This window comes from Lachnospiraceae bacterium JLR.KK008 (assembly GCA_037015955.1).
Lineage (GTDB): Bacteria > Bacillota > Clostridia > Lachnospirales > Lachnospiraceae > VSOB01.
The window spans coordinates 830001-887671 of record CP143548.1; the positions used below are offsets into that span (position 1 = coordinate 830001).

Below are 57671 nucleotides of genomic sequence, written 5' to 3' on the forward strand. Positions count from 1 at the left end.
AAAGACGTGATAAGCTGCGAAAAGCTGCGGGGAGTGGCAAATACACAAAGATCCGCAGATGTCTGAATGGGGAAACCCCCATGAGGAAGACTCATGGATCCGTATATGAATCAAATAGTATACGGAGGGGAACCCGGTGAAGTGAAACATCTAAGTAGCCGGAGGAAAAGAAAGAAACATCGATTTCCAAAGTAGCGGCGAGCGAAATGGAAGGAGCCCAAACCGCCATGCGAGCATGACGGGGTACGGACTGCAGAAAAGACTGATGCGTATAGCGGAACAGTTTTGGGAAAGCTGGCCAGAGAGGGTGAGAGCCCCGTAGGCGAAATACAAGTCAGGAAAGCAGGATCCAGAGTACTGCGAGACACGAGAAACCTTGCAGGAAGAAGCGGGGACCACCCCGTAAGGCTAAATACTCCTTAGTGACCGATAGAGGATAGTACTGTGAAGGAAAGGTGAAAAGGACCCCGGGAGGGGAGTGAAAGAGAACCTGAAAGCCTGTGTTTACAAGCTGTGGAACTACTATGAGAGAAGTAGGACCGCGTACTTTTTGTAGAACGGTCCGGCGAGTTGCGGCATCTGGCAAGGTTAAGCGCGAAAAGCGCGGAGCCGAAGGGAAACCAAGTCTTAAAAGGGCGGTAAAGTCAGATGATGCAGACCCGAAACCGGGTGATCTATCCATGTCCAGGCTGAAGGTGCCGTAAGAGGTAGTGGAGGGCCGAACCCACATCCGTTGAAAAGGGTGGGGATGAGGTGTGGATAGGGGAGAAATTCCAATCGAACCCGGAGATAGCTGGTTCTCCTCGAAATAGCTTTAGGGCTAGCCTCGTCTTAGTCTGCCGGAGGTAGAGCACTGAATTTCCTAGGGGGCGTCAAAGCTTACCGAAGAATATCAAACTGCGAATGCCGGAGAGATGATGGACGGGAGTCAGACTGCACGAGATAAGTTGGGTAGTCAAAAGGGAAAGAGCCCAGACCACCGGCTAAGGTCCCAAAGTGCGTGTTAAGTGGAAAAGGATGTGGGATTTCAAAGACAGCTAGGATGTTGGCTCAGAAGCAGCCATACATTGAAAGAGTGCGTAATAGCTCACTAGCCGAGAGGTCCTGCGCCGAAAATGTCCGGGGCTGAAACACGCCACCGAAGCTGTGGAACCGCAAGGTTGGTAGAGGAGCATTCCTGAAGGCGGCGAAGCTGTACCGAAAGGAGCAGTGGAGTGACAGGAAGAGAGAATGCCGGAATGAGTAGCGAGATGGAGGTGGGAATCCTCCAGGCCGAATATCTAAGGTTTCCAGGGTAAAGCTGATCTGCCCTGGGTAAGTCGGGACCTAAGGAGAGGTCGAGAGACGTATCCGATGGACAACAGGTAGAGATTCCTGTACTGCTGTGAGACAGAACATGTGGGGACGCATGTGGAAAGTAGAAGCCGGGAATGGGAAGCCCGGTGCAAGCGCAGGAGGCGCATGGGAGGCAAAACCCCCATGCAAGCTAGAGGCGTTAAGCGGAGCGAAAGAAAGTAGCGAAGGATATGAGCCATGTGCCAAGAAAAGCTGCTATGGCTCTCACAGTACCCGTACCGTAAACCGACACAGGTGGATGAGGAGAGAATCCTAAGGCCGGCGGGAGAAGCATTGTTAAGGAACTCGGCAAAATGACCCCGTAACTTCGGGAGAAGGGGTGCCACAGTGATGTGGCCGCAGAGAATAGGCTCAAGCAACTGTTTAGCAAAAACACAGGTCTATGCGAAACCGAAAGGTGAGGTATATGGGCTGACGCCTGCCCGGTGCTGGAAGGTTAAGAGGAGAAGTCAGGCAACGAAGCTTTGAATTTAAGCCCCAGTAAACGGCGGCCGTAACTATAACGGTCCTAAGGTAGCGAAATTCCTTGTCGGGTAAGTTCCGACCCGCACGAAAGGCGTAATGATTTGAGCGCTGTCTCAACAATGCACCCGGTGAAATTGAAGTGCCAGTGAAGATGCTGGCTACCTGCGCCAGGACGGAAAGACCCCATGGAGCTTTACTCCAGCTTGATACTGGGATTCGATGCTGTATGTACAGGATAGGTGGGAGGCTAAGAAGTGATGACGCCAGTTGTCACGGAGCCGATGTTGGGATACCACCCTTGCAGCATTGGGTTTCTAACCTGCGCCAGTGAGCCTGGCGGGGGACAATGTCTGGCGGGGAGTTTGACTGGGGCGGTCGCCTCCGAAAGGGTATCGGAGGCGCTCAAAGGTTCCCTCAGAATGGTCGGAAACCATTCGCAGAGTGCAAAGGCAGAAGGGAGCTTGACTGTGACACCGACGGGTGGAGCAGGTACGAAAGTAGGACTTAGTGATCCGGTGGTATAAAGTGGGATTGCCATCGCTCAACGGATAAAAGCTACCCTGGGGATAACAGGCTTATCACTCCCAAGAGTTCACATCGACGGAGTGGTTTGGCACCTCGATGTCGGCTCATCGCATCCTGGGGCTGTAGCAGGTCCCAAGGGTTGGGCTGTTCGCCCATTAAAGCGGTACGCGAGCTGGGTTCAGAACGTCGTGAGACAGTTCGGTCCCTATCCGGCGCAGGCGTAGGATATTTGAGAGGAGCTGTCCTTAGTACGAGAGGACCGGGATGGACGGACCGCTGGTGTACCTGTTGGGGACCAACCCCATGGCAGGGTAGCCAAGTCCGGCAGGGATAAACGCTGAAGGCATCTAAGCGTGAAGCCCCCCTCAAGATGAGATATCCCACGAAAGGTAAGACCCCTTAGAGAGAATGAGGTAGATAGGACGCAGGTGGGAGTGCAGCAATGCATGAAGCAGAGCGTTACTAATCGGTCGAGGGCTTAACCAAGGGAAGAAAGAAAAGGGATAGGAAGATGTTGTAAGTGATGATTTCAATGTTCGGTTTTCAGGGCATGGCCGTAAGGCGTTAAGAGGGAAGAAGTATAAGAAAGAGAATGCCTTGAAAGAGGAAGATAATCCTCGATAGCTCAATGGTAGAGCACTCGGCTGTTAACCGAGTTGTTGTAGGTTCGAGCCCTACTCGGGGAGTTAAAGCAGATATTCAGAAAACCTGTAGACATGATTGTTTACAGGTTTTTGCGTATTTCACGTCTCTTCTGAAAAAACGGGTACGAAATATACGGCAAAGGTTAATGCAACCGTAGTGATTACATACCACTTTTAATGCTGGAAGCTGCTGGAAATAAAAATTGGGAGACTTATTTTGTATTTTAAAAAATTAATAGTAACTGATAAATGAAACGGGAGCGCGCTGCAATTCCTATTCCTGATGTGATTGTCTGACAATGATTAGTGTCTGATGAAAGGGAATTGCAAGTCAATTTGAAAGCATGAGGGAAATTTATTTACGGATTTTGGGCTATATGTTATACTTTAATAAGTGAGAGTTAGTACTTTGCCTAAAAATATATCAGCAAGGTGTATTATATAATTAAATGTTTGATTATGTAATCAATCTTAAAGGTAGGTGTGTATTATGGATATAGCAAAACAAATCATTGATCAAAGAATAAATAAGATATTAGAAAGTAATCGGGAAATTTTTACTGACAATGATAATGAGAGAAACCGCTCCAAAGCATTTTTGGTGTTAGGAGTTGCTGCATATTTAGACATTGATTTGACGGAGGCAGTACAGTATCTGACTGATGGGGGAAATGATGGGGGATTTGACGCAGCATATATTGTGGAGGCACAGGATTCACAATTAAATGTAGTATTGTTCCAATCAAAGTATTCAAGAAAACTGGATAAAGACAGTAATTTTCCAGCTAATGCAGTTGAAAAAGCTGTGAATACTATAAAATGTGTGTTTGATCCTTCTACGCATATTGAATTAAATGTACAGAGTAGAAAAAAAGTAGAAGAGATTCGATCTTTTATATTAGATGGTGCAATTCCATATGTGACATTTGTGATGCTTAATAATGGTCTGGCTTGGAATCAAGAAGGTCAGAATCATATTAATAATGCTTTTGCAGGTCAGTGTCAAGTTCGATTTGAGCATTTTTCCCATATTGATATTATGCGGTATATTAACAGGGAACAAGTAATTAATACACAAATCTCTTTGAGTGGAAAGGCTATTCAGGAAAACTTTAATTATAAACGAGTACTCCTTGGACGTGTTTCCGTAATGGAAGTATACAAATTGATGGAAGAATTTGGGGATAGTCTGCTGGAAAAAAATATCCGTCGCTATTTAGGAAAAAATGTAATTAATGATGGAATCACAGAAACTCTATTGGATACAGATAAACGTCAGAATTTTTTCTTTTTCAATAACGGGGCAACAATGATTTGTAAAAAATTTAGTTTTAATGCATTGCAGGAACAGAATTGGATGGTTAAAGCGGATGATTTACAAATCATAAACGGTGGACAAACATGTAAAACGATACATCAGACTGTAAAAGAAAATACCAATCTGGATTTTTCACAGACATATTTGTTAGTACGTCTTTATGAAGTTGAAGACACTGAAAATCCGGGTATCATTCAGGATATTATTTATGCGACAAATAGCCAGAATCCGGTGGACTTTAGAGATTTAAAATCAAATGATGAATGTCAAGGGATTTTGGAAATCGGCGCACATGATTTGGGATATGTCTATAAACGAAAGAGAGATAATGCCTTAAATATAAATGTTATACCATCGACAGTCGCGGCTGAGGCTGTTTTCGCAGTATGGCGTGAATGTCCGCATTTGGCAAAATATAGACGTAATGAATTTTTTGATAAATACTACTCATTGATTTTTGATAACTTGAATGCTGCTCAGATGGTGATTGCGGTACTTATATTTCGTTATTGTGATAATAATAGAAAGAAAGAGAGTGAACTGGACGGAATTAAGGAGCATCGATTGTATAGTCAATATTTTATGGCATATATGATAGGTAAGCAAATTTTAAAAGGGTTGGGTATTACATTACAAAAAATCACCCATATTAATTTTTATGAAATAAAGAATTATTTTGATCAAAACAAAGAATTGATGTATAGTAGGGCAGAACAGGCAATGGCGGATATCCTGAAAGACTACTTTAACAATGAAAGTCTGTCGGAGATAGATGGACGAACGATGGCGGCAGCATTTAGGAGATTTGATATCATAGAACGTTATCTAAAAAATGAAATATGGTGGGAAGCAAATATGGAATAAGAAATCCGATTTTGTTTATAGTTAGTTGCCAAAGAGGTTTTACAGTATGTAATCGCACCCGTCGGTAGAGCACTCGGCTGTTAACCGAGTTGTTGTAGGTTCGAGCCCTACTCGGGGAGTTAAAGCAGATAATCAGAGAAGCCTGTAGACATGATTGTTTACAGGTTTTTGTTATGCGATAGGAATTCCCCCCCCGGGGTTCCTATCGCATAAGTAATAAAATGTACAGCATAGTATTTTATTTCGTATTTAAGGCTTCACTGAGGCTGTAGGGGATTCCGCGTGGCCCTCTTACGGCAGAGATTCCGTATGTTTCTTTTAAGATGCTGAATGGAAACGTGTCAGGTGAATACCGCTTAAACAGCTTAATTTTCATCAGTGACTGGATTGTGAGATTTTTATCTGCATAATCGTAGGGAATCTCTGTCTCTGTTACTCTGCACTGAAAGAGAATTGCGGAAACGGGAGCACCGACATACATATAAACCGTATCGTTCTTTTTAATGCCTCTCCCCTGTTTCCAGTCGATGATGTTGTCCTTGTCAAAGGCGCGTTCAATATCATAATATTTCGGATTCGCGGGAACGAGCCATTCTTTTGGCGGGCGGAGTTTTTGCTTTCCCTGCCTCGATGCGGTGACGAAAAAACTTTTATCAAGCAGTTCGCAGATTTCTTCGAAGGGAACCGTACCGTCAAGAAGGATGGAGACCCAGTTGCCCCGGCGGATATGATAGCCTTTGAAATACCCTTCCTGCCGGATGAGCATATCGGCAAAGAGAGGATCGTCCAGTTTAATATTGAGAATATCCGTTCTCTCATCATCTGGCAGCCCTAATTTACTGCGGGGAATATTCATAATCAAACCATACCACTTGTTGTTATCCTCATGCCGGAAAATCGCATCTTCAGGAAAGCGGCTCCAGAGGTATTCCGGTCTGCTATTATATTTGTTTTTTATATAGGAATAAATCTGTTCGCGCATTGTATTTATCATCCCCATCATCCCCATGTTTGGTATCCTTGATTTTTTTGTTGAAGCCAGTATAATGAAACAACAGAGAAAAGTCAAGATGATTTCCAGGACTGTCCTTTTCAGACGGTTATGAGAGACAGGAATTATGGGAAAACAAAGAGAAATTATGGGGAAGCGAAAAGGAATTTTCAGGAAATGCCGCTTCCGGCTCGTTATTCTGGTGCGGTATGGGAACTAATATCAGAGTTGTTTGAATGATGTATTAAGATGCGATGAAAGAATGTGACAGGGAGGGAAAGGCATGTACAGGAAAATATCTCAGGAGATGACAGATTTCATAAAGGAGTGTCCAACTGCGTTTCATGCGGTGGAGAAGATTGGAGAAGAGCTTGCAAATCACGGATTTGAAAGGCTTAGAGAAAATGAGGAATGGCAGATTCAGCCTGGCGGGAAATATTATGTGACAAGAAATGATTCAAGCATTATAGCATTTGACGTTGGAACAGAGACGGAAACGTATGGTTTTCATATTGCAGCTTCCCACAGCGATTTCCCGACGTTTAAGATAAAGGAAAACGCAGAGATCGAAGTGAAGAAAAAGTATATGCAGTTAAATACGGAAGGATACGGAGGGATGCTCTGTGCGACATGGTTTGACCGACCGCTTTCTGTTGCGGGGAGGGTGGTCGTAAAAGAGGAAAATCATTTTACCACAAGGCTTGTGAATATTGACCGCGATTTACTGGTGATACCGAGCATGGCAATCCATATGAACCGGGCGGCGAACGACGGTTATGCGTATAATAAGCAAGTGGATATGCTTCCTTTATTTGGCGGAGCCGGCAGTCAGAAAGGCGACTTCAGAAAGTTGATCGCAGAGGCGGCAGGTGTTACTGAGGAAGCTGTCTACGGAAGCGATCTTTACTTGTATAATCGGGAAAAGCCGTCCGTGTGGGGTGCGAAAGAGGAATTTATATCAGCGCAGCATCTGGATGACCTGCAGTGTGCCTTTGCGTCTTTAAAGGGGTTTCTGGAAGGCCATCCGGCGGGGAGCGTCAATGTCTATGCCTGCTTTGACAATGAAGAAGTAGGGTCCGGCACGAAGCAGGGAGCCGGTTCTACCTTCTTACATGACGTTCTCCGACGGATTCATATGGGGCTTGGGAAGTCGGAGGAGGATTATTACCGCGCAGTCGCAGAAAGTTTTATGATAAGTGCGGACAATGCCCATGCAGTGCATCCGAATCATCCGGAAAAAGCAGATGTGGAAAATTGTGTGTACATGAATGAAGGAATCGTTGTCAAATCTCATGCTGGACAGAAGTACACGAGCGATGCGGTGAGTATCGCGTTATTTCGGGAGATTTGTGAGAAGGCGGGTGTCCCGCTGCAGTTTTTTGCCAATCGTTCTGATGAGACAGGTGGTAGTACGCTTGGCAATATTTCTGCGGCAAAAGTTTCCCTGAATGCCATAGATATTGGTCTGCCGCAGCTTGCCATGCACTCTGCCTATGAAACGGCAGGAGTAAAAGATACCTGTTATATGATCAAAGCCATGAAACAGTTTTTCTCCACCTGTTTCCGTGAGAAGAACGGACAGTTTTATTTATGAGAGGTTTTAAGAGGAGAGGGACTGGCCTTCGTCCTGCTTTCGAAAGAGGATCTGACCGGTTGCCGCGTCCATGCTGTCGATGATGGCCAGGGATTCAAGGCGGTAACCGAGATTGCGTATGATCTGGCCGCCGGGCTGGAAGCCTTTTTCTATGGCGATGCCGATTCCTTCCAGAGCAGCATGTGCCTGCGATACGACGGAAATCAATCCCTGCAGGGCGCAGCCATTTGCGAGAAAGTCATCAATGATCAGAACATGGTCCGTCTCATTTAAAAATTTTCTGGAGACGATAATCTGATTGACACATTTGTGGGTGAAGGATTCCACTTCCGCTGTGTACAGGTCACCTTCCAGATTGATACTTTTTGATTTTTTGGCGAATACTACGGGCACGTTGAAACATTCGGATGCCACACAGGCAATTCCGATCCCCGACGCTTCAATGGTCAGTATTTTTGTGACGGGTACGTCAGAAAAACGCCGCTTCCATTCTTCGCCCATTTGACGGAATAATGCTGTGTCCATTTGGTGATTGAGAAAGCTGTCTACCTTTAGCACATGATTCTCTTTTACAATGCCGTCTTTTCGTATTCTTTCTTCCAGAATATTCATAATCGTTTCTTCCTTTGTCCATTGCGGGTAATTATAGCTGTTTTTATTGTAACATGTGGGAAATTAGTTGTAAATAAAGGCATGGGACGCTCGGCTTCATGCTTTTTTGCTGTCTGAAGAAAATCATGGTGGAAGGGGCAAAAACGAAATTGACTTCCAATATGGTTATAGATATAATATTATCGTCTGTAATAAATGATAAACTGGAGGGAAATTCATGTTACACAAGGAAAAGAATGCTGAGTCATTGCACTTTAACGAAAACAGCAGTCTCAGCAAAAAAATCATCACCAAAATGGCTGGAATGGTCATCATCATTTTTGTTCTGACTGTCTTGATGTCTGCTTTTTTTGCCGCAGTAGCATTGATTCGGGTCAACAGAGAGAAATTGGCGGCGGTCGCGTATGAAAATGCGTTTCTTATGGCCAATGATATTGAAAATGCCTATGGCAAGGCAGTTGGATTTTCCGGTTCTATCCGTAATATTTCCACATTGGATCCGTCAGCGCAAAGGAGTGCGATCGACAATGCTCTTGTAGGTCTGATGGAAGGCGGGGACGGTTTTACGACCGGGTTTGCTTATTTTGAACAGAATGTCATTGCAGATGCCAATGGCGAACCTTATGAAGTACATAAAAAAGACATCGCTTATGAAGCGGTTGTATATCCGAACGAAGAAAATACAGGATATGTTTTTGAAAAGCATGAAGATGCGTTTGATAATTTTGAAAAAGAATATTATATGGAGATCAAGGAGACCGGCGAGCCCTATGTTATGGACCCCTATGTCTATGAATTGATGGGAAAGAATATCATGATGATCAGTATTATCGCTCCCGTCTGGGATGCAGAGGGAGCGTTCTATGGAGTGGCCGGTGTCGATGTGGGTCTTGACGATATGCAGAATAACCTGCTGGTCAGCACTGACTATAATTCCGCACATCTGGTAGCACTTGCGGAGGATGGGACGATTCTGGTAGATTCTGCCGATGGCACGAAAGTAGGCCGCAATGCCTCTGAGGTCGGTTATGATGTCATGCTGGAAGATGCAGGTACGATTCAGGCCATGCCGGAAGGGGAGTATGGAAACAGTAACTCTGTCATTAGAAGAAGTAAAAATTTCGGCACGGGCAGACAGGGCGTTTCGGTTGCCATTCCCTTATCGGTCGGCGGAAAGACGCAGTGGACACTGCATCTGACAGTTGACAGTAGAGAGTTTTACGGTGACATCGTAGATGGGGCGGTGAAATTGTCCGTGATTGTTGTGCTGCTGGGGATTTTATTGCTTGTCGTAGTGAACCGGATCATTATCAAGTCTCTGGGACCGATCCGGCAGATCACAGACGGAGCAGCGAGACTGGAATCCGGTGATCTCAACATCCATATTGATCTTCAGTCTGATGATGAACTGGGACGTCTGTCGCAGGCGTTTAATCATATCAGTACCACGATCAGCAACTATGTCAAAGACATCTCAGAGCGTCTTTCTCAGATGGCGGAAAACGATATGGATGTCACTATTACACAGAATTATATCGGGGATTTTATTCCCATTCAGGCGTCCATTGAGAAAATCGTGCAGTCTTTGAATGACACGCTGCATCAGATCGTACTTTCGGCAGATAAAGTTTCGGTCAGCTCGGAGGACGTATCATCCGGGGCTAAAGTGCTCTCAGATGGAACAACGGAACAGGCGGCGGCGATCGACGAGCTTGCTGCTTCCATAGAAAGTCTGGCAAAAGATGTGACAGCGAATGCAAATGATGCACAGGAGGCCAACGCTACCGTTTCCGAAGTGGGCCGGAGCATCCGGGAAAGCAATGCGGAAATGAAGAAACTTGTTCAGGCCATGGAGGCCATCAGTGAGTCATCCGGTCAGATCGAGAAGATCGTCAAAACGATCGAAGATATAGCGATGCAGACGAACTTGCTGTCTTTGAATGCGTCGATCGAGGCGGCGAGGGCAGGTGCGGCAGGAAAAGGATTTGCGATTGTGGCCAGCGAAATCAGGGAGTTGGCGGAAAAGAGTGCGGAGGCAGTGAATCAGACGGCGGCGTTGATCGAAGGTTCTCAGATGGCGGTTGAAAATGGCATGAGTATTGTTGACAATACGGCGAAGTCATTGGAGGCAGTCGTGAAAGGGTCTGAAGAAGTTGTAAGTTCTATGGATAAGATCAATAATGCTTCCCAAAACCAGAGAGTTGTGTTGGAACAGCTCACGGAAAATGTGGATCTGATCAGTCATGTCGTACAGACGAATTCTACGTTTGCGCAAAACAGTGCGGAGACGAGCGAAAAGCTGTCCGACCAGTCCAAGCGTCTGCATGAGCTGGTCAACCGGTTCCATTTGAAGCAGATGTAAAAAATTGTAATATAATAATTGTGACGGAGAGTGGAAGTGAAGGAGAGGCGGAATATTAAAAAGGTAGATGCGGGTGTTTCGCTTTTGATTTCCATAATATTGGTGTTTTGCATTTTAGGAGCGGTAGTGTTTTCCGTAGTGCGGAAAATATCTGTCGAAATGTCCGCATCGGCGACGCAGAATCTGAGCGAAAGTCTGGATTTGATTAAGTGCACGTTGGAGGCAATCTTAAATAAAGAAGCAGAATACCAGAAGATCATGGCGCAGGAGATCGCGGCGGCGGGGGATCCGGAGGAACTGGTCCATTCCCTTCGGAGAAGCGAGACGATGGCGAAAGTGTCTCTCATAATGGCGGGAGAGAGTGAGGGAATCTCGAGTACAGGGGAAAGGTTTTCCGCTGCCGAATTGGATTTTTCTGCGGAGGGTATGGTAAATGGGCTGGCAGTTTCCCAATCTTATCTGAACTATATGGGAACATGGGCTTACACGATGAAATGCCCTGTCGAACAGGGGAATAAGGAGATTGGAACACTCTATATTGAATACACGTATGATTCTTTTGACAGAACACTGCCTGAGGGGTTCTACAACAAACAGGCAATGCTTTATATCATGGATGCAGAGACAGAGCGACTTGTGCTGAAGCCGAAAGGAATGGGAGAGCGAAGCGCCGGACATTTGAACCTGCAGGATTTTTACCGGGCGAATGATATTCTGGATGAAAAACTGCGGAAGGAAGTTTCTGCGTGTGTGGAGAGCGGAAAAAATATTTTGTTTTATCATGACATCAGAGGAAAAGATTCTCTGAACTATATGTGGGCAGTGAACGGAGGAACGATCTATCTGATCGGCTATGTGCCCGTCGAAGCGATCCAGCAGGAAGGAAGGACTGTCAATCAGAACATTTTCATTGTTGTCTTTGTGATGCTGACCGCATTTTTTCTCTGTTGTCTGTTGTATTATTTTAATCAGAGGCAGCGGATCAAGATCAGAAAAGAGCGGGAAGCCGAAAGAGATCTTCATCATAAGCGGTTGGCGGAGGCTTTGCAGGCGGCGCAGGCGGCAAGCAATTCGAAAACGATGTTTCTTTCTAATATGTCGCATGACATTCGCACACCGATGAATGCAGTCCTTGGGTTTACGACACTGCTTGCCAAAGATGCCGAGGACCCGGAGAAAGTGCGCGAATATACGAAAAAGATCGCCGCATCCGGACAGCATCTGCTCAGTCTGATCAATGACATTCTTGATGTCTCCAAGATCGAGAGTGGGAAGGTCGTGCTTAATGTAGCGGAATTTACACTGGAGGATCTTGTCTCCTCCGTGGACGCAATCATCCGTCCGATGGCGAGAGACAGGGAGCAGGCCTTTCACATTGAGGTGAGAGGGATCCGTTTTCAACATCTGCTCGGTGATGAGACGAGAATCAATCAGATTTTGATCAATCTTCTGTCCAATGCTGTAAAATATACGCCCAAAGGCGGTAATATCTGGCTGCGCATGAGCGAATTAAAACAGCGCTCCAGCCAGTATGCGCGTATCCGGATTGAGGTAGAGGATGACGGATATGGGATGACGCCGGAGTATCTGGAGACGATATTTGAAGCCTTTACAAGGGCGGAGAACAGTACGACCAATAAAGTACAGGGAACAGGTCTCGGTATGGCGATTACGAAGAATATCGTTGAGCTGATGGGCGGGACGATTGATGTCTCCAGTGAGTTGAACAAGGGCAGTCTTTTCCGGGTTGAGCTGGAGTTTCGGATACCACAGGAACGTGCGGAGAACAGGAAAAAGGACGATCCGGAGCAGGAAGAAAGCGCCAATCTGGAAGGGATGCGTTTTCTTGCCGCGGAGGATAATGAGATCAATGCGGAGATTCTCACGGAGCTTCTGGCAATGGAAGGCGCCGAATGTGAGATTGCCGAGAACGGATGTCTGGCAGTAGAGCGGTTCCGGTGTTCGCTGAAGGGGGAATTTGACGCAATCTTAATGGATGTCCAGATGCCGGTCAAGAATGGTTATGACGCGACGAGAGAGATCCGGGCGCTGGCCCGTGATGACGCCCGTGAGATACCGATTATAGCGATGACGGCGAACGCTTTTGCGGAAGATGAAAAGGCGGCGCTGGATGCAGGAATGAACGCGCATCTGGCGAAGCCGATTGAAGTGGAATTGTTAAAGAAAGTTATCGGACAGTATACAAGGCGAGGGGAATAGCGCGTGAAAAGAAAATGGATGAAGGCTGCGGGAAAGATGGCTGCAGTCTGCCTGACAGGGATAGCAATGTTGGCGCTGGCTGCCTGCGGCGCAGAGCGTGATGATACCAATGTGATTATATCCGGCGAGAGTAATGACAAAGTGGTCAATCTGTTCAGCCCCATGGAGAAGACGGATCCTGATGTGGAAAATGTAGCGCGGACTGCGTCAGACCTGACGGTAATCATGGCAGAAGAGAAGCTCGGTGTAAATGTGGCATACAGGACTTATACGGCTGAGGACTATCAGGATAAGACTTATGACGAAGTCGCACTTGACCGTGTGCGAAGCAATATGGATGATATTTATCTGCTGAATGCAGATGTGATCCTGAAACTGGGCGAGGAAGGAGAACTGGCAGACTTGTCAGGACTCTCCTGTACCCAAAACCTGAAAGATATAGTGAAAATGGGAAATGTCGTGGACGGGAAGCTGGTGGCGATACCCCAGGAAGTGGTGGCATACGGATTGTTTGTCAATAAAGATATGTTTGACCAATACGATCTTGCCCTGCCGGAGACACCGGAAGAGTTTCTGGAGTGCTGCCGGGTATTTCAGGAGAATGGGATCGAGACACCGGTTGGCGCCAACCGGTGGTGGCTGGAAACGTTTGTTTTCGCGCAGGCATATGCGGACTTGTACAACGGCGGAAATACGCAGGAGGAGATCGCAGCGTTAAACAGCGGAGAACGTAAATACAGTGAGTATATGAGGCCGGGTTTTGAATTCCTGAAGGAGTTAATGGACTGTGGCTACATCGATGCGGAAAAAGCATATGTGAGCGAGGCGATTGAAGGAGAAGGGCCGGATTTTCTGGCGCAGAAGACACCGATCGTCATGGCGTACTGGGGTGCGGCGAACACAGAGACGTCATACGGGAATCCGGATTTTAACATGCTTGTGATCGGTTTTCCGAGCAGTCGCGGACAGATGCCGGTTATTTCGATGACTGGTTTTGCGGTCGGCGTCAATGCCGGACATCGGGAAGATGCAATGCGTACGCTGGATGTCATGCTCTCTGATGAAGCGCTCAAAGTCTATGCGGAGACGAACCGGGTGATCTCTCCTTCCAAAAATGTGGAAGTGGATTGTATTCCCGCATTGAAACCGCTGGATGACAAGATACGGGATAATGTCTGCGTCCTTGGCTCTAATGCAGGCATGAAAGTAGAGCAATGGGGAAATACCTGTCTGATCGTAAGAGAACTGTTAAACGGCGCTACGGTGGAGGAGTGCATGGCGCAGTTCGACAAACTTCAGGAAGAATCCTTGCGGAAATAACAGATTTCCTCTTGTCAAATTACCGGAAGTGTGGTATCATAACTTTCGTTGAGGCTGCCCGAAAGAGCATCTGGAGATGGACAGGGCAGCCGGAATGGCTCCGTGGTCAAGCGGTTAAGACATCGCCCTTTCACGGCGGTAACACGGGTTCGATTCCCGTCGGAGTCACTGGAAGTTTTAGTTGACAGTTGTCTGTCCAGCATTTATTATTGTTTATGACCCGTAAGGGTTTGCGGACCTTTAGCTCAGTTGGTTAGAGCAACCGGCTCATAACCGGTCGGTCCTGGGTTCGAGTCCCCGAAGGTCCATTTATCCAGGAAACAGTATTTATTACAGATGATATATTTGGCCCAGTGGCTCAGTTGGTTAGAGCGTCGCCCTGTCACGGCGAAGGTCGTCGGTTCGAGTCCGATCTGGGTCGTTGTACGAAAGTTTTGTCATATCAGGGGATCTTAGCTCAGCTGGGAGAGCATCTGCCTTACAAGCAGAGGGTCATAGGTTCGAGCCCTATAGGTCCCATCGGTCAGCAATGGTCGTGCCGCAGTGGCGGAACTGGCAGACGCCCGGGACTTAAAATCCCGTGGGTAGTGATACCCGTACCGGTTCGATTCCGGTCTGCGGCAGGAAAACCCCTTTTTGAAAGGGGTTTTTTGTATTTTGTTACAGGAAATTATCGGAGAATCCGTGGATGATATTTCCGTGACCTTTGTCAATGCAGACAGAGGAGAAGTTATTTCGACGCTGCTTTCAAGGGATCAGTAGAAGAATGTGCTTCCGGGCGGGCAAAAAAGCGGCTCACCGGTCGGTGGAACAGATCGAGCAGCCACCCGAAACAGACCGCGTTTAATATCGTACCCTCCCGGACTGTAATACCATTGTGACCAATTATACTGATGAGGACGGCGAGAGCAAGCAGGCAGAGGTCAGAGAGCTGCTTGTACTGTCCGAGTGTGAAGCGGGACCGTTCGGATAACAGTTTGAGAAAGCCTTCCAGCGGAACACGGAGTGTCCCGGACTCCAGTGTCAGGGAGACACCGAATGCGTTCAGGGCAAAACCGGCAATCAACAGTAACAGTCTGCACAGATAGGGGACGGATTCGATGTATCGTTCCAGTACGTCGTAGAGGACGAAATTGAGTACGACCGCCCCGTAAAAAGATACGGCCAGCTGCAAGAGCTGATATAATCTGAAATCCTTTTTTTCGATCAAAAATTGCGCCAATACAAACAGGGACTGGAAAAGGAACGCGATCGTTCCCATCTTTATGGCTGTGAGCATAGAGAGGGCATATTGAAACGCACCTACCGGTCCCTGTCCTACGTCAGCGAAGGCGCAGAAAGCGGATCCTGTGTAGGACAGGGTAATCCCCAGTATCATAAAGACATATCTGTAAACGCTGCTCTCAAACAGTTTTTTCATCAGTCACCTCTTCTTTTGTTCTGCCGCCTTTTGCAGGCATCTATGATCCATGCAGGGGACGTCGCAGACGTCTGAGCGGCGTGTACTCTCATTTTCTCCGTTACAGTATATCTCATAGAAACAGATTGCACAATACATAGGAAGGCTACGCTCAGGTGTGGCGGGCAGTTTCCAGTCTGATTGATTCGTTAATAAAAAATACGGTTGACAGAACTCTGTCAGATGATATAATGAACATATGAACAATTATTCATATGATAAATATCAGAGAAAAGGGAGGAGATGCCTTGCGGGAAAAAGACATAAGGATAGAACAGTGCGAATGCACCCATACGCACGCACAGCTCAAAGAGCAGGTGATGAGACAAATGCCGGAGGAAGAGAAGCTGAGTGAACTGGCGTCGTTTTTCAAAGTATTTGGCGATGTGACAAGGATTCGTATCTTACATGCGCTTCTCTGTTCGGAGATGTGTGTCTGCGATATGGCACAGATTTTGGATATGACGCAGTCAGCGATCTCTCATCAGCTCCGGCTGCTGAAACAGATGGCGCTGGTTAAGAACCGGCGGGAGGGCAAAACAGTATTTTATTCTCTTTCGGACGGACATATCGCCACGATACTCAGTCAGGGAACCGAGCATATCGAGGAGTGATGGGAGCCGGTAACGGGAAGGGAACTTATGCTATTATAATTCATAATAAACATGGAGGAAAGAAACATGATCAGAACTTATATACTGGAAGATTTGGACTGTGCACACTGCGCGGGCAAGATTGAAGACGAGGTGGCAAAACTGGATGGAGTGACAAAGAGCACAGTGACACTGCTGACACAAAAGTTGGTGGTTGAGGCAGATGAGACAAAGGCACGGACATTGACCAAAGAGATCAAAAAAATTGTCAAAAAATATGAACCGGATGTTACGGTGATTGAAAAATAAAAGAGCAGGGAGATCAGACATCGGAATTCCGGTGAGAAGGAGAAAGAAATGACAAAGAAATTAAAAAAGAGGCTGTACCGGATCTTTCTCGGCGCGGCGCTTTTTGCAGCGGCTCTTCTGGTCGAAGGGGTGTGGGGAGAGCGGTATCCCAATGCTGCCCTGATTGCCTTTCTGGCCGCATTTCTCGTGAGCGGCGGCGATGTGGTGAAAAAAGCGGCTGTAAACATTGTCGGTGGTCAGGTGTTTGACGAGAATTTTCTGATGGCGCTCGCCACCGTCGGCGCTTTTCTGGTCGGCGAGTATCCGGAAGGGGCGGCGGTCATGCTGTTCTATCAGGTGGGGGAGTGGTTCCAGAGCTACGCGGTCAATCAGTCAAGAAGATCGATCAGGGAGTTGATGGACATCAGGCCTGATTATGCCAATGTGATGCGGGGCGGAGAGATTCTGACAGTCTCACCGGAAGAGGTCGCGCCGGGAGAGCGGATCACAGTCAAACCGGGAGAGCGGGTTCCGCTTGACGGGGTGATCGAAAGAGGAAATACGACGCTGGATACGATGGCGCTGACGGGGGAGAGCCTTCCGCGGGAAGCCGGCGAAGGAGATGCGGTGATCAGCGGCTGTGTCAATCAGTCGGCAGTGATTGAGGTGCTGGTAACAAAAGGATTTGGGGAATCGACGGTATCGAAGGTGCTGGAACTTGTAGAAAACGCGAGCAGCCGCAAATCGGAGAGCGAGCATTTCATTTCCAGATTCGCGCGCTGGTATACGCCGGCTGTCGTCGGCCTTGCTCTGCTGCTGGCTGTCATCCCGCCGCTGCTTCTTAGCGGTGACTGGGAGACATGGATTTATCGCGCGCTGTCCTTTCTCGTTGTCTCCTGCCCGTGTGCGCTTGTGATTTCGATTCCGCTGAGCTTTTTCGGTGGGCTTGGCGGTGCGGGGAGAGCCGGCGTGCTGGTCAAGGGCAGTAATTACCTGGAGGCGCTCACACGGACGGAAATCGTTGTCATGGATAAGACGGGTACACTGACAAAAGGAAACTTTGTCGTAAAGAGGATCGTGCCGGCGGAAGATACGCCGGAGCGCGCATCTGAGCTTTTGGAGTTGGCGGCATATGCGGAGAGTGGTTCCAATCATCCGATCTCAAGATCACTGCTACAGGCATACGGGAAAGAAATCGACAGAAGCAGGCTCTCTGGCCTGGAGGAAGAGGCCGGCTTCGGGGTTCGCGCCTCTGTCGACGGCAGGAAGGTCATTGCGGGCAACCGGCGCCAGATGGAGCGAAACGGTATCTCCTGCGGTCAGGCGGAGGAAACGGGAACAATCGTCTATGTTGCCTGTGAAGGGATGTATACGGGGTATCTCGTGATCGGTGATGAGATCAAAGAGGACGCGAAGGCGGCGGTATCCGGGCTGAAGGCGTCCGGTGTCCGGGATATTGTCATGCTGACCGGGGACCGCAGGGCGACGGCGGAGGCGGTGGCCGGGGAAGTGGGCATCGATCATGTATATGCGGAGCTGCTTCCCGGCGATAAAGTGGAGCGGATGGAAGCGCTGATGCGTGAGAAGTCCAGGGACGGCAAACTTGTATTTGTCGGGGACGGTATGAATGACGCACCCGTGCTCGCCCGCTCGGACATCGGGATCGCCATGGGCGGTCTCGGCAGCGATGCGGCCATTGAGGCGGCCGATGTGGTGATCATGACAGATGAACTTTCCAAGATCGTACGGGCAATGGAGATTTCCGGGCGGACATTGACGATCGTGAAGCAGAACACGGTCTTTGCCATCGGTGTCAAAGCGCTGATTCTTGTGCTGGCGGCCTGCGGAGTGGCTTCAATGTGGGCAGCAGTGTTTGGCGACGTCGGTGTGGCAGTCATTGCGATCTTGAACGCCATGCGGGCATTGAAAGCGTGAGGAATCTAACCTATGAAACAGGCAGGATTGACGGTTGAACTGACAAAGGCAGAGAGAGAAGAGATGGCGGACCGCTATCATTTTGAGCGCGCGCAGCTGCCGCAGATAACGGCATTGTATGAGGCAACGCTGCCTCTGCTCCGTGTGCAGGCGTGTTTTGAAACGGCTGCGCCCGCATACGGGCATGAGAGAAGCGTATTTTGTGCCGTGACGCTGGGAGAGACGTTTGATGCGATGCAGGCGCTTTACAGTGATGCAGGCGCTATGTCGGAGACGTATTTTCTGGAGTGCATCGGCAATACATTGTTGGAGAAAGCCTGTCAGAGACTGGGGGATATGCTCCGAGAGGAGACGGGGCTGTCTCTGGAACGCCTTGAATTTCCGGGCACGCATATACCGATGGAACAGATGGCGGATATGATACAGGCTCTGGCAGCAGGACAAACAGAATTTATCGTGACATGCAGTGAGGTATATGTACTGCGCCCGAAAAAGAGTGTCGTATTCCGGGGCATTCTCGGAGAGACGTGTGGGGAGCAGAATATATGCGCGAATTGTCCGAGGAAGGAATGTGAGAACAGACGATGATACAACTGTACTGTGGAGACGGAAAAGGGAAGACGACAGCGGCGGTAGGGGCGGCGGTGCGGGCGGCCGGCCGGGGCAGGAATGTCATATTTGCCCAGTTTCTGAAAGGACAGGAGACAGGAGAGCTGCGGGTCCTCTCAGAAATAGCGCATGTCCGTATTCTCCGGTTTGCGCGTCCGTACCCCTTTTATGCGCAGATGACGGAAGGGCAGAAGCGGGAACTTACAGACTTTTACGGATGGATGCTGGAGGAGATCGACAGCGCGCTGCGCTTTGGAAGCGCTGATTTTGTTGTCCTCGACGAGATCACACATGCGTGCAGGTTACGGATGGCAGATGAGAGAAAGCTGGAACAGATACTTGCTCTCGGGAAAGAGGCACCGGAAGTGGAAATTATTTTGACGGGGAGAAGGCCATCTGCCAGAATGACGGCAGAGAGCGATTATATTTCGGAGATCAGAAGCGTCCGCCATCCGTATGAGAAGGGAACTGAGGCCAGAGACGGGGTGGAGCGATGAGCGGAAAGGAGAACAGAGGATGAAGATCGAGACGATAGACATTGTGGGGCTGGGTGCCCTGGGGGTTATGTATGCGGATTTTTTTACAGGAAAGCTCGGCAGGGAAAAGGTGCGTGTGCTGGCAGACCGAAACAGGATCGAGCGGTACGAGAGAGAGGGGATCGTCTTTAACGGCCGGCCGTGTGTTTTAAATTATCAGGACGCTGCGGCGCAGACCCGCCCCTGCCAGCTGCTCTTATTTGCAGTGAAATACGGCGCGCTGGAAGCGGCAATGGAGGAAGTGGCGCATCTGGTGAACGAAGATACAATCCTTATCTCCGTGTTAAACGGGATTCGCAGTGAGGAAGACCTGGGACGGAAATTTGGCAGAGAGAATGTCGTGCACTGCATCGCACAGAAGATGGATGCGCTGCGGGAGGGGAACAAAGTGATCTGTATGAATCAGGGAGAACTGGCGCTCGGTGTCATGGAAGGAGGCAGGGAGGAAACTCTTCATGCCGTGACCTCTTTTTTTGATGAGACAGGTTTTGCCTACTGCTGTCCGGAGAATATTCGTCAGGCGATGTGGAGCAAGCTGCTTTGCAATGTCGGCGTGAACCAGACGGTTTCGCTCTGTGCGGGCACGTTCCGCACGGTACAGACCGAAGGAGAACCGAGAGAGATGATGAAGGCGGCAATGAGGGAAGTCGTGGCCGTGGCCAATGCCGAGGGCGTCGCACTGTCTGATGCGGATATTGTACGGTGGCTGGTTGTGATCGACGGCCTCAATCCGGATGGAGAGCCTTCCATGCGTCAGGACAGCAAGGCGGGCAGGAAGACGGAAGTGGACCTCTTTGCCGGCACGATCTGTCAGCTTGGCAGAAAGCATGGCCTTGCCACACCTGTCAACGATATGTTTCTGGAAAAGATAAAATAAGACGGGATTGTATCAAGACGGGCAGCCCCGGCAATACTCATCATAGGTGATGGATGATGAGCAGACAAAAACCGCAGCATATCGGTATCATTCCCGACGGCAACCGCCGCTGGGCCAAAGGACATGGGATGGAAAAGCAGGATGGCTATGCCTTTGGCCTGGAACCGGGTCTCGCGCTTTTGCGTCAGGCCAGGGCAAGCGGGATTAAAGAGATCACATACTATGGGTTCACTGTGGACAACTGTAAACGCCCGGCAAAACAGTTTCGGGCGTTTCAGCGCGCGTGTGTGGAGGCAGTCGGCCTGATTGCGCAGGAGGGCGCCGATCTGCTTGTGATCGGCGACAGTTCTTCCCCGTGTTTCCCCGGGGAACTGTTGCCCTATACCGAGCGGACACAGGTGCAGGGCGGCGGTATCCGCGTGAACTTTCTCGTCAACTATGGCTGGCAGTGGGATCTGTCCCATATGAAAACGGATGGTCAGCCCTTTTCCCGGGATATTTCCCGGATTGATCTGATCATCCGCTGGGGTGGTATGAGGCGACTGTCCGGATTTCTGCCGATCCAGTCTGTGTACGCAGATTTTTATGTGGAGGAAAAACTGTGGCCGGACTTCGCGGAGGAAGATCTTACACGCGCTCTTTCCTGGTATGCGCAGCAGGATGTGACGCTGGGCGGTTAGTGTCAGTGGTCTGGCCTGACGGTCTGCACAGATTCTTTTTCTTTCAGTTCTTCTTTCAACAGTTCCTGTTTTTCAAGTTCTTCTTCCGTCAGCTGTTCCGTTTTCAGTTCGTCCAGCATCTCTTCCGTGAGTGTATCGATCTCATCGAAGATCTCTTCCAGCATGCCATCGTTTTCTTCTGCTCCGGAAGCCTCTTCGGCAATCTCTTTTTTCTTTTCTTCCGCTGTCTTCGGTTCCAGCTCTTTGATTTTTTCGGCGATCTTTTCCCCCATTTCTTTGGCTTCTTCCAGGACATGGAACATTTGTTCCTGATTATAAGCCATTTTGACTGCGGCGATCTGGTCTTCATACGTATGGTACATTTCCAGCTTGCGGGCAATTTCTTCCGGTGTGCCGCATTCCATGCTTTTCAGTCCATGTTTACGCTCCTCCAGATAATCGATCTGGCTGTCGGCTTTCTGTTGGCGCTGCAGCCTTTCCCTTGTGCTTTTGAGCGCGGTGTTCTGATATAATGGCTGGCCAAAGCCGTGCCTTGAAATATTCATAAGGTCTGCTCCTTTCCTGTCTGCGAAAAGCAGAAAACTGTATTTGCATACAATATCGTACTATTTTCCGTCCGGTATTAGGCCGTTGTCATAAAACAATGTCCGTATGTTATGAAACGAGGACGGTCAACGTTTTGCTTTATGAAGACAGCAGCGCAGACAGGCTGAATCTTCTGCGGTTGTGGCAGTTGTAACCTGTCCGAGGTTGACAATTTCATGAGAATCGATTTTAATGAAAGTAAGATCAGGGCAAGGGAAAAGGCAGCAAACAGACAGGAGAAAAAGGTGGGCATTTTAAAACTAAGGCCGAGCTGTAAAGATTATATCTGGGGCGGACGCAGGCTTGTGGAAGAATATGGCAAACAATATGAAGGGGAGATTCTCGCGGAAACATGGGAGCTGTCCTGCCATCCCGACGGGCCGTCTGTCATCGCGGAAGGTGTACATGCGGGAAAGACGCTGCAGCAGTTTATCGAGGAGCAGGGCAAGGAAGTACTCGGCACTCATTGCAGGAGGTTTCGGGATTTTCCGATTCTGATCAAACTGATTGATGCCAGGGACAATCTGTCGATCCAGGTTCACCCGGATAACCGGTATGCTCTGAAAAACGAGGGACAGTATGGTAAGACAGAAATGTGGTATGTCATGGATGCCGGCGAGGATGCCTTTCTGTATTATGGGTTTCAGAGGGAGATCAGCAGGGAAGAATTTGCGCTCAGAATACGGGAAGATACGCTGCTGGAAGTGCTTCATGCAGTGCCGGTACAAAAGGGAGATGTCCTGTTCATCGAATCGGGGACGATCCATGCGATCGGCAGGGACATACTGATCGCAGAGATTCAGCAAAATTCAAATGTGACTTACCGGGTCTATGATTATGGCAGGAACGGCGAAAAAAGAGACCTGCATATTGAGAAAGCGCTTGCCGTCACTAACAGGGTACCGATCATCAAGGATAAGAGCAGTTATCCGCACGTGGCGGACTGTGATTATTTTACGGTTGATAAGCTGAATCTGGATGGTATTATGATGAAGAAGATGGAAGGCAGCGTGACAGAGCGGTCTTTTGTGAGTATTCTTGTGTTGGACGGCGAAGGGGCGATCTCCTGTCAGGGTGAGACTCTGCCTTACCGGAAAGGTGACAGCTTTTTCCTGGCGGCGGGAAGCGGCGCCTATAATGTGGAAGGGAGCTGTGACGCTCTGGTCACGACGATCCGTGAAAAGGCCGGACCGGTCCGCATTGGGGTTCACATTGGAACCGCTGATACGAGGATTGGTCTGGTGGATGTGCATCAGAAGGTGATCGCGTCCAGGGTGATCGCCACAAAAGCCGGACGGGGAGCGAAGATTGTGGCCGCAGAGACAGCCGCAGTCATCTCAGAGCTGCTGGAACAGGAGGGGATTTCTATGGACCAGTGTACAGGGATTGGAATCGGTGTTCCCGGAACGGTGGACTGTAAGAATGGCATCGTTCGGTATTCCAATAATATCCGCTGGGAGAACGCAGATCTGGCCGGGGCGTTTGGCAGGCTGTTTCCACTTCCGATACGGGTCGCCAACGATGCGGATACGGCTGCGCTTGGTGAAGCGGCAGCAGGCGCGGGCAGAGACTATCGGGATATGGTTATGCTCACGCTGGGAGCGGGTGTGGGCAGCGGAGTCATTCTGGACGGGAGAATCTATGAGGGCGGCAGATTTGGCGGTATTGAGCTGGGACATATGGTCATCGCAGAGAACGGAAAACCGTGTACCTGCGGCAGAAGGGGCTGTCTGGAAGCCTATGTGTCGGCATCGGCTTTGTCGAGGGAGACGGAAAGAGCGCTGGGAAAGGCGATGACATTGCAGGAATTGTTCGAGATGGCAGCAGGCGGCGATACCGGGGCGCAGGCTGTGGCAGATGATTATATGCGGAAGCTGGGAACCGGCATTGCAAACATCGTAAATGTCTTCCGTCCACAGCTTGTACTTTTGGGCGGTGAGGTCGGACAATGTGGAGAGTGGCTGCTGGAATCTTTGCGGCACATTGTGCAGAGAGATTGTTTTGGAGGAATGTATGGAGAGATTCCGGAGGTGGAAGCGGCGGCTCTGGGCGAGGAGGCAGGGGTGATCGGCGCGGCCAGTCTGCTGTGAGTGGAAGAACGTTTCCCTGTCTGCAGAGAATAGTGTCAGGTCATGAAAAAATTGTTGACATCTGCTTGACTCTGTGATAAATTATCAATAATCAAAACCGATGAGGCGGAGATAACGGTAGTTGTGCACTTCCAGAGAGTCCGGGCAGGTGGGAGCCGGACAGAACGCAGATTATCAAATGGACCGCTGAGGGTACGGGGGAAAGGCTTGGCTAAGCCGAGTATATCGTAACGTATGGCATACGTCAGTTGCCAGGGATATGTTAGTATCCTGCAAAGTGCATGGACTTTCCATGAAACAAGGTGGCACCGCGGGTCATTAGTATTTGCTCGTCCTTGACAATGTTTATTGTCAGGGGCGTTTTTTTGTTTTCATTTTTTCGGGAATTTCCCTGACTGAATATTATCCTCCTTGGGAGCCACCAGTTTCCCGCTTGAGAGCCATCCGGAATGGATATTTTCCACCTTCAGAGCCACCACAACATATTGTGCTGCCATGTATATTTGATTTTATTATGGATCTCCTTATAGTTATTTCTGGAGAACTGCAAATGCAGTATCACCAAATAATCTATAAGGAGGTCTTTTTATGTTTAAGAAGACAAAAGTCAGAAGCATTCTCGAACTTCTGGGAAAAAATCTAAGCGCAAGGGAGGTATCAAAAGTTTTAGGTGTATCCAGAAACACCGTCGCCGAAGTTCAGGCATTGTTTTTACAGTCAGGCAGATCGTGGGATGATATTTCTGAATGGGATGACGACAGACTCTATGGACTGTTTTATCCGGATAAGTTTAAATATAAGCCCAGATATGCACCGGTTGATTATTCTTACGTCCATAAGGAATTAAAGAAGACAGGCGTCACAGAGAAGCTCCTTTGGGAAGAATACTGTGCCAGATGTGAGAAAGACGGGGCACGTGCATGTTCTTATATAACATTTGCTAAAAATTATAAGAAATTTACGGCAGATAAAAACTATACGAGCCACATAGAACACAAACCCGGATTAGAGATTGAAGTTGACTGGTCCGGCCCTGCAATGAGCTATACGGAGCCGGATACCGGGGAACGTATAACAGCATACCTGTTTGTTGCAACTATGCCCTACAGCCAGATAAGCTATGTGGAAGCCGCAGCCAGTATGGATGAAAAAGCATGGCTTTCCTGTCATGTAAACATGTTCCGGTTTTTTGGCGGGACACCGGTAAAAGTTGTCTGTGATAACTTAAAAACCGGAGTGACCTCACATCCTAAAAGAGGTGAGATCATACTAAATGAGGCGTATCTTTCGCTTGGCGAGTATTATTCCGTAGCTATCATGCCAACAGGCGTCAAAAAGCCAAAGCAGAAAGCAAGTGTGGAAGGGAGTGTGGGTAAGATTGCCACGGCTGTTATCGCAAAACTCAGAAATGATACCTTCCCATCATTAGCCGCATTAAATGCCGGAATCCGAAAAGCGGTAAAAGAATTCAATGACAAGCCTTTCCAGAAGCGCCCCGGAAGCCGCCGGAGCATCTTTGAAACGGAAGAAAAACCATACTTGAGAGCCCTGCCGCTTATTCCCTATGAAGTCTGTGAATGGTCTTATGGGCATAAAGTCGGCAGCAACTCTCATATATGGTGGAACAAAGGTCAGTATTCCGTTCCATACAGGTATATCGGATACAAGGTGGATATCAAATTTAACAGCCATCTTGTATTTATCTATTATAACAGAACAGAGATAGCAAAGCATCCGATACTTTCCAAACATATGACAAACGGTATGCGGACAGAGCAAGCCCATCTTCCTTTGCCGCTCAAAAAAAATCTGTCAGTGGAAGATCTCTGTGACAAAGCAAGGGAAACAGGCCCCAAAACATTTGAGGTAATCCGCAGGATGTTTGACGAGGCAAAAGTGAAAGAACAACCCATGCAGACAGCAAGAGCCATACTTTCCATAGCGGATATCTATACACCGGAAGTCCTTGAAAAAGCATGTGATAAAGCGCTCAGGCAATACCATATGCCTTATTATAAGACTATATATTCCCATGCCAGGAGCATAAACAGTGCAAAAGAACTCACAGAGTTCAAGGAAAACAATCAGAAATTCGGAATTGTCAGAGGCGCAGATTATTACAAAAAAAGGAGAGACGACAAATGAACATTGAAATAAAAAAGAGTTTATCGGTATTAGAATTAAGCGACCTTGCAAGAATCATAGAAATGCAGGAAAAAGATATAAAACTTGTGGATCTAAGCTACGAAAAGCGTTTGGAACTGCTTCTGGAAACACTGATACAGGAACGGGAGAACAGGCTCATAAACAGACTGATCAGGAATGCTTACTTTAAATATCCTAGCGCAAGCTTGGAATCATTGGATTACGATTCCAGACAGATAAAAAAGTCCACGATCCTGAATCTGGCCACAATGGGATTTGTTTCCAATGCAACAAATCTTGTCATCACAGGACCGACCGGCGCTGGAAAGACTTACCTTGCATGCGCCCTTGGCGTGGAAGCGTGCAGACAAACTTACAGGGTTTTGTATATCAGGATGCCTGACCTGATGCGTAACTTTGAGAATCAGAACGACAACCTCAGGGAGCTTACAAAATACAGGAAAAGGATCGGCAACTATCAGATCCTTATCCTTGATGAGTGGCTTAATTACAAAATTTCCGAAAAAGACGCCAAGAACCTCTATGAGCTGTTTGAACAGCGCAGCGGGAATCATTCCACCGTCTTTGTCGGACAGTATCCTGTCGATGAATGGCATGGCAGGCTCGGCGGCGGAACGCAGGCAGATTCCATCATGGACAGGATTATCCATAATGCCTATGAAATCCCTACAAATGAAACAAACCTGAGAAAGCTGTATGATTCAAAGAAACTGAAAAAGCTTGTTGACGAAATAGAATCATGATCGTCTGAATAAGCTATACATGTTATTGCCTCTGTTGTATTTTGAAGCAACAGAGGCAGTACTACTATATCTTGTGTCCGGGGTGGCTCTCAAGGTGGAAACTTCCAGGTGGCTCTCAAGCGGGAAACTGGTGGCTCCCAAGGAGGATAATATTCACCAGCTACCGGGCGGCGAAAGCGGTATTGAACAACCTCTTAAACGGGGAGAAACTTCCAAAAATAACGGATATGAAAAAGACCCGCCAGGAGCTGGCGGAAAAGAAAAAGGCCCTTTATGCGGAGTACCGCAAGGCCCAGGCGGATATGCGGCAGGCCGTGGCGGTCAAGGCGAACATTGACCATCTGCTCGGCCACACGGACGGGCGGGAAAATAAGGCCCCGGAGCGATAGCCCGGGCCGCAGACAATAAGCGTAAGCGTCCGGGACTTTGGGACACTTTGTCCCGAAGTCCTGCGGGTTTGGGGAGCTCCCCAACAAGCATTTTCGCAGGGCCAGCGGCACAAGAAAATAGCAGGTGTGGCCACACCTGCCCTGCTTGCCGTTTCGTGCGATTCCTCTACATGGCGCAAAAAACGGAGGTCACGCTTTCTTAAGCATCCTCCGTTTCCCGGGCCTGCCTGAGTCCCTCTGCCGTGGCTTTTATTACGGTTAATTCTTTTTCACTCATTGAGTTGAGCAGTATATCAATCTGTTTCCTGCATGAGCTTTCGCCCGTGTTGGGGTCTGGAAAAAAGAATTGATCCACTGAAATATCCAGCAGAGTGACAAGCTGGTAAAAGGTGTTGAGGCTTGGATGCTGGCCCCTGTTCTCAATATACATAATGGATCGTGGCACACGATCCACCAACTGAGCGAGGTATTCCTGCGTCCAGCCCTTTTCCTCTCTTTTGCGTTTGATCTCCCGGCCCAGGGCGTGGAAGTCAAGTTGTTTCTCGTATTGGTACATTCTCATATCACTCTATATTATTTTACATTTCGGGTTAGAATATGAGAACGAAATGCAATTTTATATTTAGTAGTATTTATTTTCACCTTTGACAATATAATTGCATCCTTGTGAAAGATTTTAATGCATGGTACAGTAGAGCTGTGTAAGGGATATAAATTAAAAATGGCTTTGACTTTGCCCTTACGGAAAGGTTTATACTTTATATCAAGAAAAGAAGGTGAGAGGCTAAATGCTATCAATAGGTGAGTTTTCTCGGATTTGTGAGGTGACTCCAAAAACACTACGCTACTATGAAGAAATAGGACTACTTTATCCTGAAGAAATAAGTTTTGAAAATGGATATAGGTATTATTCCATCAAGCAATTAGAGAAAATGCTGTTAATCAATAGGCTGAAGTCCTATAAACTTACTTTAGAGGAAATCAAATCAATAACAGGCTCAATGGAAGTATCATCAGAGAAACAGATATTCTCTGCACTTCTCCGCCAGAAAAGTGTATTGCTAAGCCAAATAGATAGAATTAGCACTATTATTCATCAAATTGATTTTGATATTCAGCAAATGAAAGCAGGCAAATCAATTATGAGCTATTTGCTTGATATTGATGTAAAACTTGTCGAATATTCTTAAAAAGAAACATTCATACGATTGAAATAATGTATATATTTATGTTGAAATACTTTGGTACATTTTTAATATAGAGTTGAGATATGTGTAGAGCAGATGCGCACTTTACCACAGTGAAGTCAAATTTTTACTATGTAAACTATCCGGCATACATCCTTGCGCCTTTTGCACCATCATACAGACCCCAAACAAGCGCGCTACGAGCCGATTCCAGCCACTTTTTAAGATTGCCCTAATGTGTTATCAATAAAGCCGTTACAAGCCCTATTTGACCCTGAAACCGCATGATAATCATGCAAATATGACCAAATAAACCGCACAAAAAGGCTATGAACCGTTAAAGCACATAGCCTTTATCATATATCATTGATTATCGGTTTATCATTTCATATATTACACTTTTTTCAAGTTAGGGCATAAACCTAAACCGCCATCAATGACAGGTACTCGTCTAAAAGCATTGCGGTGTATGCAATCTTTTTTGTTACATTGCGTGCAGTCGCATCTCTGATATTCTTCATAGCTCATTTTCCAGTTTGTATTCGTTTCAAAGTGTTCTTTTGTCATATCCTTATGCTTTCCTATTGTCATATTCAGGGTGCAGCCATTCAAGAGGATACACCCTGTTTTTACCTGCTCATTCTCTGTCATGCTTCATTTAAAATATATTTGACCGCTTTTTCCGCTCTGCCTGACGCTGATACAATGAATCTGACATCATTCTTTAAAACTGACAGCCAGTTTTGAATATATGCGGTATTGTTGCGAAAACTCTTCGTTGTTTCGATTCCCATGATGTTCATCAGGCTTGCACTTGAAATTTCTGCAACTAATTCTTCTTTGCTGTATTCCTCACTACTGAAAGCAACGATCTTCCCTTTTCTTTCTTCCGCACGATTGCGGCAGTTTTATTTCATTGAGGAATGCGCCGACTTATGGAATGCTGTGGCGTAATATTCATTTGCACTTGTGAACTGTTCAAATAGTGGCAGGTGTATCAGATCACGAGAGGGTGAATAGTATGCACGATCTCCCGTAGCATGTTCAACCGTTATATGCTCTCTTGTCCAGTAATCAGACAGTACCTTTTCTGCTTTTTCTATCGGTTCAATACCATTGTCTGTCACTTCATTCGGTAAAGGCTCTACGCCGTCAACCTATGAGATATGAAAGACATTGTAATATCGTAACAATGGTATCTGCTTTTCCGTCTTTGTGCCGTCAACCTGTTCTTCTTCTACGGGCCGTATCTTCCAACAATACAACGATTTCTGACTTTTCACCCTTACGAACATGACCGCCAAGCGACTGCCATTGCTTGAATGTGGCATACTCTCCATCGTTTTGTAAGATCATTTGATTCAGCAATGAATAAGGCTTTTTGCTGATGCGGTTGAATGCGCCAGATCCGATGTCTGTCCATGGCTTTTTCCAGGGAATCACGCCTTGCTCTAACTGATTGATGATTCGTTCTGTTACCATTTCGTATACTGATTTTGCCCAATCCTGTGATCTCCCAAATAAAAAAGTGCAAAGCTATTGACAATTCAATAAACTTTACACTCTTATTTGTGTGATATATGTAGTATGATTATGCTATCTGATTGAGCCGCTCTTTTACCCTGCGTAATTCAGTTTCAAGAACATTCACACGTATGGCAAGCATTTCTTTTTCACTTTCTATTTTCATTGCTGCATGAAGATTTCTTGATAAGTCAAGATGTCCTTCAGCTACACGCTGGATATTGACACGGATTTCATTTTCAAGTGTCAATTTAATATCTGTAACATTTGTTTCAATCTTTGTTGTACGTTGTTTTAAAACTTGCATTTCTGAAAGAATCAGGTCAAGTTTTTCACTGTCTGTCATCATATCACCGCCTTAATCGTAGCAACTGGATTTATTGGTGATTACAGTATATCACAATCAAAGTGTAAAGTCTATTGAATTGTCAAGGTGCTTTGTGTTGCCTGAAATGAAATCTTAAATTCCACCTTCTCAAACTACAGTAGCATTTACCTCTGCATAAGTAGAGTTTACTTCTTCATACGCTTATGATATGATTCCTCTGCTTTCTGACAGCAGTAGAAGGAGAAATCATGAGCAATCTTATACCTGGCAATCAAAAACATCTCTCCTTGCAGGATCGGCTTTACATTGAAAAAGCCCTTTCCTCTGCAACATCCTTTAAAGACATTGCACGCTTCCTCTGCAAAGATCCCTCTACCATTTCTAAAGAGGTCAAAAAGCACCGGCTCAGCGACTGGTATCACAAGGGCACCTTCTACAATGCCCATAACTTCTGCATCCACAGATATCACTGTCGAAAAACAAATGTCTGTGGCAAGATCATCCTTTGTGGGATCAAGTGCACCTCCTGTCCATCCTGTAACCAGACATGCAGAGATTTTGCCCGGGAACGATGCGGCCGTCTGGACAAGGCCCCTTATGTCTGCAATGGCTGCGACAAGGCGCTCCATAAATGTACCATCGCCCACAAATATGTGTACGATGCCCGTTTTGCACACCGTAAATACACTGAGACCCTAAGCTCTTCCCGAAGCGGCTTAAACATGACAAAGACCGAACTGGCAAAGAAAGACAAGCTGGTTTCCCATCTGGTCTATCAAGGACAGTCCCCTTATCAGATCGTGGCAAACCATCCGGAGCTGGATATGTCCGTCCGTTCCGTCTACACCTACATCGATAAGGGACTCTTTACAGCCAGGAATATCGACCTGAAACGCAAGACGAAGTTCCGGCCCCGCAAGTGCCACAAAACACAGATTACCAACCGTGAAGTGTTTTCAGGCCGCATGTACAGTGATTTTCTCCTGCTCGACCCGGACTATAGAGAGAGGGCCGCTGAAATGGATACCGTACATTCTTCGAGAGACTCTAAAAAAGTACTGCTCACTTTCTATCTGCGCAAGGAAAAGCTGTTTCTTGCCTTCCTGATGAACCGATGCACAACCGGCGCTGTCCGCATAGTCTTTGACCGGCTTAAAAACCGTCTGGATACCGATTTCCATCTTCTGTTCCATACCGTCCTTACAGACCGGGGTTCGGAATTCGGTGACCCAGACTCTCTGGAAACCGACATATACGGAGAAAAATGCTCCAGCGTCTTCTACTGTGACCCTATGCGAAGCGGACAAAAAGGCGGTGTTGAAAACGCACACACCCTGCTCCGGATGGTTCTCCCAAAAGGCACCAGTTTTGAATTCCTGACCCAGTGGGATGTGAACCTGATCGTAAACCACATCAACTCCATGCCGCGGGAAAGCCTTGGCGGGCGCACTCCTTATGAAGCAGCATTATGGACTTATGGGGCCCGCACTTTAAAAGCACTTCAGCTTAGACCGATTCCTCCCGATGAAGTCAACCTGACGCCTAAGCTGATACGCTTTAACCACTAACCACCACAAAAAATCTGCTGTCAGACAGGAAATAGACTTTTCACATTTCATATGTTCGGCTGGTGGAATTCAGTCTTGCACACTGCATTTCCAGCGGTCTGTTTGTCATGTCATCCATTCGATTATTTTGCAGGAAGTTGCTTCTATTATAAACGAATTCCTATCAATTTGCCTAAAAAAATTTGATAAAATCGCCAACTATTAAAATAGGGTGGAATTTAGTCCTGCACTGGAATTTACTTTTTCAAGTCAGCAGAACACGACAAATGTGGGAAAGGAATCGCTTGAAAGGCGGCTGACTCCGGTGTATAATCTGCTTATTTCTTTTCGGGATTGTTTTGGAGGAATGATGGGTAAATGGTGAAAAATAAGGTGGATCAAGGAATTTTTCAGAAGAAATGCAGATTTCTGACTGGCAGTATGCTGAAATGGATTGCCGTAGTTACAATGCTGGTCGATCATCTGGCGATTGTTGCGCTCAAAGGCTATGCCAATGCGCAGATCGCAAATTTAACCAGAGAACAGATGGAGCGCTGGAACATGACGTATCGGTGTATGCGTCATATTGGCAGAATATCTTTTCCGTTGTTTGCGTTTCTGCTTGTGGAAGGATTTTATTATACGAAGAACAGGAAACAGTATGCGTGGCGTCTGCTGCTGTTTGCACTGCTGTCGGAAGTGCCCTATGATCTGGCGATTTATGGGAAGGTTTGGGATTTCAGAGGACAGAATGTTATGTTTTCCTTATTTCTGGGACTGACAGTTCTGTCAGTAGTCGAAAGAATCCGCAAATGGACATGGAAGAGGCGGGGAGACAGAAGTGTCATACGTCAGTTGATGACGCTTTTCCTGCAAATTTTTACCATTTCGGCGGGTGCCGCCCTGGCGTACCTGTGCAGGTTTGACTATACGTATAAAGGAATTGCCCTTGTATCGGTATTTTATTATTTTCATTCGTATCGTGTGTCGGCTGCGATTGCAGGATTTTGTGCATTTTCATGGAATCCTTACAGTCTCCCGGCTTTCTTATTACTTCCCTTCTATAATGGCAGACGTGGACAGAACAGACAGAAGTGGTTTTACTTTTTCTACCCGCTTCATCTGCTTGCCTTGTATGTGGTTATGCGGGCAATAGACTTTTTCTGCCTGCCATGATACAATAAAAATATAGTGGAACTGGTCGTCTGACACGGTCGATCGGATTGCAAATGGCTGCTAATATTGAACTGGAGGGAGGAGCGGTTACATGAAATTAACATTTATCGGGGCGGCTCATGAGGTGACAGGGAGTTGTCATTATCTGGAGGCATGCGGAAAACATATCTTAGTGGACTATGGTATGGAGCAGGGAATCAATGTGTTTGAAAATGTGCCTCTTCCGGTGCAGGAAAGTCTGATTGACTATGTATTGCTGACACATGCGCACATTGACCATTCCGGTCTCCTGCCGTTATTGTATGCCAGGGGATTTCGGGGGCAGGTGCTGATGACGGATGCCAGCGCGGACCTGTGCAGCATCATGCTTCGTGACTGTGCACATATTCAGTTACAGGAAGCGGAGTGGAAGAGCAGAAAGGCGAAACGACATGCTGCCATCCAGGCAGAGGAGCCTCTCTATACGATGGAAGACGCCGACGGCGTCATCAGACAGATCGTGCCCTGTCATTATGACAGGATGATCAATCTCTGTGAAGGGATTCATCTGCGGTTCACGGACATTGGACATCTGCTCGGTTCTTCCAGTATCGAGGTATGGGTGGAAGAGAACGGGCAGCAGAAGAAAATCGTATTCTCGGGAGACATCGGCAATAAAGATCAGCCGCTTATCAGAGACCCGAAGAAGACGAAAGAGGCAGATTATGTTGTGATAGAATCCACATACGGAGACCGTCTGCATTCGCTGGAGAAACCGGATTATGTGACGGAGCTGACAGAAATCCTCAGCGAGACGTTTGCCAGAGGCGGTAATGTAGTTATTCCGTCATTTGCGGTCGGCCGTACCCAGGAGATGCTTTATTTTCTGCGTAAGATCAAGTCGGAACGGCTTGTGAAAAATTTCCCGGATTTTCCGGTGTATGTGGACAGTCCTCTGGCAGTGGAAGCGACAGGAGTTTTCAATAAAAATATCTATAACTGTTTTGACGAGGAAGCGATGGCGCTCGTCAGGTCGGGAATCAATCCCATACAGTTTCCGGGACTGCATTTGGCGATCACCAGTGAGGAATCAAAGATGATCAACTTTGATGAGATGCCGAAGGTCATTTTATCTGCCTCCGGAATGTGTGAGGCCGGACGTATCCGCCATCATCTGAAGCACAATCTGTGGCGGCCGGAGTGCACGATATTGTTTGTAGGCTATCAGGCGGTTGGGACGCTTGGCAGGATGCTTGTGGACGGGGTGGACGAGGTGAAATTGTTCGGAGAGATGATCATGGTCAGAGCGCAGATCCACAAACTGGCAGGCATGAGCGGTCACGCGGATAAGGCCGGACTGCTGGAATGGGTCAGCGGCTTCGAGCAAAAACCGGAACGGATCTTTGTTGTCCATGGCGAAGACACGGTATGCGAGGCATTCAGAGACTGTCTGGAAAAAGAGTACGGATTATCGGCGTATGCACCTTACAGTGGTACCCGATTCGATCTGCTGACAAATACCTGTGAGTACGAAGCGGCGCCGGTATTGCTGAAAAAGAAGCATCATAAGGCGAGCGATGTATTTGCCCGTCTGCTTGCCGCAGGTCAGAGACTGCTGGCGGTGATTCGTAAAAATGAAGGCGGTACGAACAAAGATCTCGCCAAATTTGCGGACCAGGTTACTTCACTGTGTGACAAGTGGGACAGAGAGTAAGAAGATACCGTTTGCCCTGTCTTATAAACGGGGTGGGATAAAGAGGAGGAACGGATGAATATCATCGCGGCAGTTGACAATCATTGGGCGATCGGCAACAGAAATGATCTGCTTGTGCGGATTCCCAACGATCAGAAATTTTTCAGGGAAGAGACGATGGGTAAGGTGATCGTGCTGGGACGGAAGACGCTGGAGACGTTTCCTCAGGGAATGCCTCTGCAGGGGCGAAAGAACATCATTTTGTCGACGAACCGGGACTATCGGGTCAAAAATGCCCTTGTTCTGCATTCGCTGGATGAATTGCTCGACGAGCTGGAAAACTATCGTTCGCAGGATATTTATGTTGTGGGCGGCGCAAGTATTTACAGACAAATGCTTCCCTATTGCGATGTGGCGCATATTACGAAAATAGACCGCTGCTATGAGGCGGACTGCTATTTCCCGGATCTGGATCAGATGCCGGAGTGGCAAATTACGCAGGACAGCGAGGAACAGACATATTTTGATCTGGAATATCTGTTTCAAAAATATGAGAGGCGGAGCAGGTAACAGAAAAAAAGCAGCCGGATGTATATTTTATAAAAATTTTAGATTTGAGGAAAAGCAGGAAACATGCGGCTCTGACGTTATTATTAGCACTCATTAGAAATGAGTGCTAATTTTTTCTTGACTTCTGGAAGCAGGTAGATTACAATCGGAAATAGAATAGAAAGGATGTGAAGCAAATGGCAGAGAGACAAGGCAATCTGTCGATTAACAGTGATAATATTTTCCCGATCATAAAGAAGTGGTTATATTCGGACCACGACATTTTTTTCCGGGAACTGATTTCCAATGGCTGTGATGCCATTACAAAATTAAAGAAACTGGATATGATGGGCGAGTATGCACTTCCGGACGGCTATCAGGCAAAAATACAAGTCATTGTCAGTCCGGAGAAAAAGACGCTGACCTTTATCGACAATGGTCTTGGCATGACTGACGACGAGGTGGACGAGTACATCAACCAGATCGCATTTTCCGGGGCGACGGACTTTATCGAGAAATATAAAGACAAGACGAATGAAGATCAGATCATCGGGCATTTCGGCCTCGGATTTTATTCTGCCTTTATGGTGGCAGACGAAGTGCATATCGACTCCCTTTCGTATAAGGAAGGAGCCAAACCGGTCCACTGGGAGTGCGACGGTGGTACACAGTTTACGATGGAAGACGGAGATATGGAGCAGGTCGGGACAAAGATCACGCTGTTTATCAATGAAGACTGTCTGAAATTCTGTAATGAGTACGAGGCGAGAAGCGTTATTGAGAAATATTGCTCCTTTATGCCGATCGAGATCTATCTGTCGAAAGAAGACACCAAGGAAACGCAGACGATCAACGAAGATGAAAAGCTGGACAGTGATACGGTACTGGAGACGATTCAGCCGGAGAAAGAAGACGATCCGGTCAAACTGAAGATCGTAAAGCGTCCGGAGCTGCTCAACGACACCAATCCTCTCTGGGCAAAACATGCCAATGACTGTACGAAGGAAGACTATCTGGCATTCTACCGGAAAGTATTTATGGATTATAAGGAGCCTCTGTTCTGGATTCATTTGAACATGGATTATCCGTTTAATCTGAAAGGTATTTTGTATTTCCCGAAGATCAATATGGAATATGAGTCGATCGAGGGCACGATCAAGCTGTACAACAATCAGGTATTTATCGCGGACAATATTAAGGAAGTGATCCCGGAGTTTTTGCTTCTGCTCAAAGGTGTGATCGACTGTCCGGATCTGCCGCTCAATGTATCGAGAAGCGCCTTACAGAACGACGGCTTTGTGAAGAAAATTTCCGACTACATCACGAAGAAGGTGGCGGACAAGCTGTCCGGCATGTGCAAGACAGAGAAAGAAGAATACGAGAAATATTGGGACGACATCAGTCCATTCATCAAGTTTGGCTGTCTTCGGGACGACAAGTTCTGCGAGAAGATGACGGATTATATTCTGTTCAAGAATCTGGACGGTAAATATATGACGCTGCCGGAATGTCTGGAAGTAAGCAAGATTGATCCGGACGAGAGCAAGGAAAACGCTGTCGATGAGAACGGTGAAAAAGTGGAAGCGGAAGTCGTCAATGAAAACGGTGAGAAAGTGGAAACGGGAGCAGCCGATGAGAACGGCGGGAAAGTGGAAACGGGAGCAGTCGATGAGAACGGCGGGAAAGTGGAAGCGGAAGTTGTCGGCGTGAACGATGAGGAATCAGAAGCGGAAAGCAGTGAAGAGGAAAAAAAGGAGAAAGTCATATACTATGTGACCGATGAAAAGCAGCAGGGCCAGTATATCCGTATGTTCCAGGCGGCCGGTATGGACGCGGTCATCTTGAATCACAACATTGACCAGCCGTTTGTGTCCCAGCTGGAGGCGAAGAATGAAGGGATTAAATTCCAGCGGATTGATGCTGATCTGACGGATGTCTTCAAGGCCAAGACGAGCAAAAAGGCTGCCAAAGAGTTGGAAGAGCAGGCAGAGTCTGTGGGCAAGATCTTTAAAAAGGCCTTGAAGAAAGACAAGCTGAAAGTGACTGTGGAGAAGCTCAAAAATAAGAAGATTTCTTCGATGATTACGCTGTCCGAGGAGAGCAGGCGGATGCAGGATATGATGAAGATGTATGCTATGCCTGGCATGGACGCGGGGATGTTTGGCAATCAGGAAGGAGAGACGTTGATTCTCAACAGCAGTCATCCGCTCGTTCAGTATGTGCTTGAACATCAGGATGGCGACCATGTAAAGATGTTCTGCGAACAACTCTATGATCTGGCAATGCTCCAGCATGCACCGCTGGAGCCGGAAGCTATGGCCAGGTTTGTCACCCGGAGCAATGAGATTATGCTGCTGCTGACTAAATAGGAACAGAGAGCGGACACATTTTCATAATAAAGGGACTGACAGTGGGACGGGACTCGAAGGAGTCCCGTTTTGTGTTGGTAAAGTGCAAAGGATATGAAAAAAAGTGCGAATTGTACCAGACGTCTCTCATTGATACGAAAATTTGCTATAATGATCGGCAAAATACTGTACAATGAAACATGGGATGAAGGAAAAGACTTAGGAGGTACGGTTCGTGGTAAAGACAATTAAAGGCAGGCTCACGTTCAGTGTGATCGGTATTGTCGCGGTAAGTATTCTTTTGACAGTGGCGGGAAGTATCACTGCTTCGGGTGAACGTCTGATTGAAGGACAGACGCAGGCACTGCGGTTAAACGCGGAAAAATATGCGGAAGAGATCAACACATGGATTGAGAATGAAAAGATGCTTGCGTCGGGGGCAGCTGCCAGCATCGAGGCCGGAGAGAGGGTGGACACTGATTTTCTGCAATCGGTGGTGGATACCCATGCCGCAGACAGATCGGAGATTCTGAATCTGTACTGTGGAACAGAAGACAGCAGGTTCATCCAGTCAAACAAAGAGGCAGAGATACCGGAGGGATATGATCCGGTCGAGCGTGGATGGTACGGACAGGCGGTGGAAGCAGGAACGGTCATCGTGACAGATCCATATTGGGATGTGATGACGAATCAGATGTGTACGACGATTGCAGCGCCAGTCTACATACAACATGAACTGGCAGGTGTGATCGGCCTGGATGTGACGCTTGCCACAGTGACGGAGCTGACGGGAAGTATCAATTATGAACAGGGAGTATATGGGTTTCTGGCGGACAGCAGCGGTCAATATATAGCGCATAAAAATAAAGAATACGAGCCGACGGCAGACGTGGCTGTTCCGGTTACGGATATTCTGCCGCAACTGGGAGAAATGATGGAGGGAACTGACAATAGTGTCAGGAAATTGACAGACTATGATGGCAGTGAATGTTTCTTTGCCTTGTCCGAAATAACGGGAAGCGGCTGGAAGCTGGGAGTGGTCGTTCCGGCGGATCATGTGATGGCGCCTCTGACTGCCATGGTTATGGTGGCAGTCGTGATCGCGCTGGGAATTATTTTATTCGTGACGGTGTTTATGGCAGGACTGATCGGCAGAATGCTGGCGCCGATACAGATGTTAAAGCAGTTTGCCTCCGGAGATTTTTCGGAGAATCAGGTCACTGGCAGTGCGATTCCCAAAGAGTACAGAAGCGAGACACAGCAGATCAGGATCGCGACGACAGAGGTGAGACAACAGATCCGGGAGATTATTTTAAATACAAAAAGGCAGGCAGGGAATATCAGCGAGATCGCAGACAGTACATCTGCACAGATGACGACGCTAAGCCGGAATATTGCCGGCATTTCAGAACTGGTGAGCCAGGTCATGAGACAGACTGAGCGGGCGAAGGAGCTGACAGAGAGCATCAATGAGAATGGAGAAGAGCTGCAGGAGGCCGTAGAGGATGTGGCGAAAAAGGCCGGAGAAGCGGCGCGGCAGTCGTGTGAGATCATGGACCGGGCGGCCAGGCAGCATGAAACCTCCAGTCAGTCTGCCCGGGAGGCAGTGACACTGTATGAGAATACGAAGGGAGAACTGGAACAGGCGATTACTGACAGTCAGAAAGTACAGGAGATCAGTATTTTGACAGAGGAAATTCTTGCGATCAGTTCTCAGACAAATTTACTGGCGCTGAACGCTTCGATTGAGGCGGCGAGGGCCGGAGAGGCAGGAAAGGGATTTGCCGTTGTTGCGGAGGAAATCCGGCAGCTGGCAGATAATTCCAGAAAGACGGTGGACAAAATTCAGAAAGTGACAGAAGGAGTCGTACAAAATGTTGCCTTTTTGTCTGCCAGTGCGGAAAAGCTGTTGGAATTTATGAACGGAAAGGTCATGGAAGATTACAGGGGAATGACAGAGCTGGCACAGGCGTATCAGCAGGATGCGGTATTTTACAACGATATTTCCAGTGATCTTGGAGCTTCTTCCGGGGAGATGCGTGTCAGCATGACCGGAATCAACGAATCGATCAGGGCGATCACAGAACTGGTGGCGGGTATCGCACAATATATGGGGAGTATGGAGCAGTCTGCGGGGGACTCTGATAAAAACTCTCAGGCAGTGATGGGACAGATGGAAGAATTGTTCCGCCTCAGCGGGCTCTTGAAACAAACGGTAGCATCTTTTAAAATATAACAAAAGACAGGAGAAGCATGATATGTTAGGTGGCCCGGTATATATTGCATTGATTCGTTTTCTGGTCAGTCTCTTTGGGGTGATCGTGTTATATCTGCTGATGAGCGAACCACGGTTCAGCAGGATAAAGACGGTGCTTGGCTATGCCTGCTTCGTTTGCGCTGTTACTTTGCTGGGCTGTGGCTGGTATGCAGTCCACTGGGAGAGCTTTGTGAGGATGGGAGCCATTTTCATGTATTTTTGTTTTGCGGGCTTTTCTCTCTATATGTGCAAGGGGCCGATCTTCTTGCAGGTATATAAGCTGGCGTTGATCTATTATCTGATGGGCATCTTTCTGATCAGCAGCATTGAGATCGCCACGATATTTTTTAACGAGAATGTCTGGGTGGATATTGTCATGCGGATCATTCTGATTATAATAATGGTAATATTGATCGACAAAAAGATGAAAAAGGATTTTCGCGGATTTGGCAATTATGTGGAGAGCGAACTTGACCGGTTCAGCGCCGTACTTATGATCATTAGTATTCTCTGCGGGATCGGGTTTATTCTCAATCCGAACATACGCGATCACACACCGTATCGGTTATATCAGATCATTATCAATTTCTTCCTGATCGGTTCACTGCAGTTCCAGGCGTTCCGTCTGTATCTGCATATCGGCAAAGAAAAAGAATATCAGAGAGAATATCAGTTGATGCAGATGAACCATCGGCTGCTGGAGCGGAATGTGGAACTGATGGAAGAATCGGTAGAGGCGGGTAAAAGGCTTCGTCATGATGCCAGGCATCACAATGCTGTCATTGCAGAGTATGTGCGCAGAGGACAGAATGAAGAGCTGCTGCGATATTTAAAAGAATATGAACAGGAGATGGACGACAGCGCCGTAAAGACGATCTGTGCCAATATGGCTGTCAATAACGTGCTCTCGGCCTATACAAGAAGAGCCGAGAGAGAAGAGATCGAGGTTACACTGGATGTGGAGCTCGGCAAAGAGTTGGCAATACCAAATATTGATCTGGTAGCGATATTGGCCAATGCCTATGAAAATGCCATTTTTGGCTGTATGGAGGTGAAGAAGCAGGCACAGGGACGGGAGTGCTTCATTCATCTGGCGATTAAGAGAAAGCGAAATAAGCTCGTCATCTGTTGCAGCAATACTTGCAGAAGGGAGACAGCGTTTCGAAACGGGCAGCCGAAGCCGGAGTTCACAGGTGGAGTCGGTGTGCTCAGCATTACGAAGACAGCAGACAAGTTTGACGGAGAATATGATTTTAAAAATGACGATGGCGTGTTTGTGTTCCGTCTGGTCATGAATATTCCACCCGAAGAAGAGAAGGGGAAGGGAGAAAACAACCGGAACTGAGGGTCTTGCGGCCGCAAAAAAACGGTATTTTTTGATGGAACGGTCATATAATTCCTATAATTGGATCAGGGTGTCAAAGGGATGGTCTGAGCTCTGGGCCCGGACACGTATATCATCCCTGCATCTTTAATCAGGAATAGACAGAGGCGGCGAAGAGATGGCGGATGAAAAATTAGAACTTTTGCTCAATGCAGCGTTGCAGGCGACTCCGCAGGAACGGGAGAAGTCAGAAATATTGGAGATCGGATTTGATCAGCAGACAAAGATCTGGGAGGTCATCGTGAAATATCACGGTGATCTTCTTTTTTTGGAAGAGCTTTCGATCGGTGTGGAGCCTTTGCTCGCAGGCTATGCGATATTGAGCGTCCCGGAAGAAAAAATGACGTTATTGTCAGAGATTGAAGAGATAGAATATGTGGAAAAACCAAAACGCCTTTATTTTCAGGTTCTGGAAGGAAAACGGGCGTCATGTATCTTGCCGGTAACGATCAGGCCGCCCTATTTGAACGGCGGCGGGGTCCTGATTGGTATTGCCGATTCCGGCATCGATTATACGCATCCTGATTTCAGGAATGCGGATGGCAAAACGAAGATCACAGCCATCTGGGATCAGAGCCTGCAGGCGGACGAGGCGCGGGGGTGGCAGCCGCCGGATGGATTCCTGACCGGAGTCGAATTTAAGTCAGAGCAGATTGACAAGGCGCTTGCGGAGGATTCCCAGGCAGAGCGTACACGGCTTGTGCCAGTGCGCGATGTAAGCGGTCATGGAACAGCGGTCGCGGGGATCGCGGCGGGCAGCGGCCTGGGACTGCGCCCATCAGGCAGCAGCGTACAGGGGATGGCACTTCTGGAAGGTGCCGACACGGGCGTGGCGCCGCAGAGTGATCTGATCATAGTCAAACTGGGTACGCCGCGGGAAGAATCTTTTCCGAGGACGACAGAACTGATGCGGGCAGTGACTTATCTGATCAGGAAGGCGGTCGCCATGGGAAGACCGATCGCGATAAATCTCAGTTTTGGCAATACATATGGCTCTCATGACGGCACTTCTTTGCTGGAACGGTTTCTGGACAATGCGTCTGAAGTGGGAAGAAATGTGATCTGCGTGGGTAGTGGGAATGAGGGGGCTTCCAGAGGACATGTATCTGGTAATGCGCTGGAAAATACGAGGATAGAATTGTCGGTAGGGAGTTATGAAACTGCATTCAGCGTACAGATCTGGAAAAACTATGCGGATACCTTTCAGATTATGCTGATGTCTCCGGATGGCAATTCTGTGACGTTTTCCACGGACAGTACAGGTCGGGAAGGTCTGAGGCGTATTGCCATGGGCGGGACAGAGCTTCTTCTCTATGTGGGGGAACCGACGCCGTATTCAGCGCAGCAGGAGATCTACCTGGATTTTTTGCCGGCCGGCCGGTATGTGAGCAGTGGCATATGGGCGTTTACGATAACACCACTGAAGACAGTTACGGGTAATTACAGTATGTATCTGCCAAGTCAGACGACGTTGGGTTCGGATACGAGGTTTTACCGTCCGACGCCGGACACGACGCTGACGATTCCGTCCACGGCGTCTAAAGTGATCACGGTGGGTGCCTACGATACGAGGAATGACGCCTATGCCGACTTCTCCGGCCGGGGCTATCTGTTTGCGGCGAATGCACAGCAGCGCCTGGGCATCATTCAGAGTAAACCGGACCTGGTAGCGCCGGGGGTAGGAATCGTGACAGCCGCGGCAGATGGAGGCTATGTCACAGTCACCGGCACTTCCTTTGCCACGCCGTTTGTCACCGGAGCGGCGGCCCTGTTGATGGAGCATGGGATTATCAAGGGAAATGACCCCTATCTGTATGGGCAGAAGGTGAAGGCCTATCTGCAAAAAGGAGCAAGGCAACTGCCGGGATTTGCGGAATTTCCGAATGAGATGGTCGGGTATGGAGCGCTTTGTGTGGAAAGGAGTCTGCCGGGGTAGAAATGTGGGAGATTTTGGGATAAAGTGTATGTTATTTTATGGTATATAGTGTCGAATAAAGTGTTTATTATGCGTTGTATGAAATAGGTTAACATGTTATATTGATTTTAATAGTTTGATGATGTTTATTAAAAATGTTGGTGTAAGTAAATTGGGTTTAGGCTAGAATATCAATTGAAATAGAGTTATTGGAATACAAAATTTTACAATACATTGTCGGCGGATTATGATGGTTTACTAATTTGGAAAGATAGATGAAATTCTGCCACTGATGGTGGCAGAAATGGAGAGGATGTATATGAAAAATATTGTTACAACACAAGAATTTAGGAAGTTTGTTTCTGATATAATTCAAAAAATTAAAGATGCCCAGTATGAATCTTTGAAATTTGTTAATTATAATTTGATCTGTTTATATTGGGACATAGGCAGAGAAATTTGTGTGAGGCAAAATGAATATGGTTGGGGTAAAGCTATTGTTGAAGAACTATCAGCAGAATTACAGGAAGAATTTTTTGGGAAATCCGGTTTTTCTGCAAGGAATTTATGGAGAATGAGAAATTTTTACATTACATTTCAGGATAACAAAGAAGTGCCACCTCTAGTGGCAGAAATAAGTTGGACAAAAATATATCTGGTTTTAGAAAAATGCAAAAATAGCCAGGAAAGAGAATTTTATTTTAAGATGATACGAAAGTATGGTTGGACAAAAGAAATGCTGATACATAATATATCAATAAAATCTTACGAGAAATTTCTTTTAAATCAAACTAATTTTGAAGAGCAGTTGCCGGAAGAATATAGAAAGCAAGCAAAATTAGCAGTCAAAGATGAATATACATTTGATTTTATGGAATTGTCGGTGAAACATAGTGAACGTGAATTGGAACAAGAATTAATACAACATATTCAAAAATTTTTATCAGAAATGGGAGGTATGTTTGCATTTATTGGGAACCAATATAAAATAGTAGTTGGTGGCGATGAATTTTTTATAGATTTATTGTTATATCATCGTAAATTAAGATGTTTAGTGGCAATAGAATTGAAAATAGGTAAATTCGAACCATCTGATATGGGGCAATTACAGTTTTATTTGACAGCGTTAAATGAACAGGAAAAACTCCCTGAGGAGAATGAATCTATTGGAATTATTATATGCCGAAGTAAGAATAGGACTGTAGTTGAATATGCATTAAAAAGTGCAACGGTGCCAATGGGAGTGGCAACCTATAAAATTAGTAATGAATTACCAATAAACATGCGTGAATTATTACCTGAGCCAGAAGAGATTGCAAGACGTTTAGATGAAATTGAAGGATAATAAGTAAAAACTAACGAAAAATGGGAAGGGAAGATACTATGAAATATGAGATTGCAGTATGTACTAAAGAAGGAGATTCTACAACTTTTAAAGGCAATTTACTGGAAAAGCTTTCTAGAGAAATTCTTGAAGTACAACAATATAAAGTAACAGAGACTGTCCGGATTACCGGGATGGAAATAGATTTGCTTGCCAGACATAAAATTAGTAATTCTACAATTTTTGTTGAATGTAAAGCATGGGATGGTACTTTGCCGGCAGATGTAATTACAAAATTATTAGGGAATGTAGTTATGAAAAACGCTAATGGAGGATGGCTTATTACAACAGGAGCATTATCAAAAGATGCAAAGGGGGCACAAGAAGAATGGGAAAGGGAGGATAATGCAAGATATAATAACTTGACACTAATTCACCGTCAATTTTGCCCTAACTTAGCATTAGCGAACCGTACGCCCTACGAAGTTATGCGGGTTTCAGCGATTTTCACATGGGAAAAGTGAAAAAAGTTTGTGACATTAACTTGACATACGCGGGGTATGGGGCGCTTTGTGTGGAAAGGAGTTTATCAATTTGATTTTTTGTCAGATAAAGGATTTGCTTACCTTTTGTAGAATAGATGAGTAATTATATAATTTTAGAGTCAGGCGATACTTTACATTAAAAAGATGTGTGGTATTATTATATATAGATGGAAGACAATAAAAAAAGTATTTTATTGAAAGACGTGTATAAGAAAGAGAAGGCTAATGAGCGCAGTATTAAAAAGTGCATTAGATGATTATTATAAAACGATAAAAGGCGAGAGGGCTAATTATCAGGCTTGTTATAAGAGTTTTTTGGAGTATTGTAATCAAGAATTAAAGTTGTATTCACTTGCTGACCTATCAGCAAATCTTACAAAGATAGATGTTGAACAGGCATGCAAATATTATTTTGAAACAAGCAAAAGGGCAACATCTATTGAAGCGATTCAGAGATTTTTAACGGCGATAGATCAATTTTCCAGCTATGCCAAGGAACGGGAAATAGAGTGGAGATATTTGAAGGAAGGTTGCAGAAATAAGCAGATAGTGCATGATATATGTTTAAGCTTAAATAATGAATTAAGTCAAAAAATATATTTACCATTTGATGAAGAGGAAAAAGTTAAAATTGTAAAAGAGCAGATAGAGCTTTTAAATAAAAACAACTTTTATCAATTTGGACAATCGGTTATTTATCGTTTTCTTGTTACTTATGGATTTAAAGAAAAAATTATTATTAATATGAAGACAGAAGAGTTTAATGAGAAAGAGGGACAGTTATTGGTCGGTTGCGATGAGGAACAAAGGATATATGTAAAGCTAGAAAAAGATATATGGGATGATTTAATAAAATATTGTGGAATACATAAATATCCTGATAGGATATATTTGTTTACAAAAAGCAATGGCGAACAATTAACGCCTGATAGCATTTTTCATACTTTAAAGAAAAAAATGAAAGAATTGGATATTCATAATTTTACACCTACCACCGTTGCTTTGCAAGGAGTTGCAAATTTGATTGAAAAAGGGTTGACTTTACAGGAAATAAGAATCCTTACAGGATTTGAAACACAAAAGATAGAAGATGTTTCAAAATATTTATTGATAGATAAAGAAATTGAAAATGTGATTAATGAAAAACTGCAAAAAAAGCGGAGATTCGAGAAAATTAATTGAATACCCAATCAGGTTTGGTATAAATGCAATGCTCATAAGAAAATGAACGGGGAACAGATCTTTTTGGTTAGATTTTCAAAATATGCAAAAAATGGAAGCGGAGGCATATAAAGCACGCAGATGTATATTTGAATTACATGGAAAACGGGTAAATCCGTATCATATAATAGAAAGCAGAGAATATTCAGAATGTATTATTTTGCAGGAAAAATCAGTAAAGAAGATTTAAATAGTATTTTCAAAAAATATGGTATTGCATGATGGGCCAGGTTTGATGTTGCAAGAAAGAACTTGACACTAATTCACCGTCAATTTCATCCAAACTTAGCATTAGCGAACCATACGCCCCACGAAGTTATGCGCCTTTCAGCGATTTTAATTACAAAATATCTATTAAATAAATATTGACACTGGAAAAGTTATGAGTTAATATAGGTTCATATTTTAAAGAAAAGGTAGATATGCTATATGTTGGCGGTATCTGTAATGACAAAGAACAACTAAATTTAATAAAGAGGGTAAGCACGAGGGATAGTGTTTTATTTGTGGTACCCTTTTCAGCATTATTGAATGCTGGTTGTTTCTGCCTTACAGAATACTGCATACACTGGGAATTATTGTCTTGTTTTGAGGAATGAGAAAAAGGGAAAGTATGACTGTAGAGGTCATACTTTTTTTGTTTTAGACCAACTATGAAATGGAGTGCAAATTTTAAGACATTGCGGGTATCCTTTCATGGAAAGCCTTGTTTTACTACGTCAATTTGAGACATATGGATTCGTGGTTTCAGTCTATTTATGATAGGCAGAAACCACGTTTTTTTGTGTCTTGAACTAAAATATATTTCATTTGGAGGATTTAAACATGAAAATGATACGGACAGAAAATATAACGAAAAAGTATAAACGGTATAAGAAGCAGGAGGGAGTGACAGGAAGCATTAAGGGTCTGTTCCATAGAGAATATGAAGAAAAAATTGCGGTAGATGCCTTTAACATGGATGTGGATGAGGGTGAGTTTATAGGATTGATTGGACCGAATGGAGCGGGTAAAACTACCTTAGTGAAGATACTGACTGGTATTATTGCGCCAACAGGCGGCGAAATTCAGGTCATGGGATTTTATCCTAATAAGCTGGAGAAGGCATTTAAGCATCAATATGAATGTCTCCTATTAGGAACGCTGTAATATCAAGGCTTTTCGGAGCCTACACCCACAAAAAAATATAATCAGAGCTATCACATTACGCAAAAAGCCGTCCGGCAAGAAAAAACGGGCGGCTTTTTTGCGTGGATAGCCGGGAAGGAGGCGAAAAAATAGTAACAAAGTTTTAGCACAAGATTTGTGCAACATTCACGAAATTAAAAAAGGAGGTAACGAATGGCAGACGAAAAACTGAACACCACCCCGGCAGAAAATCCCCAGCCCAGCCTGTTTGATACGGGCCCGGCGGAGATTCCTGCCCCGGAGGTCAAGCCCACCGAGCAGACTGCCCCGGAGCCCCCGGCCCCGGAGAAAAAGGACGCGCCCGAGCAGGCCGCCGGGGAACCGCCCGCGCAGGAGGCCCCGGCTGGGGCTCCCGGCGATGTGGTGGTATCCGCTGACCAGATCGAAAAGCTCATGGCGGAGAAACGGGCGGCGGAACGTGCGGAGGTGGAAAAGAACGAACCGCCCGAGCCGGAACAGCCGCCTGCTCCCGGCCCGTCTGAAAAGCCCGGCAAGGAGACGAAAGCCGCCAGGGGTAAGGCCGCCAAAGAAAAAGCGCCCGCCCCGGAGGAACAGCCCAAGGGCAGGCGTGGCCGCAAGCCCAAGGAAGAAAAAGCGGGGCCCGGCACTCCGGGAGGGACGGGGGCCCGCAGGGGCCGCCCACCCAAGGATGGCAAGGCGGCCCCCGACAAGCCCCCGTCCCCACCTCGAGACAAAATGTCCCAAAGCAAGGGGACAAAAGGGGCAAAGGCCGCCACGGTAAAGGAGGAGGCTCCCGCCGCTCCCCCGCCTGCGCCGGAACAGCCGCCCGAGCCCCGTGACGCGACCCGCGCCGAAAAGGAGGAGATTGTCTATCTCAACCTTTCGGAGCTGTTCCCGTTCAAAGACCATCCCTTTGGTGTCCGTGACGATGCGGAAATGAAAGGTCTGGTGGAGTCCGTCAAGGACAACGGCGTACACCAGCCCGCGCTGGTGCGTCCCCGTGAGGGCGGCGGCTATGAAATCATCGCGGGCCACCGCCGCCAGCGGGCCAGTGAGCTGGCCGGGTTTGCAAATATGCCCTGTATCGTCCGCAACATGACGGACGATGAGGCAGTCCTGGCGATGACGGATGACAACCTGCGCCACCGGGAAAAGATTTTGCCGATGGAAAAGGCGCAGTCGCTGAAAATGCAGGTGGAGGCCATCAGCCACCAGGGGACGCGGCTGGAGGGCGTGGCCGCCGGGGACGTTGGCAAACGCTCCACGGAAATCGTGGGGGAACGCAACGGCATGAATTACAAGCAGGTGCAGCGGTATATCCGGCTGACCGAGCTTGTGCCGGAGCTCCAGTCTATGGTGAACGAGAAAAAGCTGTCCTTTACCCCCGCCGTGGAGATCTCGTTCATCAAGCCCAAAAACCAGAGGTTTATCGCCGTTTCCATTGAGGGCGAGCAGTCCTCCCCCTCGCTGTCCCAGGCCCAGGAGCTCCGCAAGCTGGATAAGGACGGGAAACTGAACGGCGATGTGATTGACGGCATTTTGAGCCGTGAGAAAAAGGAGGTAGACAAAGTGATTATTTCCGCCGCAGAGCTGGGGAAGTATTTTGGCAAAGATGCCACGCCCCGGGAAATGAAAGACCAGATTATGTCCCTGCTGGACGCATGGAAAGAGAAACAGCCCCCGGAGCGCACCGCCCCGGAGAAAAAGACCGACCGCGAGAAGTAAGCCTTGAGACATTTTGTCCCAAGGCTTTTCTTTTTCCCCGGCCCCATCCCCGCGCCTTGCATGGCGTTCTTTTAGAGAGGGGCTCTGGTGGTAATATCCCCCGTCGCCGCCTACTACTGAGCACAGCCGGGAGTGGGCAGTCAAGGGTGCGTAGCACCGCCGCCTGCGGCGGCCTGCCCTTGACGGCCCGCCCCGGCTGTGCCACCCCTCCCGGCGCGGCGGGGGATATATCCTCCAGAGCCGCCCCCTTTCCCATGAATGGGAAAGGGCGGGGGGATTGGGTTGAACGACAACTATTAAAATATCGGAGGTAAACGACTATGAAACGACCCCTTGCGTACATCACCGCCGCATGGTACGGCGGCGACAGCGAAAACGCGGAGCTGGCCGCGCAGTATTGCCGGGCGGTTTACGATGCGGGCTTTGCCCCTATCTGCCCGGCGCTTTTCCTGCCCCTGTTCCTCAATGACGCGGTTCCCGAGGAGCACAAGAGCAGCATCGACATTGGCCGCGACCTGCTCCGGCGTTCCCGGGTGCTGGTGGTCTGCGGGCACACCGTCACCGAGTCCATGAAGAACGACATCGCCGTGGCCCAGCGGCTGGGCATCACCGCCACCACGCTGGAGGGCATCCTGACCGTCAAGGGCCAGGGCCGCCGCTGACGTGGCCGCGTTGTTCGAGGCGTACATCGCCAACCTGGGGAAATACAACGAAGGCGAGCTGGTAGGGAAAACGCTGACATTCCCCACCAGCCCCCAGGAGGTGCAGGCGCTTTTGAAAGACATCGGCGTGGACGGCATACGGTATGAGGAATTTTTCATCACCAGCTTTGACGGCGATGTGCTGGGGCTCTATGACCACCTGGGCGAATATGAAAATCTGGACGAGCTGAACCACCTGGCCTGCCTGCTCTCGGAGCTCCCCCAAAGTGAGCTTGAAAAATTCGAGGCGGCCCTCCATATCGGGGCGCATACCTCCAGCGTGGAGGACATTATCAACCTGGCCCAAAGTCTGGACAGTTTTGAATTTTACCCGGATATTGTGAATATTATCCTCCTTGGGAGCCACCAGTTTCCCGCTTGAGAGCCATCCGGAATGGATATTTTCCACCTTCAGAGCCACCACAACATATTGTGCTGCCATGTATATTTGATTTTATTATGGATCTCCTTATAGTTATTTCTGGAGAACTGCAAATGCAGTATCACCAAATAATCTATAAGGAGGTCTTTTTATGTTTAAGAAGACAAAAGTCAGAAGCATTCTCGAACTTCTGGGAAAAAATCTAAGCGCAAGGGAGGTATCAAAAGTTTTAGGTGTATCCAGAAACACCGTCGCCGAAGTTCAGGCATTGTTTTTACAGTCAGGCAGATCGTGGGATGATATTTCTGAATGGGATGACGACAGACTCTATGGACTGTTTTATCCGGATAAGTTTAAATATAAGCCCAGATATGCACCGGTTGATTATTCTTACGTCCATAAGGAATTAAAGAAGACAGGCGTCACAGAGAAGCTCCTTTGGGAAGAATACTGTGCCAGATGTGAGAAAGACGGGGCACGTGCATGTTCTTATATAACATTTGCTAAAAATTATAAGAAATTTACGGCAGATAAAAACTATACGAGCCACATAGAACACAAACCCGGATTAGAGATTGAAGTTGACTGGTCCGGCCCTGCAATGAGCTATACGGAGCCGGATACCGGGGAACGTATAACAGCATACCTGTTTGTTGCAACTATGCCCTACAGCCAGATAAGCTATGTGGAAGCCGCAGCCAGTATGGATGAAAAAGCATGGCTTTCCTGTCATGTAAACATGTTCCGGTTTTTTGGCGGGACACCGGTAAAAGTTGTCTGTGATAACTTAAAAACCGGAGTGACCTCACATCCTAAAAGAGGTGAGATCATACTAAATGAGGCGTATCTTTCGCTTGGCGAGTATTATTCCGTAGCTATCATGCCAACAGGCGTCAAAAAGCCAAAGCAGAAAGCAAGTGTGGAAGGGAGTGTGGGTAAGATTGCCACGGCTGTTATCGCAAAACTCAGAAATGATACCTTCCCATCATTAGCCGCATTAAATGCCGGAATCCGAAAAGCGGTAAAAGAATTCAATGACAAGCCTTTCCAGAAGCGCCCCGGAAGCCGCCGGAGCATCTTTGAAACGGAAGAAAAACCATACTTGAGAGCCCTGCCGCTTATTCCCTATGAAGTCTGTGAATGGTCTTATGGGCATAAAGTCGGCAGCAACTCTCATATATGGTGGAACAAAGGTCAGTATTCCGTTCCATACAGGTATATCGGATACAAGGTGGATATCAAATTTAACAGCCATCTTGTATTTATCTATTATAACAGAACAGAGATAGCAAAGCATCCGATACTTTCCAAACATATGACAAACGGTATGCGGACAGAGCAAGCCCATCTTCCTTTGCCGCTCAAAAAAAATCTGTCAGTGGAAGATCTCTGTGACAAAGCAAGGGAAACAGGCCCCAAAACATTTGAGGTAATCCGCAGGATGTTTGACGAGGCAAAAGTGAAAGAACAACCCATGCAGACAGCAAGAGCCATACTTTCCATAGCGGATATCTATACACCGGAAGTCCTTGAAAAAGCATGTGATAAAGCGCTCAGGCAATACCATATGCCTTATTATAAGACTATATATTCCCATGCCAGGAGCATAAACAGTGCAAAAGAACTCACAGAGTTCAAGGAAAACAATCAGAAATTCGGAATTGTCAGAGGCGCAGATTATTACAAAAAAAGGAGAGACGACAAATGAACATTGAAATAAAAAAGAGTTTATCGGTATTAGAATTAAGCGACCTTGCAAGAATCATAGAAATGCAGGAAAAAGATATAAAACTTGTGGATCTAAGCTACGAAAAGCGTTTGGAACTGCTTCTGGAAACACTGATACAGGAACGGGAGAACAGGCTCATAAACAGACTGATCAGGAATGCTTACTTTAAATATCCTAGCGCAAGCTTGGAATCATTGGATTACGATTCCAGACAGATAAAAAAGTCCACGATCCTGAATCTGGCCACAATGGGATTTGTTTCCAATGCAACAAATCTTGTCATCACAGGACCGACCGGCGCTGGAAAGACTTACCTTGCATGCGCCCTTGGCGTGGAAGCGTGCAGACAAACTTACAGGGTTTTGTATATCAGGATGCCTGACCTGATGCGTAACTTTGAGAATCAGAACGACAACCTCAGGGAGCTTACAAAATACAGGAAAAGGATCGGCAACTATCAGATCCTTATCCTTGATGAGTGGCTTAATTACAAAATTTCCGAAAAAGACGCCAAGAACCTCTATGAGCTGTTTGAACAGCGCAGCGGGAATCATTCCACCGTCTTTGTCGGACAGTATCCTGTCGATGAATGGCATGGCAGGCTCGGCGGCGGAACGCAGGCAGATTCCATCATGGACAGGATTATCCATAATGCCTATGAAATCCCTACAAATGAAACAAACCTGAGAAAGCTGTATGATTCAAAGAAACTGAAAAAGCTTGTTGACGAAATAGAATCATGATCGTCTGAATAAGCTATACATGTTATTGCCTCTGTTGTATTTTGAAGCAACAGAGGCAGTACTACTATATCTTGTGTCCGGGGTGGCTCTCAAGGTGGAAACTTCCAGGTGGCTCTCAAGCGGGAAACTGGTGGCTCCCAAGGAGGATAATATTCAGTGAGCATTTAGGGCTATAAAAAGCCGCTGTTTGCAAGGCTTTCCGGGGGCGTTTTCGGGGTAGGCCGTACTTTTACACGTCCTGCCCCGATTTCCCCAAATAGTGCTAACATTTCGAGAGGAGGCTACAATGGACAAAAATCAAGGCTATGCAATCTTAAAGGCCGTCATGCTGGAAAATGGCCGGGGCTTTGCGCTGGGGGAGCACCCCACCGCTCCGTCCCCCTTTGTGACATGGGCCTGCTATGATGACGAACACGGCATACGGCAGTATGAGTGGGGGCACTATGGCAGTGACCGGGCCGCGCTGGAGCAGGACTTGCTGGAACGGGTGGAAAGCTACCAGGAGCAGTTTTCCGTCAAGGTGGCGCAGGTGGAGGCCCCCGGCCTTTACAAGTATTATTCCACCCAGCGGCCCGTGGACATCGGCACGTTCCCCAAGCCTGCGGGCAACGCGCCGGATGAGATCGTCAACTACGATAAGCGCATACCCGTGGAGGGCGGCGCGTTCATGGCGTGGGGGCATCTGACCTACACAAAACCGCTGACCGAAAAGCAGGCGGCGGACTATGAGCTCCGGCCCGCCCCGGAGGTTTCCGGCCTGCTGCGTGAGGGCGGCAGGCCCCGCCCGATTGCCGAACAAATGAAAGAGGCCCAAAAACTGGCCGGGGAACGGCAGGCCCCCTCTGCGCCCAAACGGGACGCGCCCGACCGGGGCGGCAGGTAGCCGTGGCCGGGAAAAAGCGCCGCCGCCCCATCCATCTTCATGTGATGGTGTCCGAGGCGGAGCAGGCGCTTATCCAGGAACGCATGGCCCAGGCGGGCATCCGCAACATGGGGGCCTATATGCGCCGGATGGCCCTGTGCGGCTATGTGCTCCAGGTTGACCTTGCTCCCGTCCGGGAGCTGGTATCCCTCCAGCGGCGGTGCTCAAACAACCTCAATCAAGTGGCTATCCATGCCAACACCTACGGGGGCATCTACCCCGAGGAAATCAAGGCTCTGCAACGGGACTACTCCGACCTGTGGGGCCCTCTGTCTGATTTGCTGAAACAGCTCTCCGCGCTGGTGGAGCTGTGACTTGCTGGGGAGCGGTGTCGTGCCGCTCCCCGGCTTTTTGTACTTCGGGACATTTTGTCCCAAAGGTATGTAAGATATATATTTGTCAGTTGTCAGATGGCAACCGCAAATCAATGTCTAAATAGTCTTTAATCATTTTGTATAGGTTAATTAACTGGACTTCGAGTTTTGCCTTATAATCATCGTAGGACATATTAAATTGACTTTCAACAAGACCACAAAACGGAAGTGAAAGATCAATTTTTTCTTCATTTATAAGAGAAACACCGTTTTTATCCGTTAGGCCAAAATGCATCATACAATTTCTGAAATTTGTTTTCCTAAGATTATCGGCATTGGTAAAATCAATATTGCGGAGCATATTAGTTAATTTTGCATCATTTACGGCACTTGAATTTTCAAGGCAAAATTTCATTAAGCCGTCCAATCGCAATAACGCATAATGATAAGTGATGTATTCAAACCTAACCAAAAGTCCAGTTTCACGGATAATTGCTACCTTTAGCGCGTACAAAATGAAACCAATACTTGACAGGACGTGTAATAAAAACAGCCTTATCGTTTTATACTTTGCGTCTCTCGCACCGATACATCGGTTTGTATTAAAGTCTTGATTAAATAAGATGATATTTTGAGGAATAACATCAGAAACCACAAAATCGCTTATGCAACTAAGGGCAGAAGATATGCTCCCAATTATTCTCCCCATGTCATAGGCAAATGCTTTGACTTCTTCTCCATCAATATTTTCCCCGCTCATCGTATCGTGAGGTTTGCTTATTGCTTTCTCATCTTGAAAAACATAATAAGCATAATGTGAGTTGCTAACAATATTTCCTTGCTTGTCATAAAAAATGCCAAGATTATCATGCACATTCCAAGAACCTAATTGTGGGTAGCGCATGAGGTTAATAAAATAGTCATTTTGTAGTTCGTCTACATTTTCCACGCTTTGTAACAGCTTATTGATACTTAAATCAAAAAACTTTGCTTTTTGCCGGATTTGCTTTATTGAATATCGGCTGGAAGAGGTCAGCTCAATTTGTTGTCCTTGCTTACTTAAGTAGTCCAGTACCTCGTAGCAAAACAGTGCTGTGTATGGTGTAAGTTGTATTTGGATTTCGGGTTTAAGTTGTGTTGCAATTTTTTTCAGCAAGTCAAAATCCCGTTTTATTATCAGCAATTCAGCCATCTGAATGGCAGAGTCAAGTTGTATTCCCACCTATATGTCCTCCTTACAAGATTTATTTTATAATACCGCTAAAATATCGTAAGTGCAATCCAATTCAAGGAAAATGAAATACTTTGGGACATTTTGTCCCAAAGTCCCACCGAGAGGAGGTGCTACCACGGCCACAACTTACATCCGGCCTTACAAGCAGGCGGCGGGATCGAGCGCCGTCCAGACGATGGAGGAGCGTTTTGCCTACGGGCTCAACCCGCAAAAGCTGGGGGCCGTTTCCTCCCACCTGTGCGACCCGGCCACAGCCGCCGCTGAGTTCCTGCTGGTGAAAAGCCAATACCAGGCGGCCACAGCCCGGCCCGTGGAGCGCGGGGCGCTGTTCTTCCAGGTGCGGCAGGCGTTCCCGCCCGGCGAGGTGACGGCGGAGGATGCCAACAAAATCGGCTATGAAACGGCGATGCGCTGGACAAAAGGCAAGTACCAGTTTTTCGTCTGTACCCATACCGACAAGGGCCACATCCACAATCACATTTACTACAATTCCACGGCCTTTGACTGCTCCCGGAAATTCCATAATTTCATCGGCTCCAGCTTTGCCCTCCGGCGGCTGTCTGACCGGGTATGTCTGGAGCATGATTTGTCCGTGATACAAAACCCCAGCCAGCACAGCAAGGGCCGCTTTCTGCATTATGGCCAGTGGATAGGCGACAAGCCGCCGTCTGCAAAACAGCGGGTGCGGCTGGCAATCATCGCTGCCCTTGAAAAAAAGCCCGCCGACTTTGCCGCGTTCCTCCGGCTCATGGAGGAGTCCGGCTTTGCCGTCAAGTGTGGACGGGGCGGCGTGGTGTCGTTTCTTGCTCCGGGGAATGACAAGTACACCCGGCTCCGGGCATCCACTCTTGGCCCCGGCTTTGACTCCCAGGACATCCGGGCGGTGATTGCCGGGGAGCGGCCCCTCCCGGAGCTCCCCAAGGACGCGCCGCCCCCGCCCCGGAGGGTGAGCCTTATCATAGACATTCAACAGCGCATGGCCGAAGGCAAAGGCCCCGCCTATGAACGGTGGGCCAAGGTCTACAACCTAAAGCAAATGGCCGCCGCGCTCCAGTTCCTGCAAGAAAACAATCTGACCGATTATGACGCGCTGGCGGCAAAGACCACGGCGGCGGTTGACCGGGCCCACGCGCTGGCCGGGGAGATCCAATCCACCGAGGCCGCCCTCTCCAAAACGTCCGAGCTTATGGGGGCCGTGGTGGACTACGCCAAGGCCCGGCCCGTGTTCGATGGCTACAAGGCGGCCCGGTATTCTAAAAAATACCTGGCGGAGCATGAGGCGGAGCTTGCCACCTACCGGACGGCCCGCGCCGCTATGAACGAATTGTTAGGCGGCGAAAAGCTCCCTAAAATGGACGCGCTGAAAAAACAGCGGCGGGAGCTGGCGGAAAAGAAAAAGGCCCTCTATGCCGAGTATCGGCAGGCCCAGCGGGATATGCGGGAGGCCGTGGCGGTCAAGGCCAACATCGACCATCTGCTCGGACTGACGGACGGGCGGGACGATAAGGAACAGACGCGATAGCGGCGGTGACGCAGCCAATCTCTTTGGGACATTTTGTCCCAAAGAGCCGGGTTTGGGGAGGCTCCCCAACAAGCATTTTTGCGGGCCAACGGCCCAGCAAAAATTTCGGAGTGTGGCCACACCCGAATTGCTTGCCGTTTGTGCGCTCCCCTATACATGGCACGAAAAAACGGAGGTCGCGTTTCCTTACGTTCCCTCCGTTTCCCTGGCTTTTTTGATACCCTCTGCGGCTCCCTCAATAATGATTAGCTCCTTTTCGTCCATACCGTTTAACAGACGATCAATGTGTTTCCGGCGCTCATTCCCGCCGCCCAGCTTGTCCGGGTAGAAAAATTCATCCACGGAAATATCCAAAAGGGTGACGAGCTTGTAAAAGGCGTTGAGGCTGGTGTGCTGGCCCCGGTTTTCAATATACATGATGGAGCGCGGGGTGAGGTCTACAAGCTGGGCCAGGTGCTCCTGCGTCCAGCCCTTTGCTTTTCGTCTGCGCTTGATTTCTGCACCCAGGGCGCGGCAGTCCAGACGTTCTTCATATTGGTACATTCTTATATCACCCCCACATTATTTTACATTTCGGTGGCAGATATGAGAACGAAACATAATTTTATATTTTAGTAGTATTTTATTTCGCTTTTTGAGGGGGCGTTGACAAAAACCGCTTTATATGATAAACTTACCAAAATTATATAGAGGAGAAAGACATCATGTGGTATGGGTGTATGTGGAATATTCGTAATTATTAAGTAGGGCAATAAAAGAGCGGTTCCCATTTTGAAGTGGGCTTATTTGTCATGCTTATTTTCGAATAACACCTATACTTGAGGTATTGGAATAATATAGTTATATCTTATTATTCATGGTGTATTTCGTAGTTTATGCAGGTCAATGCTCACTTTTAGAGATGACCTGCATTTTTTATTGCTCTTTTTGTTGTCCTTTTGAGTTTAATAAAAAATACAGGAGAAAATCATAATGAATAAACTAAAATGGAAACAGACTTTTTACTTTTTATGGGTAGGGCAAGCTGTGTCTGTTCTCACAAGTTCAATTCT

General features: G+C 47.3%; 46 protein-coding genes, 6 tRNA genes, 1 rRNA gene and 4 pseudogenes (2 of these 57 cut by a window edge). 45 read left to right on the forward strand and 12 right to left on the reverse strand.

Translation table 11 applies throughout. The annotated features are described in order from the left end of the window. The 3 genes from V1224_04210 to V1224_04220 all read left to right on the forward strand — a co-directional run. Nucleotides 1-2832 (forward strand): 23S ribosomal RNA (locus V1224_04210); it begins 51 nt to the left of the window's first position. A 128-nt stretch (nt 2833-2960) separates the two neighbouring features. Continuing rightward, nucleotides 2961-3032: transfer RNA gene (locus tag V1224_04215), tRNA-Asn, on the forward strand. A gap of 448 nt (nt 3033-3480) precedes the next feature. After that, the gene (locus tag V1224_04220) at nt 3481-5172 is read left to right on the forward strand and encodes an AIPR family protein (protein ID WWR16656.1); all 1692 of its coding nucleotides are present in this window, start codon (nt 3481-3483) and stop codon (nt 5170-5172) included. A 238-nt stretch (nt 5173-5410) separates the two neighbouring features. Here the strand turns inward: V1224_04220 and V1224_04225 are convergent, their stop codons facing one another. After that, entirely contained in the window at nt 5411-6166 is a 756-nt protein-coding gene (locus V1224_04225; protein WWR16657.1) for an MmcQ/YjbR family DNA-binding protein, read from the reverse strand. A 280-nt stretch (nt 6167-6446) separates the two neighbouring features. Between V1224_04225 and V1224_04230 the strand changes: the two genes are divergently transcribed. Further along, nucleotides 6447-7757 (forward strand): M18 family aminopeptidase, encoded by a 1311-nt coding sequence (locus V1224_04230; protein WWR16658.1) that lies wholly within the window; start codon nt 6447-6449, stop codon nt 7755-7757. Nucleotides 7758-7763: 6 nt separating this feature from the next. Here V1224_04230 and V1224_04235 read toward each other — a convergent pair whose 3' ends face one another. Then, nucleotides 7764-8369, reverse strand: coding sequence for a xanthine phosphoribosyltransferase (locus V1224_04235; GenBank protein WWR16659.1), 606 nt, complete (start codon nt 8367-8369; stop codon nt 7764-7766). 217 nt (nt 8370-8586) lie between these two features. Here V1224_04235 and V1224_04240 point away from each other — a divergent pair, with 217 nt between their 5' ends. The 8 genes from V1224_04240 (at nt 8587) to V1224_04275 (ending at nt 14894) form a co-directional block, all read left to right on the forward strand. Next, entirely contained in the window at nt 8587-10731 is a 2145-nt protein-coding gene (locus V1224_04240; GenBank protein WWR16660.1) for a methyl-accepting chemotaxis protein, read from the forward strand. Nucleotides 10732-10767: 36 nt separating this feature from the next. After that, on the forward strand, nt 10768-12951 hold the full coding sequence (locus V1224_04245) for an ATP-binding protein (GenBank protein WWR16661.1): 2184 nt from the start codon (nt 10768-10770) through the stop codon (nt 12949-12951). 18 nt (nt 12952-12969) lie between these two features. Next, nucleotides 12970-14271: an extracellular solute-binding protein gene (locus V1224_04250; GenBank protein WWR17421.1), complete on the forward strand. Its 1302-nt coding sequence runs from the start codon at nt 12970-12972 to the stop codon at nt 14269-14271. Between the two features lie 96 nt (nt 14272-14367). After that, nucleotides 14368-14439 (forward strand) — tRNA-Glu (locus V1224_04255). Between the two features lie 66 nt (nt 14440-14505). Next, a tRNA-Ile gene (locus tag V1224_04260) sits at nt 14506-14579 on the forward strand. 39 nt (nt 14580-14618) lie between these two features. After that, nucleotides 14619-14692, forward strand: a tRNA-Asp gene (locus V1224_04265). Nucleotides 14693-14717: 25 nt separating this feature from the next. After that, nucleotides 14718-14790, forward strand: a tRNA-Val gene (locus V1224_04270). Between the two features lie 18 nt (nt 14791-14808). After that, nucleotides 14809-14894, forward strand: a tRNA-Leu gene (locus V1224_04275). Between the two features lie 107 nt (nt 14895-15001). Here the strand turns inward: V1224_04275 and V1224_04280 are convergent. Continuing rightward, nucleotides 15002-15691, reverse strand: coding sequence for a hypothetical protein (locus tag V1224_04280; GenBank protein WWR16662.1), 690 nt, complete (start codon nt 15689-15691; stop codon nt 15002-15004). A 254-nt stretch (nt 15692-15945) separates the two neighbouring features. On the opposite strand from V1224_04280, the gene V1224_04285 reads away from it, so the two are divergent. From V1224_04285 to V1224_04315, 7 genes are all read left to right on the forward strand, one after another. Then, nucleotides 15946-16344, forward strand: coding sequence for a metalloregulator ArsR/SmtB family transcription factor (locus V1224_04285; protein ID WWR16663.1), 399 nt, complete (start codon nt 15946-15948; stop codon nt 16342-16344). Nucleotides 16345-16410: 66 nt separating this feature from the next. Beyond that, a complete protein-coding gene (locus V1224_04290; GenBank protein ID WWR16664.1) occupies nt 16411-16632 on the forward strand; it encodes a cation transporter in 222 nt (73 codons plus the stop codon). 48 nt (nt 16633-16680) lie between these two features. After that, on the forward strand, nt 16681-18546 hold the full coding sequence (locus V1224_04295; protein WWR16665.1) for a heavy metal translocating P-type ATPase: 1866 nt from the start codon (nt 16681-16683) through the stop codon (nt 18544-18546). Nucleotides 18547-18558: 12 nt separating this feature from the next. After that, nucleotides 18559-19134, forward strand: coding sequence for a hypothetical protein (locus V1224_04300; GenBank protein WWR16666.1), 576 nt, complete (start codon nt 18559-18561; stop codon nt 19132-19134). Next, the gene (locus V1224_04305; GenBank protein WWR16667.1) at nt 19131-19652 is read left to right on the forward strand and encodes a cob(I)yrinic acid a,c-diamide adenosyltransferase; all 522 of its coding nucleotides are present in this window, start codon (nt 19131-19133) and stop codon (nt 19650-19652) included. The genes V1224_04300 and V1224_04305 overlap by 4 nt, the downstream gene beginning before the upstream one ends. Next, on the forward strand, nt 19612-20568 hold the full coding sequence (locus tag V1224_04310; protein ID WWR16668.1) for a ketopantoate reductase family protein: 957 nt from the start codon (nt 19612-19614) through the stop codon (nt 20566-20568). Before V1224_04305 ends, V1224_04310 begins: the two co-directional genes overlap by 41 nt. 53 nt (nt 20569-20621) lie before the next feature. Beyond that, nucleotides 20622-21248: an undecaprenyl diphosphate synthase family protein gene (locus tag V1224_04315; GenBank protein ID WWR16669.1), complete on the forward strand. Its 627-nt coding sequence runs from the start codon at nt 20622-20624 to the stop codon at nt 21246-21248. A 2-nt stretch (nt 21249-21250) separates the two neighbouring features. Here V1224_04315 and V1224_04320 read toward each other — a convergent pair whose 3' ends face one another. Continuing rightward, on the reverse strand, nt 21251-21793 hold the full coding sequence (locus V1224_04320; protein ID WWR16670.1) for a hypothetical protein: 543 nt from the start codon (nt 21791-21793) through the stop codon (nt 21251-21253). 216 nt (nt 21794-22009) lie between these two features. Between V1224_04320 and V1224_04325 the strand changes: the two genes are divergently transcribed. Then, nucleotides 22010-23923, forward strand: a complete 1914-nt coding sequence (locus V1224_04325; GenBank protein ID WWR16671.1) for a type I phosphomannose isomerase catalytic subunit — start codon at nt 22010-22012, stop codon at nt 23921-23923. Nucleotides 23924-24294: 371 nt separating this feature from the next. Here the strand turns inward: V1224_04325 and V1224_04330 are convergent, their stop codons facing one another. Beyond that, entirely contained in the window at nt 24295-24420 is a 126-nt protein-coding gene (locus V1224_04330; GenBank protein WWR16672.1) for a hypothetical protein, read from the reverse strand. A gap of 91 nt (nt 24421-24511) precedes the next feature. On the opposite strand from V1224_04330, the gene istA (V1224_04335) reads away from it, so the two are divergent. From istA (V1224_04335) to V1224_04345, 3 genes and pseudogenes are all read left to right on the forward strand, one after another. Next, complete coding sequence (istA, locus tag V1224_04335) at nt 24512-26068, forward strand: IS21 family transposase (GenBank protein ID WWR16673.1); 1557 nt, start codon at nt 24512-24514, stop codon at nt 26066-26068. Further along, the gene (locus V1224_04340; GenBank protein WWR16674.1) at nt 26065-26832 is read left to right on the forward strand and encodes an ATP-binding protein; all 768 of its coding nucleotides are present in this window, start codon (nt 26065-26067) and stop codon (nt 26830-26832) included. The genes istA (V1224_04335) and V1224_04340 overlap by 4 nt, the downstream gene beginning before the upstream one ends. A 161-nt stretch (nt 26833-26993) precedes the next feature. Then, nucleotides 26994-27221: pseudogene (locus tag V1224_04345) on the forward strand (hypothetical protein). A 199-nt stretch (nt 27222-27420) separates the two neighbouring features. Here the strand turns inward: V1224_04345 and V1224_04350 are convergent. Beyond that, the gene (locus tag V1224_04350; protein ID WWR16675.1) at nt 27421-27777 is read right to left on the reverse strand and encodes a helix-turn-helix transcriptional regulator; all 357 of its coding nucleotides are present in this window, start codon (nt 27775-27777) and stop codon (nt 27421-27423) included. A gap of 232 nt (nt 27778-28009) precedes the next feature. Here V1224_04350 and V1224_04355 point away from each other — a divergent pair, with 232 nt between their 5' ends. Beyond that, complete coding sequence (locus V1224_04355; protein ID WWR16676.1) at nt 28010-28411, forward strand: MerR family transcriptional regulator; 402 nt, start codon at nt 28010-28012, stop codon at nt 28409-28411. Nucleotides 28412-28801: 390 nt separating this feature from the next. On the opposite strand, the gene V1224_04360 is transcribed toward V1224_04355, so the two are convergent. The 4 genes and pseudogenes from V1224_04360 to V1224_04375 all read right to left on the reverse strand — a co-directional run bounded on the left by V1224_04360 (nt 28802) and on the right by V1224_04375 (nt 30281). Then, nucleotides 28802-29059, reverse strand: coding sequence for a hypothetical protein (locus V1224_04360; protein ID WWR16677.1), 258 nt, complete (start codon nt 29057-29059; stop codon nt 28802-28804). Further along, nucleotides 29056-29535, reverse strand: a pseudogene (locus tag V1224_04365) (zincin-like metallopeptidase domain-containing protein). The gene V1224_04360 and the pseudogene V1224_04365 overlap by 4 nt, the downstream one beginning before the upstream one ends. A gap of 94 nt (nt 29536-29629) precedes the next feature. Next, on the reverse strand, nt 29630-29890 hold the full coding sequence (locus tag V1224_04370) for an ArdC family protein (GenBank protein WWR16678.1): 261 nt from the start codon (nt 29888-29890) through the stop codon (nt 29630-29632). A 109-nt stretch (nt 29891-29999) separates the two neighbouring features. After that, nucleotides 30000-30281 (reverse strand): hypothetical protein, encoded by a 282-nt coding sequence (locus V1224_04375; GenBank protein ID WWR16679.1) that lies wholly within the window; start codon nt 30279-30281, stop codon nt 30000-30002. Nucleotides 30282-30508: 227 nt separating this feature from the next. Between V1224_04375 and V1224_04380 the strand changes: the two genes are divergently transcribed. From V1224_04380 to V1224_04470, 19 genes and pseudogenes are all read left to right on the forward strand, one after another. Then, nucleotides 30509-31828 carry an IS30 family transposase gene (locus tag V1224_04380; GenBank protein WWR16680.1) on the forward strand — a complete coding sequence of 440 codons (1320 nt, stop codon included), beginning with the start codon at nt 30509-30511 and terminating at the stop codon, nt 31826-31828. Between the two features lie 357 nt (nt 31829-32185). After that, the gene (locus tag V1224_04385; protein ID WWR16681.1) at nt 32186-32983 is read left to right on the forward strand and encodes a TraX family protein; all 798 of its coding nucleotides are present in this window, start codon (nt 32186-32188) and stop codon (nt 32981-32983) included. A 91-nt stretch (nt 32984-33074) separates the two neighbouring features. Further along, nucleotides 33075-34676 carry an MBL fold metallo-hydrolase gene (locus tag V1224_04390; GenBank protein ID WWR16682.1) on the forward strand — a complete coding sequence of 534 codons (1602 nt, stop codon included), beginning with the start codon at nt 33075-33077 and terminating at the stop codon, nt 34674-34676. A gap of 54 nt (nt 34677-34730) precedes the next feature. Then, nucleotides 34731-35225, forward strand: a complete 495-nt coding sequence (locus V1224_04395) for a dihydrofolate reductase (protein ID WWR16683.1) — start codon at nt 34731-34733, stop codon at nt 35223-35225. Nucleotides 35226-35401: 176 nt separating this feature from the next. Further along, entirely contained in the window at nt 35402-37573 is a 2172-nt protein-coding gene (htpG, locus tag V1224_04400; GenBank protein WWR16684.1) for a molecular chaperone HtpG, read from the forward strand. Between the two features lie 214 nt (nt 37574-37787). Continuing rightward, the gene (locus V1224_04405) at nt 37788-39788 is read left to right on the forward strand and encodes a methyl-accepting chemotaxis protein (GenBank protein ID WWR16685.1); all 2001 of its coding nucleotides are present in this window, start codon (nt 37788-37790) and stop codon (nt 39786-39788) included. Between the two features lie 22 nt (nt 39789-39810). Next, nucleotides 39811-41154, forward strand: a complete 1344-nt coding sequence (locus tag V1224_04410) for a GHKL domain-containing protein (GenBank protein WWR16686.1) — start codon at nt 39811-39813, stop codon at nt 41152-41154. 157 nt (nt 41155-41311) lie between these two features. Next, on the forward strand, nt 41312-43129 hold the full coding sequence (locus tag V1224_04415; GenBank protein WWR16687.1) for a S8 family peptidase: 1818 nt from the start codon (nt 41312-41314) through the stop codon (nt 43127-43129). A 271-nt stretch (nt 43130-43400) separates the two neighbouring features. Further along, a complete protein-coding gene (locus V1224_04420; protein ID WWR16688.1) occupies nt 43401-44453 on the forward strand; it encodes a PDDEXK nuclease domain-containing protein in 1053 nt (350 codons plus the stop codon). A 38-nt stretch (nt 44454-44491) separates the two neighbouring features. Beyond that, entirely contained in the window at nt 44492-44956 is a 465-nt protein-coding gene (locus V1224_04425) for a restriction endonuclease (protein WWR16689.1), read from the forward strand. A gap of 246 nt (nt 44957-45202) precedes the next feature. Continuing rightward, a complete protein-coding gene (locus V1224_04430) occupies nt 45203-46159 on the forward strand; it encodes a hypothetical protein (GenBank protein WWR16690.1) in 957 nt (318 codons plus the stop codon). An 864-nt stretch (nt 46160-47023) separates the two neighbouring features. Further along, nucleotides 47024-47320 (forward strand): annotated as a pseudogene (locus V1224_04435) (ATP-binding cassette domain-containing protein). A 219-nt stretch (nt 47321-47539) separates the two neighbouring features. Further along, nucleotides 47540-49072: a ParB/RepB/Spo0J family partition protein gene (locus V1224_04440; GenBank protein ID WWR16691.1), complete on the forward strand. Its 1533-nt coding sequence runs from the start codon at nt 47540-47542 to the stop codon at nt 49070-49072. 320 nt (nt 49073-49392) lie between these two features. Then, nucleotides 49393-49734 carry a hypothetical protein gene (locus V1224_04445; GenBank protein ID WWR16692.1) on the forward strand — a complete coding sequence of 114 codons (342 nt, stop codon included), beginning with the start codon at nt 49393-49395 and terminating at the stop codon, nt 49732-49734. Between the two features lies 1 nt (nt 49735). Continuing rightward, nucleotides 49736-50113, forward strand: a pseudogene (locus V1224_04450) (antirestriction protein ArdA). A 193-nt stretch (nt 50114-50306) separates the two neighbouring features. Beyond that, complete coding sequence (gene istA / locus V1224_04455; GenBank protein ID WWR16693.1) at nt 50307-51863, forward strand: IS21 family transposase; 1557 nt, start codon at nt 50307-50309, stop codon at nt 51861-51863. Continuing rightward, entirely contained in the window at nt 51860-52627 is a 768-nt protein-coding gene (locus V1224_04460; GenBank protein ID WWR16694.1) for an ATP-binding protein, read from the forward strand. Before istA (V1224_04455) ends, V1224_04460 begins: the two co-directional genes overlap by 4 nt. A 286-nt stretch (nt 52628-52913) precedes the next feature. Continuing rightward, on the forward strand, nt 52914-53510 hold the full coding sequence (locus tag V1224_04465; protein WWR17422.1) for a hypothetical protein: 597 nt from the start codon (nt 52914-52916) through the stop codon (nt 53508-53510). A 44-nt stretch (nt 53511-53554) separates the two neighbouring features. Continuing rightward, the gene (locus V1224_04470; protein WWR17423.1) at nt 53555-53863 is read left to right on the forward strand and encodes a plasmid mobilization relaxosome protein MobC; all 309 of its coding nucleotides are present in this window, start codon (nt 53555-53557) and stop codon (nt 53861-53863) included. 85 nt (nt 53864-53948) lie between these two features. Here the strand turns inward: V1224_04470 and V1224_04475 are convergent, their stop codons facing one another. Continuing rightward, nucleotides 53949-55085: a hypothetical protein gene (locus V1224_04475; GenBank protein ID WWR16695.1), complete on the reverse strand. Its 1137-nt coding sequence runs from the start codon at nt 55083-55085 to the stop codon at nt 53949-53951. A 187-nt stretch (nt 55086-55272) separates the two neighbouring features. Here V1224_04475 and V1224_04480 point away from each other — a divergent pair, with 187 nt between their 5' ends. After that, nucleotides 55273-56619: a relaxase/mobilization nuclease domain-containing protein gene (locus tag V1224_04480; protein ID WWR16696.1), complete on the forward strand. Its 1347-nt coding sequence runs from the start codon at nt 55273-55275 to the stop codon at nt 56617-56619. A gap of 186 nt (nt 56620-56805) precedes the next feature. On the opposite strand, the gene V1224_04485 is transcribed toward V1224_04480, so the two are convergent. Continuing rightward, nucleotides 56806-57162, reverse strand: coding sequence for a helix-turn-helix domain-containing protein (locus tag V1224_04485; protein ID WWR16697.1), 357 nt, complete (start codon nt 57160-57162; stop codon nt 56806-56808). Between the two features lie 429 nt (nt 57163-57591). Here V1224_04485 and V1224_04490 point away from each other — a divergent pair, with 429 nt between their 5' ends. After that, on the forward strand, nt 57592-57671 hold the 5' portion of the coding sequence (locus tag V1224_04490) for an MFS transporter (protein ID WWR16698.1). The gene runs 1156 nt beyond the window's last position; 80 of the gene's 1236 nt are visible here — the first part of the coding sequence; it begins with the start codon at nt 57592-57594; its stop codon lies off the right edge, out of view.

What these genes read in the sequence shown, in the direction of transcription:
- V1224_04220 (WWR16656.1), top strand. Translation starts at nt 3,481, where the DNA reads ATGGATATAGCAAAACAAATCATTGATCAAAGAATAAATAAGATATTA.
- V1224_04225 (WWR16657.1), bottom strand. Translation starts at nt 6,166, where the DNA reads ATGATAAATACAATGCGCGAACAGATTTATTCCTATATAAAAAACAAA.
- V1224_04230 (WWR16658.1), top strand. Translation starts at nt 6,447, where the DNA reads ATGTACAGGAAAATATCTCAGGAGATGACAGATTTCATAAAGGAGTGT.
- V1224_04235 (WWR16659.1), bottom strand. Translation starts at nt 8,369, where the DNA reads ATGAATATTCTGGAAGAAAGAATACGAAAAGACGGCATTGTAAAAGAG.
- V1224_04240 (WWR16660.1), top strand. Translation starts at nt 8,587, where the DNA reads ATGTTACACAAGGAAAAGAATGCTGAGTCATTGCACTTTAACGAAAAC.
- V1224_04250 (WWR17421.1), top strand. Translation starts at nt 12,970, where the DNA reads ATGAAGGCTGCGGGAAAGATGGCTGCAGTCTGCCTGACAGGGATAGCA.
- V1224_04280 (WWR16662.1), bottom strand. Translation starts at nt 15,691, where the DNA reads ATGAAAAAACTGTTTGAGAGCAGCGTTTACAGATATGTCTTTATGATA.
- V1224_04285 (WWR16663.1), top strand. Translation starts at nt 15,946, where the DNA reads ATGATAAATATCAGAGAAAAGGGAGGAGATGCCTTGCGGGAAAAAGAC.
- V1224_04290 (WWR16664.1), top strand. Translation starts at nt 16,411, where the DNA reads ATGATCAGAACTTATATACTGGAAGATTTGGACTGTGCACACTGCGCG.
- V1224_04295 (WWR16665.1), top strand. Translation starts at nt 16,681, where the DNA reads ATGACAAAGAAATTAAAAAAGAGGCTGTACCGGATCTTTCTCGGCGCG.
- V1224_04300 (WWR16666.1), top strand. Translation starts at nt 18,559, where the DNA reads ATGAAACAGGCAGGATTGACGGTTGAACTGACAAAGGCAGAGAGAGAA.
- V1224_04305 (WWR16667.1), top strand. Translation starts at nt 19,131, where the DNA reads ATGATACAACTGTACTGTGGAGACGGAAAAGGGAAGACGACAGCGGCG.
- V1224_04310 (WWR16668.1), top strand. Translation starts at nt 19,612, where the DNA reads ATGAGAAGGGAACTGAGGCCAGAGACGGGGTGGAGCGATGAGCGGAAA.
- V1224_04315 (WWR16669.1), top strand. Translation starts at nt 20,622, where the DNA reads ATGATGAGCAGACAAAAACCGCAGCATATCGGTATCATTCCCGACGGC.
- V1224_04320 (WWR16670.1), bottom strand. Translation starts at nt 21,793, where the DNA reads ATGAATATTTCAAGGCACGGCTTTGGCCAGCCATTATATCAGAACACC.
- V1224_04325 (WWR16671.1), top strand. Translation starts at nt 22,010, where the DNA reads ATGAGAATCGATTTTAATGAAAGTAAGATCAGGGCAAGGGAAAAGGCA.
- V1224_04330 (WWR16672.1), bottom strand. Translation starts at nt 24,420, where the DNA reads ATGGCAGCACAATATGTTGTGGTGGCTCTGAAGGTGGAAAATATCCAT.
- istA (WWR16673.1), top strand. Translation starts at nt 24,512, where the DNA reads ATGTTTAAGAAGACAAAAGTCAGAAGCATTCTCGAACTTCTGGGAAAA.
- V1224_04340 (WWR16674.1), top strand. Translation starts at nt 26,065, where the DNA reads ATGAACATTGAAATAAAAAAGAGTTTATCGGTATTAGAATTAAGCGAC.
- V1224_04350 (WWR16675.1), bottom strand. Translation starts at nt 27,777, where the DNA reads ATGTACCAATACGAGAAACAACTTGACTTCCACGCCCTGGGCCGGGAG.
- V1224_04355 (WWR16676.1), top strand. Translation starts at nt 28,010, where the DNA reads ATGCTATCAATAGGTGAGTTTTCTCGGATTTGTGAGGTGACTCCAAAA.
- V1224_04360 (WWR16677.1), bottom strand. Translation starts at nt 29,059, where the DNA reads ATGACAGAGAATGAGCAGGTAAAAACAGGGTGTATCCTCTTGAATGGC.
- V1224_04370 (WWR16678.1), bottom strand. Translation starts at nt 29,890, where the DNA reads ATGGTAACAGAACGAATCATCAATCAGTTAGAGCAAGGCGTGATTCCC.
- V1224_04375 (WWR16679.1), bottom strand. Translation starts at nt 30,281, where the DNA reads ATGATGACAGACAGTGAAAAACTTGACCTGATTCTTTCAGAAATGCAA.
- V1224_04380 (WWR16680.1), top strand. Translation starts at nt 30,509, where the DNA reads ATGAGCAATCTTATACCTGGCAATCAAAAACATCTCTCCTTGCAGGAT.
- V1224_04385 (WWR16681.1), top strand. Translation starts at nt 32,186, where the DNA reads ATGGTGAAAAATAAGGTGGATCAAGGAATTTTTCAGAAGAAATGCAGA.
- V1224_04390 (WWR16682.1), top strand. Translation starts at nt 33,075, where the DNA reads ATGAAATTAACATTTATCGGGGCGGCTCATGAGGTGACAGGGAGTTGT.
- V1224_04395 (WWR16683.1), top strand. Translation starts at nt 34,731, where the DNA reads ATGAATATCATCGCGGCAGTTGACAATCATTGGGCGATCGGCAACAGA.
- htpG (WWR16684.1), top strand. Translation starts at nt 35,402, where the DNA reads ATGGCAGAGAGACAAGGCAATCTGTCGATTAACAGTGATAATATTTTC.
- V1224_04410 (WWR16686.1), top strand. Translation starts at nt 39,811, where the DNA reads ATGTTAGGTGGCCCGGTATATATTGCATTGATTCGTTTTCTGGTCAGT.
- V1224_04415 (WWR16687.1), top strand. Translation starts at nt 41,312, where the DNA reads ATGGCGGATGAAAAATTAGAACTTTTGCTCAATGCAGCGTTGCAGGCG.
- V1224_04420 (WWR16688.1), top strand. Translation starts at nt 43,401, where the DNA reads ATGGTGGCAGAAATGGAGAGGATGTATATGAAAAATATTGTTACAACA.
- V1224_04425 (WWR16689.1), top strand. Translation starts at nt 44,492, where the DNA reads ATGAAATATGAGATTGCAGTATGTACTAAAGAAGGAGATTCTACAACT.
- V1224_04430 (WWR16690.1), top strand. Translation starts at nt 45,203, where the DNA reads ATGAGCGCAGTATTAAAAAGTGCATTAGATGATTATTATAAAACGATA.
- V1224_04440 (WWR16691.1), top strand. Translation starts at nt 47,540, where the DNA reads ATGGCAGACGAAAAACTGAACACCACCCCGGCAGAAAATCCCCAGCCC.
- V1224_04445 (WWR16692.1), top strand. Translation starts at nt 49,393, where the DNA reads ATGAAACGACCCCTTGCGTACATCACCGCCGCATGGTACGGCGGCGAC.
- istA (WWR16693.1), top strand. Translation starts at nt 50,307, where the DNA reads ATGTTTAAGAAGACAAAAGTCAGAAGCATTCTCGAACTTCTGGGAAAA.
- V1224_04460 (WWR16694.1), top strand. Translation starts at nt 51,860, where the DNA reads ATGAACATTGAAATAAAAAAGAGTTTATCGGTATTAGAATTAAGCGAC.
- V1224_04465 (WWR17422.1), top strand. Translation starts at nt 52,914, where the DNA reads ATGGACAAAAATCAAGGCTATGCAATCTTAAAGGCCGTCATGCTGGAA.
- V1224_04470 (WWR17423.1), top strand. Translation starts at nt 53,555, where the DNA reads ATGGTGTCCGAGGCGGAGCAGGCGCTTATCCAGGAACGCATGGCCCAG.
- V1224_04480 (WWR16696.1), top strand. Translation starts at nt 55,273, where the DNA reads ATGGAGGAGCGTTTTGCCTACGGGCTCAACCCGCAAAAGCTGGGGGCC.
- V1224_04485 (WWR16697.1), bottom strand. Translation starts at nt 57,162, where the DNA reads ATGTACCAATATGAAGAACGTCTGGACTGCCGCGCCCTGGGTGCAGAA.